Origin of the sequence: uncultured Brevundimonas sp., assembly GCF_937870815.1 — a bacterium.
Classification (GTDB): Bacteria; Pseudomonadota; Alphaproteobacteria; order Caulobacterales; family Caulobacteraceae; genus Brevundimonas.
Genome location: NZ_CALMZS010000198.1, coordinates 1 through 44,553 on the forward strand (window position 1 = coordinate 1; position 44,553 = coordinate 44,553).

Annotated in this window: 38 protein-coding genes and 1 riboswitch; of the genes, 29 read left to right on the forward strand and 9 right to left on the reverse strand. The window is 67.9% G+C overall.

The annotated features are described in order from the left end of the window. The 5 genes from Q0588_RS13345 to Q0588_RS13365 all read left to right on the forward strand — a co-directional run. Positions 1 to 2,642 (forward strand): CusA/CzcA family heavy metal efflux RND transporter (locus Q0588_RS13345; protein ID WP_298747020.1); only part of this gene is annotated, 2,642 nt, incomplete at its 5' end. 54 nt (positions 2,643 to 2,696) lie between these two features. Next, the gene (locus tag Q0588_RS13350; protein ID WP_298747023.1) at positions 2,697 to 3,050 is read left to right on the forward strand and encodes a DUF190 domain-containing protein; all 354 of its coding nucleotides are present in this window, start codon (positions 2,697 to 2,699) and stop codon (positions 3,048 to 3,050) included. Continuing rightward, the gene (locus Q0588_RS13355) at positions 3,047 to 5,134 is read left to right on the forward strand and encodes a heavy metal translocating P-type ATPase (protein ID WP_298747026.1); all 2,088 of its coding nucleotides are present in this window, start codon (positions 3,047 to 3,049) and stop codon (positions 5,132 to 5,134) included. Before Q0588_RS13350 ends, Q0588_RS13355 begins: the two co-directional genes overlap by 4 nt. Beyond that, on the forward strand, positions 5,131 to 5,574 hold the full coding sequence (locus Q0588_RS13360) for a DUF305 domain-containing protein (RefSeq protein WP_298747028.1): 444 nt from the start codon (positions 5,131 to 5,133) through the stop codon (positions 5,572 to 5,574). Before Q0588_RS13355 ends, Q0588_RS13360 begins: the two co-directional genes overlap by 4 nt. A gap of 115 nt (positions 5,575 to 5,689) precedes the next feature. Continuing rightward, entirely contained in the window at positions 5,690 to 6,001 is a 312-nt protein-coding gene (locus Q0588_RS13365; RefSeq protein ID WP_298747031.1) for a hypothetical protein, read from the forward strand. Positions 6,002 to 6,171: 170 nt separating this feature from the next. On the opposite strand, the gene dmeF is transcribed toward Q0588_RS13365, so the two are convergent. Then, a complete protein-coding gene (gene dmeF / locus Q0588_RS13370) occupies positions 6,172 to 7,137 on the reverse strand; it encodes a CDF family Co(II)/Ni(II) efflux transporter DmeF (RefSeq protein WP_298747034.1) in 966 nt (321 codons plus the stop codon). Between the two features lie 11 nt (positions 7,138 to 7,148). Beyond that, a complete protein-coding gene (locus tag Q0588_RS13375) occupies positions 7,149 to 7,424 on the reverse strand; it encodes a metal/formaldehyde-sensitive transcriptional repressor (RefSeq protein ID WP_298747037.1) in 276 nt (91 codons plus the stop codon). 52 nt (positions 7,425 to 7,476) lie between these two features. After that, positions 7,477 to 7,645, forward strand: a riboswitch (yybP-ykoY riboswitch). A gap of 1 nt (position 7,646) precedes the next feature. Between Q0588_RS13375 and Q0588_RS13380 the strand changes: the two genes are divergently transcribed. Next, positions 7,647 to 8,219, forward strand: coding sequence for a manganese efflux pump MntP family protein (locus Q0588_RS13380; protein WP_298747040.1), 573 nt, complete (start codon positions 7,647 to 7,649; stop codon positions 8,217 to 8,219). A 657-nt stretch (positions 8,220 to 8,876) separates the two neighbouring features. On the opposite strand, the gene Q0588_RS13385 is transcribed toward Q0588_RS13380, so the two are convergent. Both Q0588_RS13385 and Q0588_RS13390 read right to left on the reverse strand, forming a co-directional pair. After that, positions 8,877 to 9,377, reverse strand: a complete 501-nt coding sequence (locus Q0588_RS13385; RefSeq protein WP_298747043.1) for a DUF305 domain-containing protein — start codon at positions 9,375 to 9,377, stop codon at positions 8,877 to 8,879. Between the two features lie 207 nt (positions 9,378 to 9,584). Next, the gene (locus Q0588_RS13390; RefSeq protein WP_298747045.1) at positions 9,585 to 10,709 is read right to left on the reverse strand and encodes an acyltransferase; all 1,125 of its coding nucleotides are present in this window, start codon (positions 10,707 to 10,709) and stop codon (positions 9,585 to 9,587) included. Between the two features lie 270 nt (positions 10,710 to 10,979). On the opposite strand from Q0588_RS13390, the gene Q0588_RS13395 reads away from it, so the two are divergent. Next, positions 10,980 to 11,687: a helix-turn-helix domain-containing protein gene (locus Q0588_RS13395; protein WP_298747048.1), complete on the forward strand. Its 708-nt coding sequence runs from the start codon at positions 10,980 to 10,982 to the stop codon at positions 11,685 to 11,687. A gap of 46 nt (positions 11,688 to 11,733) precedes the next feature. After that, a complete protein-coding gene (locus Q0588_RS13400) occupies positions 11,734 to 12,585 on the forward strand; it encodes a sterol desaturase family protein (RefSeq protein ID WP_298747051.1) in 852 nt (283 codons plus the stop codon). A gap of 17 nt (positions 12,586 to 12,602) precedes the next feature. Here Q0588_RS13400 and Q0588_RS13405 read toward each other — a convergent pair whose 3' ends face one another. Next, complete coding sequence (locus tag Q0588_RS13405; protein WP_298747054.1) at positions 12,603 to 12,878, reverse strand: metal-sensitive transcriptional regulator; 276 nt, start codon at positions 12,876 to 12,878, stop codon at positions 12,603 to 12,605. A gap of 99 nt (positions 12,879 to 12,977) precedes the next feature. On the opposite strand from Q0588_RS13405, the gene Q0588_RS13410 reads away from it, so the two are divergent. The 4 genes from Q0588_RS13410 (at position 12,978) to Q0588_RS13425 (ending at position 19,346) form a co-directional block, all read left to right on the forward strand. Next, complete coding sequence (locus Q0588_RS13410; protein WP_298747058.1) at positions 12,978 to 15,338, forward strand: heavy metal translocating P-type ATPase; 2,361 nt, start codon at positions 12,978 to 12,980, stop codon at positions 15,336 to 15,338. A 206-nt stretch (positions 15,339 to 15,544) separates the two neighbouring features. Continuing rightward, a complete protein-coding gene (locus Q0588_RS13415) occupies positions 15,545 to 17,332 on the forward strand; it encodes a copper resistance system multicopper oxidase (RefSeq protein WP_298747061.1) in 1,788 nt (595 codons plus the stop codon). After that, positions 17,329 to 18,528 carry a copper resistance protein B gene (locus tag Q0588_RS13420; protein WP_298747064.1) on the forward strand — a complete coding sequence of 400 codons (1,200 nt, stop codon included), beginning with the start codon at positions 17,329 to 17,331 and terminating at the stop codon, positions 18,526 to 18,528. The genes Q0588_RS13415 and Q0588_RS13420 overlap by 4 nt, the downstream gene beginning before the upstream one ends. A gap of 44 nt (positions 18,529 to 18,572) precedes the next feature. After that, positions 18,573 to 19,346, forward strand: a complete 774-nt coding sequence (locus Q0588_RS13425) for an HAD family hydrolase (protein WP_298747067.1) — start codon at positions 18,573 to 18,575, stop codon at positions 19,344 to 19,346. A gap of 167 nt (positions 19,347 to 19,513) precedes the next feature. Here the strand turns inward: Q0588_RS13425 and Q0588_RS13430 are convergent, their stop codons facing one another. The 4 genes from Q0588_RS13430 to Q0588_RS13445 all read right to left on the reverse strand — a co-directional run bounded on the left by Q0588_RS13430 (position 19,514) and on the right by Q0588_RS13445 (position 21,782). Next, a complete protein-coding gene (locus Q0588_RS13430; protein WP_298747070.1) occupies positions 19,514 to 19,921 on the reverse strand; it encodes a copper resistance CopC family protein in 408 nt (135 codons plus the stop codon). Between the two features lie 555 nt (positions 19,922 to 20,476). Next, entirely contained in the window at positions 20,477 to 21,055 is a 579-nt protein-coding gene (locus Q0588_RS13435) for an RNA polymerase sigma factor (protein WP_298747075.1), read from the reverse strand. A gap of 8 nt (positions 21,056 to 21,063) precedes the next feature. Beyond that, positions 21,064 to 21,504 carry a Spy/CpxP family protein refolding chaperone gene (locus tag Q0588_RS13440; protein WP_298747078.1) on the reverse strand — a complete coding sequence of 147 codons (441 nt, stop codon included), beginning with the start codon at positions 21,502 to 21,504 and terminating at the stop codon, positions 21,064 to 21,066. Continuing rightward, the gene (locus Q0588_RS13445) at positions 21,501 to 21,782 is read right to left on the reverse strand and encodes a hypothetical protein (RefSeq protein WP_298747081.1); all 282 of its coding nucleotides are present in this window, start codon (positions 21,780 to 21,782) and stop codon (positions 21,501 to 21,503) included. The genes Q0588_RS13440 and Q0588_RS13445 overlap by 4 nt, the downstream gene beginning before the upstream one ends. A gap of 118 nt (positions 21,783 to 21,900) precedes the next feature. Between Q0588_RS13445 and Q0588_RS13450 the strand changes: the two genes are divergently transcribed. The 17 genes from Q0588_RS13450 (at position 21,901) to Q0588_RS13530 (ending at position 44,253) form a co-directional block, all read left to right on the forward strand. After that, positions 21,901 to 22,551, forward strand: a complete 651-nt coding sequence (locus Q0588_RS13450; protein ID WP_298747084.1) for a DUF2231 domain-containing protein — start codon at positions 21,901 to 21,903, stop codon at positions 22,549 to 22,551. Between the two features lie 125 nt (positions 22,552 to 22,676). Then, positions 22,677 to 23,147, forward strand: a complete 471-nt coding sequence (locus Q0588_RS13455; RefSeq protein WP_298747087.1) for a nuclear transport factor 2 family protein — start codon at positions 22,677 to 22,679, stop codon at positions 23,145 to 23,147. A 50-nt stretch (positions 23,148 to 23,197) separates the two neighbouring features. Continuing rightward, positions 23,198 to 23,662: a DUF411 domain-containing protein gene (locus tag Q0588_RS13460; RefSeq protein WP_298747089.1), complete on the forward strand. Its 465-nt coding sequence runs from the start codon at positions 23,198 to 23,200 to the stop codon at positions 23,660 to 23,662. A gap of 39 nt (positions 23,663 to 23,701) precedes the next feature. Beyond that, positions 23,702 to 24,403 carry a PepSY domain-containing protein gene (locus Q0588_RS13465; protein WP_298747120.1) on the forward strand — a complete coding sequence of 234 codons (702 nt, stop codon included), beginning with the start codon at positions 23,702 to 23,704 and terminating at the stop codon, positions 24,401 to 24,403. A 339-nt stretch (positions 24,404 to 24,742) separates the two neighbouring features. After that, complete coding sequence (locus tag Q0588_RS13470; RefSeq protein ID WP_298747092.1) at positions 24,743 to 25,105, forward strand: hypothetical protein; 363 nt, start codon at positions 24,743 to 24,745, stop codon at positions 25,103 to 25,105. 265 nt (positions 25,106 to 25,370) lie between these two features. Then, positions 25,371 to 26,585, forward strand: coding sequence for a TolC family protein (locus Q0588_RS13475; protein ID WP_298747095.1), 1,215 nt, complete (start codon positions 25,371 to 25,373; stop codon positions 26,583 to 26,585). Continuing rightward, a complete protein-coding gene (locus Q0588_RS13480) occupies positions 26,582 to 28,066 on the forward strand; it encodes an efflux RND transporter periplasmic adaptor subunit (protein ID WP_298747098.1) in 1,485 nt (494 codons plus the stop codon). The genes Q0588_RS13475 and Q0588_RS13480 overlap by 4 nt, the downstream gene beginning before the upstream one ends. Continuing rightward, entirely contained in the window at positions 28,063 to 31,212 is a 3,150-nt protein-coding gene (locus tag Q0588_RS13485) for an efflux RND transporter permease subunit (protein WP_298747100.1), read from the forward strand. Before Q0588_RS13480 ends, Q0588_RS13485 begins: the two co-directional genes overlap by 4 nt. Then, entirely contained in the window at positions 31,209 to 31,586 is a 378-nt protein-coding gene (locus tag Q0588_RS13490; RefSeq protein ID WP_298747103.1) for a copper-binding protein, read from the forward strand. The genes Q0588_RS13485 and Q0588_RS13490 overlap by 4 nt, the downstream gene beginning before the upstream one ends. A gap of 185 nt (positions 31,587 to 31,771) precedes the next feature. Then, positions 31,772 to 34,321: an NAD-dependent epimerase/dehydratase family protein gene (locus tag Q0588_RS13495; RefSeq protein ID WP_298747105.1), complete on the forward strand. Its 2,550-nt coding sequence runs from the start codon at positions 31,772 to 31,774 to the stop codon at positions 34,319 to 34,321. Positions 34,322 to 34,666: 345 nt separating this feature from the next. After that, positions 34,667 to 35,290, forward strand: coding sequence for a DNA repair protein RadC (gene radC / locus Q0588_RS13500; RefSeq protein ID WP_366873000.1), 624 nt, complete (start codon positions 34,667 to 34,669; stop codon positions 35,288 to 35,290). 7 nt (positions 35,291 to 35,297) lie between these two features. Further along, positions 35,298 to 36,182, forward strand: coding sequence for a toprim domain-containing protein (locus Q0588_RS13505; RefSeq protein ID WP_298747107.1), 885 nt, complete (start codon positions 35,298 to 35,300; stop codon positions 36,180 to 36,182). 60 nt (positions 36,183 to 36,242) lie between these two features. Further along, the gene (locus Q0588_RS13510; protein ID WP_298747109.1) at positions 36,243 to 38,294 is read left to right on the forward strand and encodes a chromosome partitioning protein ParB; all 2,052 of its coding nucleotides are present in this window, start codon (positions 36,243 to 36,245) and stop codon (positions 38,292 to 38,294) included. Positions 38,295 to 38,452: 158 nt separating this feature from the next. Beyond that, positions 38,453 to 42,706, forward strand: a complete 4,254-nt coding sequence (locus tag Q0588_RS13515; protein WP_298747111.1) for a strawberry notch family protein — start codon at positions 38,453 to 38,455, stop codon at positions 42,704 to 42,706. 121 nt (positions 42,707 to 42,827) lie between these two features. Then, positions 42,828 to 43,193, forward strand: a complete 366-nt coding sequence (locus tag Q0588_RS13520; RefSeq protein ID WP_298747114.1) for a hypothetical protein — start codon at positions 42,828 to 42,830, stop codon at positions 43,191 to 43,193. A gap of 49 nt (positions 43,194 to 43,242) precedes the next feature. Next, positions 43,243 to 43,662, forward strand: a complete 420-nt coding sequence (locus Q0588_RS13525) for a single-stranded DNA-binding protein (protein WP_298747116.1) — start codon at positions 43,243 to 43,245, stop codon at positions 43,660 to 43,662. Positions 43,663 to 43,791: 129 nt separating this feature from the next. Next, positions 43,792 to 44,253 (forward strand): GcrA family cell cycle regulator, encoded by a 462-nt coding sequence (locus tag Q0588_RS13530; protein WP_298747118.1) that lies wholly within the window; start codon positions 43,792 to 43,794, stop codon positions 44,251 to 44,253. Positions 44,254 to 44,553: the final 300 nt, after the last annotated feature.

Sequence of the window (44,553 nt, forward strand, 5' to 3'; positions counted from 1 at the left end):
TGAAGGGCGTCGCCGGCGTGGACACCATCGGCGGCTTCGAGCAACAGTATGTCGTCGAACCGGACCCGACCCGCCTGGCCCAGTACGGCGTCTCCTTCACCGAACTGGCCGAAGGCCTCGAGGCCGCCAACCTGTCGGTCGGCGCCAACTTCGTCGAACGCGGCGGCGAGGCCTATCTGGTGCGGGCCGACGCCCGCATCCGCAGCCTGTCGCAGATCGAGGAGGCCATCATCGCCACGCGTGGCGGCGTTCCCGTCGCGGTCCGGGATGTGGCCGCCGTCCGTCTCGGGGGCGATCTGCGGACCGGCGCCGCGACCATGAACGGGCACGAGGTCGTCATCGGCACCACCCTGATGCTGATCGGCGAGAACAGCCGCACCGTGGCGAGCGCCGTCGGCGAGCAACTTGAGGTCACCACACGGTCCTTGCCGCCTGGCATCAAGGTCACGCCGGTCCTCGACCGGTCCAAGCTGGTCAACGCCACGATCTCGACCGTCCAGCGCAACCTGATCGAGGGGGCCATCCTGGTCGCCATCGCCCTGTTCCTGCTGCTCGGCAACGTCCGCGCCGCTCTGATCGCCGTGGCGATCATCCCGATCTCCTTCTTCATGACCGCCATCGGCATGAATTTCATGGGGGTGTCGGGAAACCTGATGAGTCTCGGAGCGCTGGACTTCGGTCTGATCGTCGACGGCTCCGTCATCATCATCGAAAATTGCCTGCGGCGCTTGTCCGAGCGGCAGCACCATGAAGGCCGGCTGCTCACCTTGCGCGAGCGGCTGGAGGAAACCACCATCGCCACCCAGGAGATGATCAAGCCGACCGTCTACGGTCAGGCCATCATCCTTCTGGTCTTCGCGCCCCTGCTGACCTTCCAGGGCGTGGAGGGCAAGACCTTCTCGCCCATGGCCATCACCCTGATGCTGGCCCTGGTCGCCGCCTTCATCCTGTCGATCACCTTCATCCCGGCGATGGTGGCGCTCGTCATGCGCAACAAGGTCTCGGAGAAGGACGTCTTCATCATTCGCTGGATCAAGGCGAAGTATGAGCCCGTCCTTCACCAGGCCGTCGCCCGTCCCTGGCCCTTCGTCGGTGGCGGTGTGGCCCTTTTCCTTGTGGCCGGTCTGGTGTTCACGACGTTGGGTCAGGAGTTCATCCCGACCCTGGACGAACGCAACCTGGCCGTCGCGTCCCAGCGCGTGCCGTCGACCGCTGTTGAACAATCCACTCGGATGCAGCTAGGTGTCGAGAGGGCGATCACTGGACTGCCCGAAGTCGAGTTGATGTTCTCCAAGACCGGCACCGCCGAGGTGGCCACGGATCCCATGCCGCCCAACATTTCGGACGGCTTCATCATCCTCAAGCCGCAGGACGAGTGGCCCGACGGCGTCGACACCAAGGAAGACGTCATCGAACGGGTTGAGGCCGCTGCCAACGCCCAGGTCGGACAAGGCTATGAAGTCAGCCAGCCGATCGAGCTGCGCTTCAACGAACTGATCGCGGGCGTCCGCGGGGATGTGGCCATCAAGCTCTATGGCGACGACCTCGACAAGCTGACGGCGACGGCCAATCAGATCGCCGCACAGCTGACCTCCACGCCTGGCTCGGCCGACGTCAAGGTCGAGCAGACCAGCGGTGCCCCGGCGCTCGACGTCACCTTCGACCGGGCCGCCATCGCGCGGTTCGGCCTGACGGTGCAGGAGGTCGCCGATACGGTCGCGGCCGCCATGGGCGGTCGCGAGGCCGGCCAGCTGTTCGAGGGCGACCGTCGCTTCGACGTGGTGGTGCGGGTGCCCGGCGCGAGCCGCAACGACCTCGACGCCCTCGGGGCCATCCCGGTGATGCTGCCGGAAGCGGAGGGCCGCACCCGCGCCTCCGTGCCCTTGCGACAGGTCGCCTCGTTCCGCTTCACCGAGGGGCTGAACCAGATCAGCCGGGAGAACGGCAAGCGGCGCGTGGTGATCCAGGCCAACGTCCGCGGTCGCGACGTCGGCTCCTTCGTCACCGAAGCGACGCCCAAGGTCGAACGTATCCCGCTTCCGGCGGGGTCCTGGATCGAATGGGGCGGACAGTTCCAGAATTTGAAGGCGGCGTCCGATCGTCTGGCTCTGGTGGTCCCGATCTGCTTCCTGGCCATCTTCGCGGTCCTGTTCCTGGCCGTGGGGACGTTCGGACGGGCCGTTGCGGTCTTCCTGACCGTGCCCCTCGGGCTGGCGGGCGGGGTCTTCGCTCTGGCCCTGACCGGCATCTCCTTCTCGGTGTCGGCGGCGGTGGGCTTCATCTGCCTGGCCGGCGTGGCGGTGTTGAACGGCCTGGTGGTCATGTCGTCGATCCGGCAACGGCTCGATGACGGCATGGAGCTATCCCGCTCCATCATCGAGGGCTGCATGGAACGGGTGCGACCGGTCATCATGACCGGCCTGGTGCCCGCCATCGGCTTCGTGCCCATGGCCCTGGCTCACGGCACGGGCGCCGAGGTGCAGAAACCCCTGGCCATGGTGGTCATCGGCGGACTGGTCACCGCGACCCTGCTCACCTTGCTGGTCCTGCCGGCCATGAGCCGGCTGGTCCTCGGCCTCACCGAGGGGCGACGTCCCAAACCCACCGACATGCCGGCCATCGAGCCGGTCCCGGCGGAATAGTCCAGGTCCCCGCCGTCGTATCGGCGGCGGGGATCCCCATCCAAGGAGGCGATCATGCCCGACCCGATCAAACTGATGCGACTCTACACCGATGAGGCCGCCTATTTCGGCGATCGCAAGGTCTTCGAAATCGTGACCGAACGCGCCCAGGCGGCCGGCCTGGCGGGCGCGACGGTCCTGCGAGCCCTCGTGGGTTTCGGCCACACGCCCCACCTTCATCGCCGCCATCTGCTCGACGACGACCAGTCCCTGATCGTCGAACTGCTCGACCGCGAATCCAGGCTCAGGGCGTTTCTGGAAACCCTGTCCGATCTCGAACACCTCGGCCCCGTCACTCTTGAGGCCGTGGAGGTCCTGCGCTGGCCGGAACCCACGCCGGCAGACGCCCGTCAGGAGACCGTCGAATGACGTCCGAGGATATCGCGCGGCCGAAGAGCGAAGCCCATGCCGAAGGGGCGGGTGGCGGCCACGAACATGGCCACGGGGGCGTTCTGGGTCCCAACACCGAGGTGATTTTCGCCCTGGCTTCCGGCGGAGCCCTGAGCCTGGGCTTCGCCCTCGAAAAACTGGCGGCGGGCGTTCCGGACTGGGGCCCGCTCGCGCTCTACCTTATCGCCTACGGCTTCGGCGGTCTCTTCACCGTCCGTGAAGCGTTCGAGAACCTCCGGCAGAAGCGGTTCGAGATCGACACCCTCATGCTCGTCGCCGCGGCGGGCGCGGCGGCGCTCGGCGCCTGGGCGGAGGGAGCCCTTCTGTTGTTCCTGTTCAGCATCGGCCATGCCCTTGAAAACTACGCCATGGGGCGGGCCAGGCGTGCGATCGAGGCCCTGGCTGAACTGGCGCCCCGAACCGCCCATGTCCGGCGTGACGGACAGGTCGTCGAACTTCCGGTCGAGGATCTGCGGGTCGGCGACACCGTGGTGGTTCGTCCGAACGAACGGCTTCCGGCGGACGGCTTCATCGTGGAAGGAACGACGAGCATCAATCAGGCGCCGGTCACCGGCGAGAGCATGCCGGTCGACAAGCAGCCGGTCGCGGACGCGGCCGCCGCCCGCGCCCGGCCGGCCCAGGTTGGACCGGCGTCCCTGGTCTTCGCGGGCACCATCAACGGCGCCGGCGCCATCGAGATCGAGACGACCCGCAAATCGAGCGACACCACCCTGGCCAAGGTGGTGCGGATGGTGAGTGAGGCCGAGACGCAGAAGTCGCCGACGCAGCGCTTCACCGACCGGTTCGAGCGCATCTTCGTGCCCCTGGTGCTGGCGCTGGCCTTCGTGCTGCTGTTCGCCTGGGTGGTGGTCGACGAGCCGTTTCGCGACAGCTTCTACCGGTCCATGGCGGTGCTGGTCGCGGCCAGCCCCTGCGCGCTTGCCATCGCCACCCCCAGCGCCGTCCTGTCCGGTGTGGCGCGCGCGGCGCGCGCCGGCGTCCTGATCAAGGGCGGCGCGCCGCTGGAGAACCTCGGCTCGCTCAATGCGATCGCGTTCGACAAGACCGGCACCCTGACCGAGGGCCGGCCTCGCATCACCGAGGTCGTGCCGGTGCGCGGGACCCGGGAAGCCGACCTTCTGGCCACCGCCATCGCCGTTGAGCGGCTCAGCGACCATCCGCTGGCGGAGGCGATTGTGCGCGACGGCGCCGAACGACTGGGCGACACGGGTCTTGAGGCCGCGACCGACCTCAAGAGCCTCACGGGAAAGGGCGTGACCGCTGAACTGGGCGGTGAGACGATCTGGATCGGAAAGCCGGAGATGTTCGGGGCCGACGGCGTGGCCGCCCTCGGCGATGAGGCGACGGCCGTCGTCGTCCAGCTCCGCCTGCAGGGTCGGACCCTTATGGTGGTGCGGAGGGGCGCGCGAGACCTCGGGGTGATCGGCCTGCTCGATACGCCCCGCGCCGCGGCGCGGACGACGCTCACCGCGCTCCGGGCCCTGGGCGTTCAGCGCATGATCATGATCTCGGGCGATCACCAGAAGGCGGCCCAGGCCATCGCCGGTCAGGTCGGGCTGACCGAGGCTTGGGGCGATCTGATGCCCGAGGACAAGGTCGACGCCATCAAACGCCTGCGCGCGGACGGCAAGATCGCCATGGTCGGCGACGGGGTGAACGATGCGCCGGCGATGGCCACGGCCACGGTCGGTATCGCCATGGGCGCGGCCGGTTCGGATGTCGCGCTCGAGACCGCGGACGTCGCCCTGATGTCGGACGACCTGTCCCAACTGCCCTTCACCATCGGCCTGAGCCGACGGACCCGCGGCATTATTCGCCAGAACCTCTACGTCAGCCTCGGCGTCGTCGCCTTCCTCGTGCCGGCGACCATCCTCGGACTGGGCATCGGTCCGGCCGTGGCGCTTCATGAAGGCTCGACCCTGCTGGTGGTGATCAACGCCCTGAGGCTGCTCGGCTACCGTGACCCGGCAGGGGACCGGACCCCCAATGAAATACCGGTGGCTCGCCAGGGGGCACCGGCAGATTCGAGGATACCGTCATGAAACGGATCGGATGGGCTTCGGCCATCGCCCTCTTTCTCGCGCTCTCCGCCTTCGCCTTCGGCCTGCTCTCCCGGCAGCCTTCCGGTGTGATCGACGAGCGTCCTCCCATGGACGCACGCCCGATCGACACCGAGGCCAGCCATGGCGGGATCCCCGCTGACAGCCCGTCGACCCGCGCCTTTCGCGAGGCGAACGCGCAAATGCATCGCGACATGAGCGTCGACTACACGGGCGACGCCGATATCGATTTCCTGCGCGCCATGATCGCCAATCAGGAAGGGGCCCTCGCCATGGCGCGGATCGCCGTTGAGCATGGCGAAGCGCCGGAGGTCCGCAGTCTCGCCGAAGAGATTATTGCGGGCCGGGATGTCGAGATCGTGCGCATGAAGGTCATGCTCGCGCGCCACGAGGATGGTCCGGTCACGGCCGGAAAGCGCTGACGCCGTGGGAGGAAAGCGTTCCGCTATCCGAAGCCGCGAGCTCCGCTGGCGTGAAGGTCGCTATGGCAAGCGGCGGCGCGTTCGTCCTCAGAGGCGGCCCGCGGAGCCGCGGCCCGTGCGTGACGCCGTGGTGGCCGTCGCCGCCGGTCTGGTGGCCGCCGGCGTTGCCCTGTCTATCGCGTTCGGCCTGTTGGAGGCGTACCGGATGCCGCTCCATTACGGCTACGGTCTGGTCCTTGGAATCATCGTCGGCGGCGGTGCGTTGGCGGGGCCTCGCGATCGCACCGGCTGGATGATCACGGGGGCGATCGCTCTCGCCTGGCTGCTGGGGACCGGTTACCTCTATTCCGTGCGCGACCAGATCCACCTCCGCCCCGAAGGGCATCATGGAAGGGCCACCGTCGTCTTCGAACCGGGACCGGGCTGAGCGCCGGGCGAGGTCAACATCGGCGGGCATTCCGTGGCCTGGCCGGTTTCAGCGCAGGCGGCCGGCGCGAGCCGTCTGGCGCGGCCCGACGCAAGGGCGGATCGTTTCACACGAGCATCCGGGTGTGCTGACGGTCACTCGCGAGGGTTTCGCCGGGCGGCCGAACCGGGTCAGCGGCACTCCACGGTGAGATGTCCGAGTTCGTGGACCGGCCGCAGCCGGGTCCGTATGGTTTCGCTGTCGACCGCTCCGGTGACGCTGACGATGGCGGCGTGGGCCTCTGGTCCGACCCGCCAGACGTGCAGGTCGGTGATCCGGGCATCGCCCGGTCCCTCCACGCATTCGCGTACCTCGGCCTCGAGGGCGCTGTCCGTCGTGTCGAGCAGGACCGCGGCGGTGTCGCGCATCAGCGACCATGACCATCGTGCGATGACGATGGCGCCGACGACGCCCATCAATGGATCCAGCCAGACCCAGCCGAGATAGCGGCCCGCCACCAGGGCGACGATGGCCAGCACCGACGTCAGGGCGTCGGCCAGGACGTGGAAATAGGCTGAGCGCAGGTTGTTGTCGCGATGGGCGCCGTGCCCGGAGTGATGAGCATCATGGTGATCGTCATCATGGTCATGACCATGGGGGCCGTGATCGTGATGGCCGTGATGATGATGATGATGATGACCGCCCCCGGCCAGCAGCATAGCGCTGGCCAGATTGACCCCCAGACCGAGAACGGCGACGAGCGTGGCCTGACCGAAGGCGACCGAGCGCGGGTCGAACAGGCGCGCGATGGACTCACCGGCGATCCCGAGCGCGACGATGCCCAGCACCAAGGCCGAGGCGAAGCCGGCGAGGTCGCCCACCTTGCCGGTCCCGAAGCTGAAGCGCCGGTTGTCCGAATGGCGCTTGGCATAGGCATAGGCCCCGGCCGCCACGGCCAGGGCGCCGGCATGGGTGGCCATGTGGAAACCGTCGGCCAGCAGGGCCATCGAGCCATAGACCATGCCGGCGATGATCTCCCCGACCATCATGACGGCGGTCAGGCCGACGACCCACAACGTCCGCCGCGCACTCTCATCGTGCGACCGGCTGAGGAAATGATGATCGTGGGTCAGATAGTCGAACTCGGTCGGGTTCATGTCGCGGGTCTTCACCTGGAATAGCGGCGGATGAGGAGGCTCAGTTCGTCAGCGCCGCTTTGGCGATCCGCCTGGCTCAGCCCGGGATCGGCGACGTGGTGACGAAGATGATCTTCGATCAGCTCTTCCAGCAATCCGCTCATGGCGCCGCGGGCGGCGGCGGCCTGCTGCAGGATTTGCGAACAGCCGGCCTCCGCCTCGATCGCGCGCTCGATCGCCCCGAGCTGGCCGGCGATGCGGCGGACGCGGGCGACGAGCTTCTTCTTGTTGGTGGAGGTGTGGGCCATAGGTACTCCCCTATAGTATCTTGCCGGAACGCGCGAGGGTGGTTAGAAGGCGCTTCCTGTTGGGGAGTAGCTTCCGGCATCTGATCGCCGGGGTCGGGTCAACACACTCGCGTTTCGACGCGTGGTCCGACCAGCGGAACCACCGCCTGGCGAGACCAGCGCGTCCCACCGCCGCACCGGCCGGGGAGGGAAGCGCTGTTCGTCGCCCGGTGGATACCCTTCATGACTCCCCTTGCCATCGCTGTCCTCTCACTCAGCATGTCCACCGATGCTTTCGCAGCGGCTCTCGGTCGCGGCGCGTCGCACCGTCCGACCCTGCCTGGCGCGGTCAAGGCGGGTCTGGTGTTCGGTGTCATCGAAGCCATCACGCCCTTGATAGGCTGGGGGCTCGGCATGGTCGCCGCGGGTCTGGTCGAGAAGATCGATCACTGGATCGCCTTCGGCCTGCTGGCCGCCGTGGGCGGCAGGATGATCCGGGAAGCGACCCGTTTCCGACCGGGGGATGCGTGCGACGAGCCGCGCCGTTCCGGACCCTGGGGGCTGATCGCGACGGCGGTCGGGACCAGTATCGACGCCGCTGCCGTCGGGGTCGGCCTGGCCTTCATCGGGGCCAATATCTGGATCATCGCCGCCTCGATCGGGCTCACGACCTTCCTGCTCGCGACCATCGGCATGGTGATCGGTCGTATGGTCGGCCGGCGCTTTGGCAAGGCGGTTGAGCTGTTAGGGGGTCTCGCCCTCGTCGCGCTCGGCCTGGCCATCCTGCTCGAGCACCTGGGCGTCCTCGGCGCCTAGACGGCCTCCGGGCCCGGCTTCAGGCCCGGGCGGAGCCGGAGTTCGCGAAGGCATGGGTCTGGCGCGGATGTCGTGGGGCAACAGCGCGTCCATCACATAGAAGCCGTACCCCGCCAGTTCCCTGGCGACGCGGGCGATCTCGTCCTGTCGACGCCCTGAGAGGTCGGTCTCAATGTCCGTCGGCTTGATCACGAAAGCCCTCCTGCCCGAGCATCGGAGAGACGCCGTCGGGGAGCTTGCCGCAACTCAACAAGCTGTCATCGTCGCGCCGTGGTGGAGCGCCGCAGACCTGTCAGGCCGAAGCACGGGCGCTCGGTCGACAGCCACACCCTTCGGGTCCACCGGGCCTTTCAATGAGCAGATCCGGGAGGGACGGCTCAGTGGGGAAGACAGGCCGCCGGTCCGGCGGGCGAGCGCGCGGTCGGCACCGGCAGCCTGGGCCGCGCGTTTTGAGGCGGGGATGACCTGTGCGGCACGAAGGACCGGTCCCAGGCAAGACAAGGACGCGCGAGAGCGACAGGAAGTGGCGTTCCCCGAAGGCCGTGCCATCAGCCGCGCGATTGAGGAAAGAACCCAGGGCGGCCGGGCCTTTCGACGGGTCATTCGACGACGCGGGCGACGACGCGGGCGTGGGTAGCTCCCGATCGAAGATCCTGATCAGCGCCGGGTGTAGGCGGGTAGATCGGGTGCCGTGGAGGGTGTGGGATTGCGTTCGAGGTCGGCGATGAGCGCGTCCATCTCGGCGATCTCGCGCTTTTGCGCCTCGATGATGCCGTCGGCGAGTTCGCGCACCCGCGGGTCGCGGATATGGGCGCGCTCGCTGGTCAGGATGGCGATCGAGTGATGCGGGATCATCGCGCGCATATAGTCGACGTCATTGACCGTCTCCTGACTGCGGACGAGCCAGAGCGATCCGGCGAACACCAGGACGGCTCCGCCGATGATGGCCAGGTTCAGACGCTTGTCCGTGTACATCTTGAGCATGAACAGCAGCATGATGACGGCCATGACCGCGCCCATCACCAGCGCCATCCAGGCCCGGGTCTCGCTGAACCGGGCGTGGTCCAGCTGGTAGGTGTTCAGATACATCAATCCGAACATGACGAGTGTGGATGTCGCGATCATCGCGCCGAAGCGCAGATAGGTCTTGGCGTTCATGATAAACCTCCGTTCCTTCAAGTCCGGCCGAAACGTGTCGTAAACTTCAGGGTTGCCGGGGTGAAAAAAGATCGGCCGGACGGACGAATTCAACGACCCTCGGTGAGGGAATTCGACCTCGAAGACGTAATGCACTTGTCGTTCCGGGCCGCGCTGAATCGCCAGGCCTGTCACGAGGGTGCACGAGGCGCACCCGGCGAAAGGGCGTCAGACGGTCCCGCACGGGGGAGGTGTCCGGCCTTCGAAGCGTCGCCGGATCCAGCGGCGTCCAGGTTTTTCCACACCCAGATGCAGCGCGGCGGCGGCGGCGACGGTGACCACGAACAGGGCCGCCAGTTCCAGGGGCGACATGTAGAAGCCGCTGTCGATCCCGCGAAGTTCCGAGGCGATGCCCTTGTAGGCCACCAGCAGCGGCATATGGACCAGGTAGAGCGCGAAGGAGGCCTCGCCCGAGAAGACGGCCAGAGGTGAGGACAGGGGACCTTGTTCAGCAGCCTTGGCGAGCATGGACCAGGTCAGGATGACCGGCGCGGCCAGGGCAACGACCAGCCGGTCGTCGAGACTGAACTGCATGGCCAGCAGAAGGCCCAGGGAGGCGATCACGCAAGCGGCGATGGCGATGGGGCGGGGCCAGTGCCATTGATGGCCCAGCCCATAGAGCGCCATTCCGATCAGGAACTCCGGAAGGATGCGCAGGATGCCCATGTTGTCCTCGGCACGCGGCAGCACCTTGCCGAACATCTGGCCATAGACGGCGTCGATCACGACGAAGCCGAGCGCGCCCAGAAAGAGCAGGGCCCAGGGTCGGGTCTTCAACTTCATCGCGATCAGCGCATAGGCAGGGAAGAGCAGATAGGCGAACCACTCGGCAGACAGGGACCAGGACGGGCCGCTCCAGTTGTAGCCGAGCAGGTTCGGGAACCAGGCCTGGACGAGCAGCAAGGTTTTGACGAACCCCTCGAGTGTGTAGGTGGTCGGATCGTACTGAACCCCGGCGGCGCGGGCGACGATCACCATGACCAGGACTCCGCCCAGCACCGCCAGGTGCAGGGGGTAGAGCCGGGCGATGCGGGCGACGATGAAGCGCCGGTAGCTGAAGGTTCCGGCTGCGAAGGACGGGCCGTAGACGTGCGCCAGGATGAACCCCGACAGCATGAAAAAGGCATCCACCGCCAGCCGGGACCGCTCGATGATCGGGCTGAAACCCAGGGCGGGATCCCACTGAAGCTGGTAGTGGAACAGGACCACGCCCACCGCCAGAAAGGCCCGCAGGCTGGTCAGGGCTCTCAGATCAGCGGGATAGCCGTCGCGCGTGGGCGTTACGGACGTCATGCGCGAAGGCCCCCAGGATCAGACGGGACACGAACGTCCGCCTAATTGATCTACGCATCGGTCGCGGAAAGCCCTCATGCCGGCGAGACTTTGGGACTCGTGCACTCTTCCTTGCCGTTGCGGACGCCCGCCCCGGTTCCGGTCAGTCGATGTCAGGATCCTTGCGGGTTTCTCTCCTGGGGGCGATGAAGCCTGTCGTCAGTGCCGGTGATCGGCTGACGGGAACCCCGAGAGCGTATGGCCTGGCCTTCATCGAGCACGGATCTGGCCTTGGGTGATGGCTGGGCCGCCTACACAGGGCCGCACGCGGATCACCTCGCCCATGCTCATGTCGCAACCCAGCTGGCCGTGGCGCGCTCAGGCTCTGTTCGGGTGGTTCTGGGCGAAAGTCGCGCCCTGAGCGGGCCGGCGCTCATCGTCGGGCCCGGTGTGCAGCACCGGATGACGGACGAGGGCGGGGCGGTCCTGCTGCTGTATCTTGAGACCCACACACCGCTTGCCTCCAGACTTCTGGAACTGATCGCCCCGGCGGATGCGGCCGTCGCGCCTCCCTCCGTGTCAGCGTTGCTGAGCCTTGAAGCCCCGCCGGAAAGGGTGGTCGCGGCCCTCAGGGAGGGGCTCGGGGTAGAAGAAGCGAGGCTGGATCCACGCCTTGAAGCGGCCTTGTTGAAGGCGTCCGAGGACTCGACGCCGGGCGCGATCGCCCGGGCCGCCGGCGCCGTCGGCCTGTCGCCTGCCCGCCTCAGGGTTCTGGCCCGGGCGCAAATGCAGGTTCCGCTCTCGCAATGGCTGCTTTGGCGAAAGCTGCAGAGGGCCGGTCAGGAGATGGCACGCGGGGCCGGGCTGGCCCAGGCGGCTGTCGCCGGCGGTTTCGCCGATCAGGCGCACCTCAGCCGTGTGACACGGCGCATGTTCGGTGTGACGCCCTTGCAGGCGTCCGGCGCGGTACGTTCTGAGGGCAATCGGTTCGTTCAATAGATCCCCCTCAAGGCGGTGCAGGATTGAGGCTCAATGGAGCCTTCCGATGCCTCTGATCAGGATCCTCATCCGTGTCGCCTATGCGCCCGTGTTCTTCGTGGGCTTTCTGTGGTCCGCCGTGATCCTCGGCGACAGTGGCGCGCCGCTGTGGGGTCTGCCGATCCTGCTGGGCATGGCGCTGGCCGTCTCCTTCGTGGCCGAGAGGGTGGTTCCCTATGAGCGGGCCTGGAACCGTTCGCACGGCGACGACGGACGCGACCTGCTGCACGCGGTGATCAATGAAACATCGATCTTCCTGTCGGTGCTGGCCGTGCCGCTCGTTGCCGGTCTGATTCCGGATTCCGGTGCCTGGCCGGACGACTGGCCGCTGTTGTGGCAACTGGGAGCCGCGATCCTGGTGGCGGATCTGGGTATCACCCTGGCCCACTACGCCAGCCACCGCATCGCGGCCCTGTGGCGGCTGCACGCCGTGCATCACGCCGTCAAGCGCATGTATGGATTCAACGGCTTGCTGAAGCATCCCCTCCATCAAGCGATCGAGCTGACAGCGGGTGTTGCGCCTCTGGTGCTCATGGGGATGCCCCAGAACATCGCCTGGCTGCTGGCCTTCGCCGTGGCGATCCAACTCATCCTGCAGCATTCCAACGTCGACATGAAGATCGGACCGTTGGTCTACATCTGGGCCGTGGCACCCGCTCACCGCCACCACCATCTGGCGTCACAGACTGACGGTGACGTCAATTTCGGACTGTTCACCAGCCTGTGGGATCATCTGCTGGGCACATTCCGATCCGGCGCGGACACGCCCCGGGCCGGCGAAATTGGCGTGTTCGGTCGACCGGACTATCCGAAGGGATATCTCCTCCAGCTCATGGAGCCGTTCCGGCGACGTGCCTGACCCGACTTCTCTCGGCGCTAACGGCTGGCGCGGCCGAGCAGGTCGATCAACTCCGCGGCCTTGGCCTTGCGGTCGACCGGGTCCTCGCCGGTCATTGCCCCCATGACGCAGTGGTCGAGATGGTCCTTCAACACCTCGCTCTCGACGCGCGAAAGGGCCGCACGCACGGCCTGGAGCTGGGTCAGGACGTCGACGCAGTAGCGGTCGTCCTCGACCATCCGGCCGATGCCGCGCACCTGGCCTTCGATCCGGTTCAGGCGGTTGATGACCTTGGGTTTCGTCGCGGCTTGCATTCCGTTCCTCGCGCTGCGGACTTGATATACCCCAAGGCGGTATCTTGCGGTATACCCCCATAGGGTATAAATACGCTTCAGGAGACAAGGAGCGAGATCATGTCCACGACGCCGCAGTCCCAACCCCAGGCCGCCGGCCACGGCTGTTGTTCCAGCAAGGCCGATGGCGGCGGTGCCAAGGCGATCGATCCCGTATGCGGCATGACGGTGGATATGGCTTCCGCCTCCCATCAAGCGCGCCACCACGGCGAGGACTATTTCTTCTGTTCCGCCGGCTGCCAGACCAAATTCGTGGCCGAGCCGGATAAATACCTTGGCGACCGGCCTGACCCCGAACCCGTCGTTCCCGGGGCGATCTACACCTGTCCCATGCATCCGCAGATCCGTCAGGAGGGCCCCGGGTCGTGCCCGATCTGCGGCATGGCGCTGGAACCCGAGACGGTCACGGCCGAAGCCCCGGTCAACCACGAGCTGATCGACTTTACCCGACGTTTCTGGGTCGGCTTGGTGCTGACCCTGCCGGTCTTCGCTCTCGAGATGGGCGGGCATCTGACGGGTCTGATGATGCGGATCCCGGGGCAGACCTCGAACTGGATCCAGTTCGCCCTGGCCACGCCGGTGGTGCTGTGGGCCGGCTGGCCCTTTTTCGAGCGCGGCTGGGCGTCGCTGCGCAACCGCAGCCTCAACATGTTCACCCTGATTGCCATCGGCGTGGGCGCGGCCTGGATCTACAGCGTGGTCGCCGTCCTGGCACCGGGACTGTTTCCCGAGGCGGTGCGGCGCATGGACGGCAGCGCACCGGTCTATTTCGAGGCGGCCGCGGTCATTACCGTCCTGGTGCTGATCGGCCAGATCCTCGAACTGCGGGCGCGCGAACAGACGTCCGGTGCGATCCGGGCCTTGCTGGACCTGACCCCCAAGACCGCACGCCGCGTCCGCGACGACGGCACCGATGAGGACGTCACCCTGGACCTCGTCGCCGTCGGCGACCGCCTGCGGGTGCGGCCGGGCGAACAGGTGCCCGTCGACGGCGAGATTCTCGACGGCCGGGTCTCGATCGATGAATCCATGGTCACCGGGGAATCCATGCCCGTGACCAAGGAGCCGGGGGCCAGCGTCGTCGGCGGGTCGCTGAACAGGACCGGCTCATTCGTGATGCGGGCCGACAAGGTCGGGGCTGACACCCTGTTGTCGCGGATCGTCCAGATGGTGGCCCAGGCCCAGCGCAGTCGTGCGCCGATCCAGAGGCTGGCCGACACGGTCTCGGGCTGGTTCGTGCCGATGGTGATCGCCACAGCCGTCCTTGCGGGTATCGTCTGGGCTGTATTCGGGCCCGAACCGCGCCTGACCTATGCCCTGATCGCGGGCGTGTCGGTGCTGATCATCGCCTGTCCCTGTGCCCTCGGCCTGGCCACGCCGATCTCGATCATGGTCGGGGTGGGGCGCGGGGCCCACGCCGGGGTGCTGATCAAGAACGCCGAGGCGCTGGAGCGTTTCGAGAAGGTCGACACCCTGGTGCTCGACAAGACCGGCACCCTGACCGAAGGGCGGCCGTCGGTTACGGCGATCCGGCCCGCCGCCGGCTTTGACGAGGCCGAACTGTTGCGGCTGTCCGCCAGTCTGGAGCGGGGCAGCGAACACCCCCTGGCCGACGCTGTCGTCCGCGCGGCGACCGATCGCGACCTCGTCCTCTCGGAGGCGTCGGAGTTCGACAGCCCGGTCGGGCGTGGCGTCACCGGTGTGGTCGACGGCCGCCGTGTGGCGTTGGGCAACGGCCGCTATCTCAAAGAGATCGGCGTCGATGTTGGGCCCATGGAGGCGGAGGCCGAGAGTCTGCGCCAGGACGGTGCCACCGCCATCTTCGTCACCGTGGATGGCCGGGCGGCGGGCGTGCTGGGCATCGCCGATCCGGTCAAGGCCACGACCGCCGACGCCATCCGTGATCTGAAGGCGGCGGGGCTGCGGCTGGTGATGATGACCGGCGACAACCGGACCACGGCCGAGGCCGTGGCGGCGCGGCTAGGCATTGACGATGTCCAGGCCGAGGTCCTCCCCCAGGACAAGGCGGCCGTGGTTGAGCGACTACGCGCCGAGGGCCGGATCGTGGCCATGGCCGGCGACGGGGTCAACGATGCGCCGGCGCTGGCGGCGGCCGACGTCGGCGTGGCCATGGGCGCGGGCTCCGATGTGGCTATCGAGAGCGCCGGCGTCACCCTGTTGGGCGGCGACCTTCAGGGCATCGTGCGGGCCCGACGCCTGTCGAAGGCGGTGATGGCCAACATCCGCCAGAACCTGGTGTTCGCCTTTGGCTACAACGCGCTCGGTATCCCCGTCGCGGCGGGTCTTCTGTATCCGACCTTCGGCCTGCTTCTGACCCCTGCGCTGGCCGCCCTGGCCATGTCCCTGTCGTCGGTCAGCGTGATCGCTAATGCGCTGCGGCTGCGGACGGTTGGATTGTGAGACCGGGAACCGCGAGAGGGCGCAACCGAATGGCGGCTCCTGCGGAATACTTCCGAGGCCCTCTTTGACGCGGGTGCTCCCGTGAAAGGATTTCTTTTTTATTGCGTCAGCTTGCCGCGAGGGATCGGGGCGTGGGCTGCGTAGAACCTTAGAGGTCGCCGCCGCCGCTTGCGGCGAGGCGACTGGACGCATTTCAGGAGTAGCCAATGAAGCTCGATCGTCGAGGACTGCTGCGTGGCGCGGTCGCGGGAGGCGGACTTCTGGGTCTTCAGGGGCTTATGCCCGCCTGGGCCCAGACAGGTTCGGCCGGACTGCGCGCCGACTTGCCGACCCTGACCGGTCCCAACATCGATCTGACGATAGGCCAGTCTCCGTTCACGGTCGGCGGCCGGACCGCGACCGCGACGACCATCAACGGTGTGTTACCCGCGCCGTTGCTGCGTCTGCGCGAGGGCCAGAACGTCCGACTGGCGGTGCAAAATCAGTTGGACGAGGATACCTCGATCCATTGGCATGGGCTGCTGCTGCCGTTCCAGATGGATGGCGTGCCGGGCATCAGCTTTCCCGGCATCAAGCCGCGCGAGACCTTCGTCTATGAGTTCCCGGTCCGGCAGTCGGGCACCTTCTGGTACCACAGCCATTCGGGCCTGCAGGAGGCGCTGGGGCACTACGGTCCGATCGTCATCGACCCGGCGGGCGCCGATCCGGTCGGCTATGACCGCGAACATGTGCTGGTCCTGTCGGACTGGAGCTTCATGCATCCGCACGAAATCCTCGAGAAGCTGAAGAAGAGCCCGGGCTATTTCAACCGCCAGAGAACCACTCTTGCCGGGCTGCTGGACGGCAGCGACCGGATGAGTCTGGAGGAGCGCAGGGCGTGGGGCAGGATGCGGATGGACCCGCGTGACATCCTCGATGTGAGCGGCACCACCTACACCTATCTGATCAACGGCCACGGCCCGCAGGAGAACTGGACCGGCCTGTTCCGGCCCGGCGAGCGGGTGCGGCTGCGCGTCATCAACGCCTCTGCCATGTCGATCTTCAACGTCCGCATTCCCGGCCTGGCCATGACCGTGGTGCAGGCCGACGGCGAGAACGTCCGCCCGGTCGAGACCGACGAGTTCCAGATCTCGGTCGCCGAGACCTATGACGTCATCGTCCGCCCGACCGAGGATCGCGCCTACACCATCGTCTCCGAAGCCATCGACCGTTCCGGCATGGGTCGCGCCACCCTCGCGCCCCGGATGGGCATGACGGCCGAGGTGCCGCCGCTGCGTGAGGTGCCCAATCTGACCATGAAGGACATGGGCATGGGCGGAATGGGCGGCATGGATCATGGAGCCATGCCGGGAATGGCACCCACCGCCCCCATGGCAGGAATGGCCCCTGATGCTGCTGCGGGCGGCGCGGCGACGGGAGGCATGTCCGGCATGAATATGCGGGATCCCGAGAACGCCCCTCCTGACATGCGGGTCGGGGTCGGGGTCGATGCCATTGCAATGACGCCGGTCAACCGACTGGGCGAGCGCCCGATCGGCCTGACCGAGGTCGACCACCGAGTACTGGTCTATACCGACCTCGTGGCGCTGCAGCCGAACAAGGATCGGCGGCCGCCCAGTCGCAGCATGGAAATCCACCTGACCGGTAATATGGAACGGTTCATGTGGAGCTTCGATGGCGAGAAATTCAGCGAGGGGGTGGAGCCGTTCCGCTTCGAGTTGAATGAACGCGTGCGGGTCACCCTGGTCAATGACTCGATGATGGCCCACCCGATCCACCTGCACGGCCATTTCTTCGAACTGGTCACGGGCGGTCCGGCCGGGCACCAGCCGCTGAAGCACACGGTCAATGTCGCGCCGGGCGGCAAGGTCACCTTCGACCTGACCGCCGACAACCCCGGCGACTGGGCCTTCCACTGCCATCTGCTGATGCACATGCACGCGGGAATGTTCAACGTCGTCACTGTCCGACCCCTGGAAGGAGCCGCCGCATGATCCGGACCTCCGTCGCCCTTCTGCCCCTGATGCTCGTCGCCGCACCGGCTTTCGCCCAGTCCCATGCCGGACATACTCCCACAGCGCAGGTGCAGCCCGCTCCACTGCCGCCCGGCTGTGTTCGCCGCGCCGCGCCGAATGCCGACCCCTCTCGAATCGGATCTGCCGGAGCCCCGGTGTGTCCGGCGGGCGCGGTTCCTGCCCGACTGCCGACTTCCGCGTCAGATCCGCATGCGGGCCACGATATGTCGACCATGGGCCAGACTCCGGCGGCACCGGCAATGCCCATGGGTCACGATATGTCGACCATGGGCCAGGCTCCGGCGGCACCGGCGATGCGGATGGGGCACGACATGTCGACCATGGGTCAGATGCCTACCGGGCATGACATGCAGGGCATGGCCATGCCGCCGGATGTGCCGACAAGCGCCAACAATCCGGGACGGCCGCCTGAGACACCTCCCCCGGCTCGGGCGTCAAGCGGACCGGCCCACGCCGCTGACCTGTTGTTCGACCCGGCCGAGATGGAAGCGTCCCGCGAGGAACTGCGCATCGAAAACGGCGACATCCTGACAACTGCGGTTATCGTGGAGCGGCTGGAAGGAACCTTTGCCGACGACGGTGAAGGTTATGCCTGGGATGCCCAAGGGTGGAGCGGCGGCGATATCAATCGCTTCTGGTGGAAGTCCGAGGGTGAAGGCGCATTCGGCGGCAAGCTCGAGAAAGCCGAGGTTCAGGCGCTGTACAGCAGGGCCGTCCTGCCGTTCTGGAATCTGCAGGCTGGCCTCCGTCAGACCTACCGACCCGAAGCGGACAGAACCGACTTGGTCGTGGCGATGCAGGGCCTCGCGCCCTACTGGTTTGAGGTCGATGCCTCCGCCTTCCTTTCCAACAGGGGAGAACTCACGGCACGTGTTCAATCGCTCTACGATCAGCGCATCACCCAGCGATGGATTCTGCAACCGCGAGCAGAAGTTCTCCTGTCCGCAGAGGACATTCCCGAGCTCTCGATCGGCTCCGGCCTGAGTTCCCTGCAACTCAGCGCGCGTCTCCGCTATGAAGTGCGCAAGGAGTTCGCCCCCTACGTTGGTGTCGAATGGACGAGGAGCTTCGGCAATACGGCTGACTTTCTGGAAGCAGACGGTCGGAGCGCGGAAGACACCCGGTTCGTCGTCGGCGTTCGGGCCTGGTTCTAGCGACGGTCGGACGGATCGCGACGGGTCGCGGAGCAGGGTTCGGGATGGAGGTATTCAGAGACATTCGGGCTGTCGTGATGGATCTCGACGACACCCTGATCTCGGCCTACCGCCGTCCGGACCTGCTATGGGAAACCGTCTGTCGGTGCTTTCAAGCTCAACTGGGCGCGCTTGATCAGGAGGAGGCGGTGCGTGCGCTGACGCGGGCCGGACAGGCGTTCTGGGGCGATCCGAAACGGCATGCCCTTGGTCGGCTGAATCCCTCCGAGGCTCGGCGCATCATTGTCGCCGACGCGTTCGAGGCGTTACAGGGAAGCGGCTGGCAACCACCGTCTCGGGAGGTCGCCGAGCGGATGGCTGACGCCTTCAGCCTTCAACGCGACCGTGACATGCGGCTCGAGCCGGGTGCGGACGCCCTGTTGGCTCATCTGGGCAGGGCAGGATACCGGCTGGCGCTTCTTACCAACGGAACCGGTCCGCTGCAGCGCGCCAAGATCGAGCGGTTCGGCCTGACATCGCGTTTCCACCATATCCAGATCGAGGGGGAGGTCGGCGTCGGCAAGCCGGATCCCGCTGCGTTCAGACAGGCGTTCGAGGCCCTGGCCGTCGACCCGGCGACCGTCTGTGTGATCGGCGACAGTCTGGAATGGGATATTCGCCCGGCCAGGGCCTTGGGCTGTCGCACGGTCTTGTTCGATCCGGACAGGTCACCTGGAGACGCAAGTCATCGTTGTGAAACGGATATCCATGTGCGGACATTCGAAAGCCTCGCCGTCTGCCTCCCCGGTCCCCGGGGTTGGTCCCTGGAGGAGGTCTGAGCCGCGCAGCGGCGAGTCCGGCAAGGCCATCCATGTCGTCGACGTTTGGCGGGGCGCGGCCAGATCGGCGAGATGACTCCGGACGGAACGAAAAGCGCCGCGCAGTAGACTGCGCGACGCTCTTTCAAATCAGGTTCCGACCTTTCAGGAGGTGGGTGGCCGGCCCTTCAGTGAACCATGAAGCGGACGACGCCATTCATATGGTGGCCGTCGGCCCCCATCGCGGCCCAGGCGGCGGAATAGGATCCGGGCGCCAAGGCGGGCAGGGACGCATTGACCGTGGGCGCGGGCGACGCGTCCGCGGGGACCGCCACATCCGTGGCCTGCCCGGCGGGGCCTGTCAGCCTGAGCGATGTCAGGGTCATCGCGTGCGGAAACGTCACCGAAAACGCGGTCGGCGCGGCGGCCAGCATGGCATTGTCCGCAGGCGCGGTCGTGACGTCGCTGGCCGGGGCCTGCATGGCGGCGTGATCCTGCATCGACATGCCCGCGTGGGAATGGGTCTGGGCCTGGGCTAGCGAGACGGGGGCGAGCGCCGCGAGACTGGCCAGGCCGGCGAGAACTGAATGTTTCATGGAAGAACTCCTGCCTATGCGGCTTATTGGCTGGGCGGCATGGTCATGCCGTCCATCTTGGACATGTCATGGCCGGCCATCGGATCAACGGGCGGTGACGTGGGCGCGGGCGCGGGCGCCGGGGCCGGGCGAGCCGGCCGGGTCGCTGAGGTCTTCGGCACCGCCGTCGGCCCGGACACCGCGGTCGGGGGTGCCGGGATCGGCTCCGGCATGGCCGACGGGGCGGCGTCCACGGGGGCTACCGTTGAAGCGGCCGGTGCCGCTTCGGCGTCAATCGGCTGAGGCTCGGCCGCTGGCTGGCAGGCGGCCAGGACGGCCGCAGCCGCGGCGAAAACGACCAGGATTCTCATCTAATGTTCTCCCGAACAGAGGAGGAAGGCCAGGGTCGGTTTTTGCGATCCTGACGATCGACCGGTTATGTCGTCAGGCGTCATCTGAATGGGTGAAATGACGCCTTCATCTAGGTCTACGCGCACCAGGACCGCAGCCCTCGCCAGGATTTGCAAATTGTCGGGGATCGGCGAGAGGGGACCATGCAAGCGATCGTCGAGCAGATTATTCCGGTTGGGCTGGAGAGTCGGCCGGATCGCGCAGGACATCCGAGAGCCTTCGGCGCGCGCGCGCCACGCGCGTCTCCACAGCCTTGACCGAAATCCCGAGAATCCCGGCCGCTTCCGACTGACTCCGGCCCTCGAGCGCTGTCAGCAGAAGCGGAGCCTTGAGGTGGGGCGGGAGGCGGCTCATTTCTTCGTTCAGTCGGGACAGTCGGCGGGCGGTCTCCATCCGGTCATCCGCTGATTCGGCTCCGTCCGGCACCGCCAGGGCTTCGGGCGACGACAGGTCGAGACCACCGCGGATCAATCGCCGGACAAGTCGGCGGCGGCTCCAGTCGCGGCATTTGTTCAGCGCGATCGTTCGAAGCCAGGCCTCGAAAGGGCGCGCGGGATCGTAGCGGCGAATGCTGATCCAGGCCGCGGCGTAGGTCTCCTGCAGGAGATCCCACGCCTCCTGTTCGTCGCCGACATAGCGACGGATGACCCGAAACAAGGCAGCCTTGGTCTGCCGCATCAGTTCGCTAAACGCCGTGCGCTCACCGTTGGCGGCGCGCGCTGAAAGATCGTCCGGATACTCCACCCGAACGGCTAGCGCTCGTCGGGCGCGAGGGCCGAGACGATTCGGTCGTCGAAGACCTTTGCCTGGTCGGGCGTGAGCACGGAACGCATCTCGAAGACATGGGTGATGGTCTCCTTCTGCAAGGTGCCCATGGCATCATGGATGTGGTCGACGGCGGCCTGTACCTGGGGGCCGTCCCCGTCGCTCTGTTCGATGGCGCGGGCGAGTTCCAGGTTGGCGGCCCGAACGTCCGCTTCGAGCCCCGGACGTCGCGCCGCGAATTTGGCCTCGATCATCTCGATCCTGCCGAGTTGGCCAGGCGAGAGCGTCAGATCGTCGTGGACGATATCGTGGAGAGACGGCGGCGCGCGGCGGCTCAGGACCCAGCTGGCGCTGATCCACGTACCGGCGCCGCCGGCCAGAGCGGCCAGCAGGGCCGTTATGACGATGGCTCGCCAGCCACGCATCATTGGCCGACGTCCAGTCTGGCCAGGGGCGCCAGACCCGCATCGATCGTGAAGATCGTCAGTTCTCCCGTCGGCCGCGGTGCCGCTATCGCGCCCACGCCGCCGGCCGTCAGTCCGGTCGCCAGTGCCATGGCGACTGCCCCGAGACGCAATTGGGAGACAAGCCGTTCACTTCGCAGGATCTCGACCCGGCGCCAGACCAGAGGCTCGAGTCCCTCGAGCGAACGATCGGCCGGCGCGGCGGCCGCTCCGTTCAGAAGGTCATCCAGATATTGCGTCATCGAATACTCTCCTTCGTGGCCCCTGATAACTGATACGCGGGACCGCGCCGAATCCCTCGGACGAGGGGGGCGTCTCCAGGCTGCGTAGTTAGCAGAAGAGACGTGAACGGAGACGGCTATGGGATTGCGGAAATTGATGTCGGCGTTGGCCGTGCTTGTGGTGCTGGCAGTCACCGTACCGGCGTTCGCCCACGAGGACCACAAGGGCCCGGCCACGGCATCCGTCGCGGCCGCGCCGATGGCAGACGGGCATGGATCGGCCATGGCGGCGATGCCGGGGATGACGGCGGAGATGGACCACGGCGGCATGGTGGCCGACGCTGCGCCCCGGACCATACCCCAAAGGCTGGTCCGCTGGCTGGGTGCCATGCATCCCGCGGCCGTGCACTTTCCGATCGCGCTGTTTCTCGTGGCGGCGGTGCTCGAGATCGCCGCGCTGACCTTGCGGCGACCCGTCCTTACCCAGGGCACGCGGGTAATCATCGCCCTGGCCGCGATTTCAGCGATCGGAGCGGTGGTGCTCGGCTGGTTCGCCATGGGCCTGCCCGGCAATGACGATGTCACCCACACGTACCACCGCTGGCTCGGCACATCGATCGCGGGTCTGGGCCTGGCGACCTGGTGGGCCAAGGAACATTGGACCCGCAGGCCGGGCCGGGGCCGCGAACTCATTTATATCGGTTTGCTGAGCGTCACGGCGGCGGCCATCCTCGTCAACGCCCTGCTGGGCGGGATGCTGACCCATGGCGTGCGTCATCTGATGTTCTGATCGAGGAGGGGCGGGCTTGAACCGCCCTTCCGCCCTCAATCCACCGGCCGGCACCGCTGCGCGGACCGGCTTCCACCCGCCGGACCTGGTCGCCATTGCGGCCGCGCCCAACAGGAGAACCGACCATGATCCTTCGTTCCGCCCTCGCCGGGGTCGCCCTGGCCGCCGTCCTGGCGACGTCTGTCCATGCCCAGTCCGCTGAGGAGCAGCAGGTCCGCGCGGTCGTGACGGCCTACCGGGACGCCATCACCGGCATGGACGTTTCCCGGACGCCGTCGCTGTTCTGGCCCGACTCCGAGATCTTCGAGAACGGCGGGGTGGAGGGCAGTTTCGCCTATTATCTCGAGCACCACCTGGGGCCGGAGTTCGACGATCTGGCGGGGTTTGAATTCCGAAATCACCAGATGACGGTGGAGGTCGACGGCGACACGGCCTTCGTCAGCGAGACCTATACCTATCACATCACCTTCAAGGACGCCGGGCGGGCCCCGATCGAGCGCCGCGGCGTCGCCACCAGCGTGTTGCGGAAACGCGATGACCAATGGCGTTTCGATGTCTATCACTCCTCGGCCCGACCCATTCGTCCGGCGGCCTGAGCGCAGGCTACCGGGCTCATCTTGCTCTTGATCATTAAAGGAATGAGACGATGACGGAGCCGCTTTCCCGCCGGGCCCTTTTGATCGTTGGGGTCAGCGCCGCGGCCACCGCGGCCTGTGCGCAGACCACGCGGCCCTCGTCGGATCTTGCCGTCTACAAATCGCCCACCTGCGGCTGTTGTTCCGCATGGGTCGAGCACATGACGGCGGCAGGGTTCCAGGTGCAGACGACCGAGGTGGCCGATCCCGGCGTTGTGCGCCGCGCCAGGGGCGTCCCCGACCCGCTGGCGGCCTGTCATACCGCTGTGATCGGCCGATATGTCCTGGAAGGGCATGTGCCTGCCGAAGATGTACGCAGACTGCTCGCGGAACGCCCCGACGCCCTCGGGCTCGCGGTGCCGGCGATGCCGTTGGGCTCGCCGGGGATGGAGATGCCGGACGGTCGCCGGGAGGCCTATGAAACCCTGCTGCTACTCAATGGCGGCGGCACCCGCGTGTTCGCGCGTCATGCCTGACCGGAGACCGTCCTGAAAATCCTCAAGCTCTCTACCCAACTGCACAAATGGATCGCGCTGGTCGTCGGTCTCCAGGTCCTGTTCTGGGTCGGCGGCGGCCTGGTGATGGTGGCCCTTCCCATAGAGACGGTCCGCAGCGAGCACCGAGTCGCCGAACAGGCCGCCGTCCCGCTGGCGCTGGCCGGCCTGCCGTCGCTCGACGAGATTGCTCGGCAAGCCGGCGTAGCGCCCACTCAGGCGGACCTGCACACCACGCCGCGTGGTCCGGCCTGGACATTGAAACCGGTGAGCGGCGAGCCGGTGATCGTTTCGGCGGTGACGGGGCGGCCGTTCGCGCCCATGTCGCGGGATGAGGTCTCGGCCTTCGCGAAAGGGGCCTATCGCGGCGAGGCCGAGGTGACCGACGTGGCCTATCTGGCGACCGCGCCCGAGGAGACGGGCAAGACCGGGCCGCTGTGGCGGGTGGATTTCGCGGATGGCGAAAAGACCTCCTTCTATGTGTCGCCGTCCACCGGTGAGGTGGTGTCGCGCCGCTCGGGGGTCTGGCGTCTGTTCGACTTCTTCTGGCGTCTGCACGTCATGGACTGGGACGACGGCGAGGACTTCAACCACCCGCTGATCATCATCACCACGGCCCTGACGCTCAGCATTGTCGTCTCGGGATTCATTCTGTTGTGGATCCGGATCGCCCGGGATCTGAAAGGATTGCGCGCCTCGAAACGGTCGACCAGGGACGATTGAGCCCTTCGCCTGGTTTACGCTGAAGGTCGTTCCACCGCTTCGGGCGGGGCAAAGGGCACCGGGGTTGTCCAGCGGCCCATCCTCGTGGACTCTCATGGACCCCGGTTGAGTTCGCCCGTCTTGCTGGTCGGCGTCGAGCGGGCGTTTCGCAGCCAGGGCGCTGCGGGTGTCGTCTACTCAGCCGTCCGGGGGTCCCCGGGGAGCGATGCGATCATGGCGGAGTGGTCCACCGATGTGCGCCGCGGGTCCCGGCGCGATACGTCCATGCCGCGTCATGTCCAGGCCCAGAATCCGGCCTTCGCTTGACTCGGTGCCGTCACGGGCGTGCAATAAGGAGGCATGTGGAACCTGGTTCGCACCCTTCTGTTCGCCCTCGCGATGGCCGGCTTTGTCGGCCAGTCGTCGGCGCATGCCACGCCGTTTGAGGCTTTCGAGGCAACCGGCGTCATGGCGGAGATGGACTGCGCCGAGATGATGGTGATGACGGACGATACGGCGGGGAAGGGGATGGCTCCCTGCAGCGAGATGACGCCCGACTGTATCGCCAAGATGGGATGCGCCGCTGTCGCGGCCCCCGTTCCGCCGGCACCGGCCCTGTCTCGTCCGATGGCGCCGAACGCGATGAAGTTCGCCACCGCGAACGTCGTCCGGAAGGGGGCTGGGCCGCTCCCTCTCAAGGATCCGCCGAAACCGCTGGCGTAGACCGCTTTCGCTGATTGGAAGACCGTGCGCGCCGCTTCGCGGCCGCAGTGTTCCCTGATCCATTGAGCTCTACGCCTGTGTCTCGACCCGCGAGTCGACCGGGCGGATTCCGAGGAATTCCATGACCTTTCGTTTGAGGCCGGCGCTACGCATCCCTGCGTACCCGACGCCGCCCGACGCCCTGCCGTCCATCGCCCTCAAGCGAGCCACGGCTCCGGACATACAAACAGACGTCGCAGCGGTTTCCCGCTGGGCATTTCTGGCCGTGTCCGTCCTGATCCTGGCCGCCGGCACCGGGCCGGCCCGGGCCGAGCCACAGACGTTCGAAGAGGCCTTGGCGCGCGCCGCCGCTGATGCGCCCGGCCTGAGAGCCGGGGCGCTTGGCGTGGAGGCGGCGCAAGCCTCAGCTGAAGCCGCCGGGCGACTGCCGGATCCACGTCTGAAATTCGGTCTCAACGGCTTCCCCGTCACGGGCCCCTCAGCGGGGCGCTTCGACGAGGTCATGATGACCAATGTCCAGGTCGGACTACAGCAGGACGTGCCCAGTCGTGCGCGGCGTCGCGCCGAACGCGGCATCGCCCGGGCGGACATCAACGTGGCCCGGGCCCGTGAGGACATCGCCCTGTGGCAGGTCCGGGTCGCGACCGGCCAGGCCTGGATCGATCTCCACTATGCCGAACGACGCCTGGAGGTGCTGGACGACCTGCTCGCCTCGCTTGAACCCCTGTGGGAGACCGCGCCCTCGGGCGTCGCCTCGGGGGCCAGTCGACCGGCTCAAATTCTGGGGCCCGTCGAACTGCGCGCCGCCCTCGACGATCGGCGCGATGGGTTGCGCGCGGATCTGGCGCGGGCGCGAGCGGAACTGTCCCGCTGGACCGGCGATCCGGTTCCGAGCGCCAGTGGTCCGCCTCCCGCCATCGATCTTGAGCCTGGAGCCTTCGATGTCGATCTCAACGGACTGCCGGCGCTACGCGCTTACGCCGCCTTTAGTGACCGGGCCGAGGCGGATCTCGATCTGGCCCGCGCCGGCCGCCGCCCCGACTGGTCGTTCGAAGCCAGCTACGCCCGTCGGGATCCGATGTTCGGCGATCTGGTCTCTGTCGGGGCGAGCGTGCGGCTTCCGCTGTTCCAGTCCAGCCGGCAGGAGCCGGTGATCGCGGCGCGCGCCGCCGACGCCCGGCGTGTCGACGCCGAACAGGAGGCTGCTGAGCGGCAATGGACGGCGATGCTGCGAGGTGACCTCGCCGACTATGAGGTCGCGCGAACCCGGTGGATCCGGGCACGGGACGTGGTTCTGCCCAATCTGCGCACCCGCGCCGATCTCGAAACCGCCAGCTACGGCGCGGGCCGGGCCGGGATCATGGATGTGCTCGACGCCTTCACCGCCCTGGCCAACGCCCGGCTGGACGCCCTCGACAAGGAGGCTGACGTGGCGCGCCGCGCCGTCGGCTTCACCCTGACCTACAGGAGCGACCAATGATCCGGTTTGAGCGCAAAAACCTTCGCCTTGCCGCCGCCGCGGCCGGACTGGTGCTCCTCGGCGGTGTCGCCGCTCTGGGGCTGACGCGGCTGGGAGGAGGGGGCGACGCGTCCGTTCCCGCCGCGGGCGAGCGTGAGGTGCTCTACTGGTACGACCCGATGGTCCCTGCCCAGAAGTTCGACAAGCCCGGCAAGTCGCCGTTCATGGATATGCAGCTGGTGCCGCGCTATGCCGATGACGCGGCAGGCGCGGCGGCGGGGGTTCGCATTGACGCGGCCCTGACCCAGAACCTCGGCGTCCGCTTCGCCACGGTCCGATCGGGAACCCTCGATGGCGATCTGACCGCCAGCGCGGTGGTAGATTACAACGAGCGCGACGTCGCCGTGGTGCAATCGCGCGCCAGCGGCTTTGTTCAAAGGGTCTACGGACGCGCGCCCGGCGACGTCATCTCCAGCGGTGCCCCCCTAGCCGACCTTCTGGTCCCCGACTGGGGAGGAGCCCAGCTCGAATACCTCGCGGTCCGGCGCACCGATGACGCCGCCCTGATCCAGGCGGCGCGGCAACGGTTGCTGCTGCTCGGCATGCCGGAGTCCCTGATCGCGGCGGTCGAGCGCTCGGGCCGTCCGCGCACCACGGTGACCGTCACCAGTCCGATCGGCGGGGTCATTCGCACCCTCGGCGTGCGTGCGGGCATGACGGTGCCGGCGGGTCTGACCCTGGCCGAAGTCAACGGCCTGTCGACCGTCTGGCTCAACGCCGCTGTACCCGAGACCCTCGGCGGCCAGCTACGGGTCGGGCGTGCGGTCGAAGTGACCCTCGCGGCCTTCCCCGGGGAGCGCATGACCGGTCGTCTGATCGCCCTGCTGCCCGAGGTGGCGAGCGACAGCCGGACCCTGACCGCGCGGATCGAATTGCGAAACCCGGGCGGTCGTCTTCGTCCCGGCATGTACGGACAGATCACCTTCGGCGGCTCCACAACACCGGCCCTGTTGGTGCCGTCGGAAGCGGTGATCCGAACGGGTCAGCGCAATCTTGTGATGCTGGCGGCGGAGGGCGGACGCTATCAGCCGGCCGAGGTCCGGGTTGGGCGCGAGGGCGGGGGGCAGACCGAGATTCTCGCCGGTCTGCGCGAGGGCGAGCGGGTCGTCGCCTCGGGCCAGTTCCTGTTCGATTCCGAGGCCAGCCTGTCGGGCGTCACGGCACGGCCCATTGCCCCGGCCGGTGAGACGGCAGCGACCGTCTCGGCACCCGCGACCTACCGCACCAGCGGCCGGGTGCAGTCGATCGCGGGGCGTTCGATCACCCTGGCTCATGGGGCGGTGCCGGCGCTTCAGTGGCCGGCGATGACCATGACCTTCGCCCTCGCCGAGCCGGTCAGGCTTGAAGGGGTCGCGGTCGGCAGTCAGGTCGAGTTCGCCTTCGACATGGTCGGGGGCAAACCCACCATCCGAAGCCTGACCCGCCGTGAGGCGGGCCAGTGATCGCCGCCATCATTCGCGCCTCGGTCAAGGCGCGCTTCCTCGTCCTGCTGGCCGCCTTTGCCCTGGTCGCCGCCGGCCTCTGGGCCGTGCGCAACACGCCGGTGGACGCCCTGCCGGACCTGTCCGACGTGCAGGTGATTATCCGTACCTCCTACCCCGGCCAGGCCCCGCAGATCGTCGAAAACCAGGTCACCTATCCGCTGGCGACCACCATGCTGTCGGTGCCCGGCGCCCGAACGGTGCGGGGCTATTCCTTCTTCGGCGACAGCTATGTCTATGTGCTGTTCGAGGACGGCACCGACCTGTACTGGGCCCGCTCGCGGGTGCTGGAATACCTCAGCCAGGTCCAGGCTCGCCTGCCCGACACCGCCCGCCCCGCGTTGGGGCCGGACGCCACCGGCGTCGGCTGGGTCTATGAATACGCGCTGGTCGACCGCACGGGTCAGCATGATCTGTCGCAACTGCGCAGTCTGCAGGACTGGTTCCTGCGCTACGAACTCAAGACGGTCCCGGGCGTGGCCGAGGTCGCCAGTATCGGCGGCATGGTGCGGCAGTATCAGGTGGTGCTCGATCCGGCCAAACTGGCCGGGTATGGCGTCACGCATCAGCAGGTCGTGGCGGCGATCCGGCAGGGCAACGGCGAGGCCGGCGGGTCTGTCATGGAGCTGGCCGAGACCGAATATATCGTTCGCGCCAACGGCTATCTGACCACATTGGATGACTTCCGCGCGGTGCCGATCCGCACGGCTGCCGGCGGGGTGCCGGTTCAGCTGGGCGATGTGGCCACGGTCCAGATCGGACCGGAGATGCGACGCGGCATCGCCGAGCTGAACGGCGAGGGCGAGGTGGCCGGCGGCGTGGTGATCCTGCGCTCGGGCGGAAATGCGCGGGAAACGATCACCGCGGTGCGCGAGCGGCTGGAAACCCTCAAGGCCGGCCTTCCAGCCGGGGTCGAGGTGGTGACGGTCTACGACCGTTCGCAGCTGATCGATCGCGCGATCGAAAACCTCAGCACCAAGCTGCTCGAGGAGTTCTTCGTCGTCGCCCTGGTTTGCGGCCTGTTCCTTTGGCACGCGCGCTCGGCCCTGGTCGCCATTATCACCCTGCCGCTGGGGGTGCTGGCGGCCTTCATCCTGATGCATCTGCAAGGCGTCAACGCCAACATCATGTCGCTGGGCGGCATCGCCATTGCCGTCGGGGCCATGGTCGATGCGGCCGTGGTCATGATCGAGAACGCCCACAAACATATCGAGCGATGGGAACACGATCATCCCGATGAACGGCTGGCCGGCGAGGCCCGCTGGCGGGTCATCACCGAGGCGGCGGCCGAGGTCGGGCCGGCCTTGTTCCTCAGTCTGGTGATCATCACCCTGTCGTTCATTCCAGTCTTCACCCTGCAGGCCCAGGAGGGCCGACTGTTCGCGCCGCTGGCCTTCACCAAGAGCTATGCCATGGCGGCGGCGGCGATCCTGTCGATCACCCTCGTGCCGGTGCTGATGGGCTATCTGATCCGTGGGCGGATTCCGGCCGAGCAGAGCAATCCGATCAACCGCTGGCTGACCTACATCTACCGGCGGCCGCTCGACTGGGTGCTGCACCGTCCCCGCGCCACCCTGCTGATCGCGCTGGCGGTGTTCGCCACCTCGGCCTGGCCGATCAGCCAGCTGGGCGGCGAGTTCATGCCGCCGATGGACGAGGGCGATCTGCTCTACATGCCGACCGCCCTTCCGGGACTGTCAGCGGCGAAGGCCTCCGAACTGCTGCAACAGACCGACCGGATGATCCGCACCGTGCCGGAGGTGGAGACCGTGTTCGGCAAGGCCGGGCGGGCCGATACGGCGACCGATCCGGCCCCGCTGGTGATGTTCGAGACCACGATCCGCTTCAAGCCACGTGACCAGTGGCGACCCGGAATGACGCCGGAGAAGCTGGTCGAGGCACTGGATCAGGCGGTGCGCGTGCCCGGCCTGGCCAACATCTGGGTGCCGCCGATCCGCAACCGCATCGATATGCTGGCCACCGGCATCAAGAGCCCGGTCGGGGTCAAGGTCTCGGGGGCTGATCTTCAGGCCATCGACCGCATCGCGGCCGAGGTCGAGGCGGTGGCCAAGACCGTGCCGGGCGTCAGTTCGGCCCTGGCCGAACGGCTGACCGGCGGGCGCTATATCGATATCGACATCGATCGACAGGCGGCCGGCCGTTACGGTCTCAATATCGCGGACGTGCAGAGCATCGTCGCCGGGGCCGTCGGAGGCGAGACCATCGGCCAGACGGTCGAGGGGCTGGCCCGCTATCCGATCAGCGTCCGCTATCCGCGCGAGATCCGCGACAGCCTGTCCGAACTTCGCGCCCTGCCGGTGCTGACGCCCTCGGGCCAGCAGATAACCCTCGGCACGGTCGCGGACCTGCAGGTCACGGACGGTCCGCCGATGCTGAAGTCGGAGAACGGCCGCCCTACCACCTGGGTCTATATCGATGTCCGCGGCCGCGACCTGGCCTCGGTGGTCGGCGATCTGCAGACGGCGGTGGCGGACAAGGTGACGCTGACCCCGGGCGTGAGCATCGCCTACTCCGGGCAGTTCGAATATCTGACCCGCGCGGCCGAGCGGCTGAAGATCGTGGTGCCGGCCACCCTGCTGATCATCTTCGTCCTGCTGTATCTGACCTTCGGCCGTTTCGACGAGGCGGCCCTGATCATGGCCACCCTGCCGTTCGCCCTGACCGGCGGTGTGTGGCTTCTCTATCTGCTCGGCTATCACCAGTCCGTCGCCACCGGGGTCGGCTTCATCGCCCTGGCCGGGCTGTCGGCCGAGTTCGGGGTGGTGATGCTGATCTATCTGAAGACCGCGCTCAACGACCGGGGCCCCAATCCGGGGCCCGTTGAGGTCGAGAACGCCGTCCGTGACGGTGCGCTGCTGCGGGTCCGACCCAAGGCCATGACCGTGGCGGTGATCCTGGCCGGTCTCTTCCCGATCCTGATCGGCCACGGCGCCGGTTCGGAGGTGATGAGCCGCATCGCCGCCCCGGTCATCGGCGGCATGCTGACGGCACCATTGCTGTCCATGCTCGTTATTCCCGCAGGCTATCTGCTGCTGAGACGTCGCAGGTCTCGTTCGAACACATCAGCCCAAGGAGAATCACCATGAATCGCGCCCTGATCCTGTCGGCCGCCGCCGCCCTCGGCTTGAGCGCCTGCGGTCAATCCGAGACCGCGCCGCCTGCCGAGCCGGCACCCGCTGCTGAAATGCCGATGGCGACGGACATGTCCGGCATGCCGATGGCGGGAGGGCAGGCCGCCATGACCGGTGCCGGCACAGGCACGATCACGGCTGTCGATGCCTCGGCCGGCACGGTCACCATCGATCATGGCGCGATCCCGGGTGTGGGCTGGCCGGCCATGGCCATGACCTTCACGGCGCCGGCCGCTGTGCTGGCGGACGCCAGGGTTGGAGACCGGGTCGCCTTCGACGTCTCGGTGCATGACGGGGTCAATGAGGTCACCGCCCTGCGCGCGCAGTAGTCGGACGCCTGGCCCCGGGCGGAATGTCCGTCGCAGGACGGGCCTGAACGAGGAAGAAGAGCGATGATGGATGGAAATGGAATGGGCTGGATGATGGGCGGCATGGGGCTGGTCAGCCTCCTGGTGATTGTTGGTCTGGTGCTGGCGATCGCGGCCCTGATCAAATATCTGCGAGGGCGCGGCTGATGGCGACGCCGGCCAGCGATCGGCCGGTCGTCATCGTCACCGGCTCCAGCGGGTTCATCGGCTCGGCCCTGGTCAAACGTCTGGCCAAACGGTTCCGGGTGATCGGTTTCGACCGCGACCTGCCGCCCCATCCGCCCGCTGACGCCGAATGCGTCTGCATCGACCTGGCGGATGACGCGAGCGTCGAGGCGGCGTTCGACCGGGTGCGGACGGGATACGGTCGCAAGATCGCTTCGGTCATCCATCTGGCGGCCTTCTTCGATCTCAGTGGCAAACCCGATCCGCGCTACGAGGCGGTGACAGTGCGCGGAACCGGCCGCCTCCTGGACGCTCTCCAGGCCTTCGACGTCGAGCAGTTCGTCTTCTCCAGCACCATGCTGGTGCACCAGCCGACGGAGCCGGGCCGGCCGATCGACGAAACCGCGCCTCTCGACGCGAGTCTGCCCTATCGCGAATCCAAGGTTCTCACCGAGGCCTTGATCCGCGAAAAACGCGGCAAAATTTCCGCCGTCTTCCTGCGGCCGGCCGGGATCTATGACGACGGCGGTCACTCTGCCTTCCTGGCCCAGCAAATCGCCCGCATCTACGAGAAACGGGCCAGCGCGCGGGTCTATCCGGGCAATCTGGCTACCGGCCAGCCCTCCCTGCACCTCGATGATCTGATGACCGCCATCGCTCGGGTGATCGATCGACGCGAGGATCTTCCAGAGGTCTTCCCGGTCCTGCTCGGCGAGACCGATGTCATGACCTATGACGAAATCCAGCGCGATCTGGGTCGGCTGATCCATGACGAGGCATGGGAGACCCTCTCCATTCCCAAGGCCGCCGCCAAGGCGGGGGCCTGGGCTGAAACCGCAGTCTTCGACGAGGACGGTTTCATCCGGCCCTGGATGGTCGACATCTCCGGAGACCACTATGAGCTCGACCTGACCGCAGCGCGAACCCATCTGGGCTGGTCTCCAAAACATTCACTTCGCAAGAGCCTGCCGGCCATCGTCGCCGGGCTGAAGGCCGACCCATTCGCCTGGTACCAGGCCAACCGGCTCAACGCGGCGCGGGTCGCCGATGACAAGGTCGAGGCGGCGGCGTCGCGGGCCCACGCCATGAAGCCGGCGGAACACAGCCGGATGCTCGCCGACCACGCCCGTTCGATGCGCGGTATGCATTTCGACATGCTGTGGGTGCATTGGCTGACCATGGGGCTGGGCCTGTGGCTGGCGACGGTTCCCTTGATCTTCGGCGTCTTCACCCAGACCGAATTCTCGACCGCCATCCTGGCGGTCACCGAGGACCGGAACCTGTGGGCGCCCGCCCTTCGCAATGCCCTGAGCGGCTGGAACGACGTGATCTGCGGCGTGCTGATCATGGTCTTCGCCGGATTGTCCATGTCGCCCAGGGGCGGTTGGGCTCAATGGGCCAATGCCGTGATCGGTATCTGGCTGCTCGGCGCCTCCATCCTGTTCTGGACGCCGAGCGCGGCCATATACAGCAACGATATGCTGGTCGGCGCCCTGGTGGTGGCCCTGACCATCCTGATCCCGATGATGCCCGGGATGAGCATGGAAGGGATGATGGACGAGACCGACACTCCGCCGGGCTGGAGCTACTGTCCCTCGACCTACCTCCAGCGCGTGCCGATCATCGCTCTTGGCCTGATCGGTCTCGTGCTGTCACGGATCCTTACCGCCTATCAGCTGGGCCACATCGACGCGGTCTGGGAGCCGTTCTTCAATGTTCCCGGACCGCTCAACGGAACCGAGCACATCATCACCTCCGACATGTCCAAGGCCTGGCCGGTGGCCGACGGCGGAGTCGGGACCATCACCTATATGATCGAGATCCTGATGGGGGCCATGGGCGGCCGGGCGCGCTGGCGCACCATGCCCTGGATGGTGCTGTTGTTCGGCATCGTCGTGGTGCCGCTCGGCGTGGTCAGCATCTATTTCATCATCGCCCAGCCGATTGTCATCGGGACATATTGCACCCTGTGCATCGCGGCGGGCGTCGCCATGCTGGTCATGATTCCCTATTCGCTCGACGAACTGGTGGCCATGGGACAGTTCATGGTGCTGAACACCCGCCGGGGACGGCCCTTCTGGCGCGCCTTCTTCCGCGGCGATGACCTGCCCGGAGGGACGATCGATCGCCGCCCCGGCTTCGCGCACAGCCTCCCGGCCGCCGCCGCCTCGGCGCTGCGCGGCGTCAACGCGCCATGGACCCTGGTGGTTTGTGCCGGACTTGGGGTCTGGTTGATGTTCTCACGACTGGTCTTCGGCGGGGCCCCACCCCTGGCTGACACGGACCATCTGATCGGAGCCCTGATCATTACCGTGTCGGTGATCGCCATGGCCGAGGTGGCGCGCCCCCTCCGTTTCCTCAATCTCGTGCTCGCGGCCGGGCTGGTCGTCACGCCCTGGGTCCTGGGGGGCGGAACGGTCGCCGGTGGTCTGTCCGATACGCTCGTGGGCCTGGTCGTCGCGGGGCTCAGCCTGCCGCGTGGACGTCGTAGCCAGGAGCATTACGGGTCCTGGGATCGCTTCATCATCTAGAGACGTCTCCTCAGACCCACCCTGGACTTGCCGCGATACCCGAGGCCTTGCGTCGCCACGTTCGGGTTGGATTCGCACAGCCTGCGTGGCGCTCTCGGCGGCTCACTCACCGGTATCGGCGTCGCGTCGGGCGGCCGCCCGGAACGTGGCCCGGAGCTCAGGGTCCGGAGGGACGGCCCTTCGCCTGATCCAGGTCCGGCCAGGGAGAGAAAGGAAGGCCGGACGGCGGGTGCTCCGTGGTGGAGCGGAGAAGGAGAGACCGCCATGAGACCGAACCCGACCCGGGCCTGGGGCCCGGACGCCCAAAACCGTCCGCCCGCGCCACCGGCCCTGGTTCACGCGGCGCTGGATGATCAGGCCCTGTTGGGCTTGATGTTGCGGCGGGCGGTTCAGGGTCCGCACGGGGATCCCGGCAAGAACACGCATCGGCTTGCCGGAGCCCTGCTGGAGCGGTTTTCGGGACTGGGCGCCGTCGTCGCCGCCGAGCCCGGTGAACTGGCGCGCGCGCCCGGACTTGATCCCGTCGCCCTGTCCGATCTCAAGTTGCTGCGGGAATTGGCGATCCGCCTGGCGCGCGATGAAACCTGCCGACGCCCCGTGATCACCTCCTGGACGGCGCTCGTGGCCTATGTCCGGGCGGCGCTCGCGCATGAGCCCCGCGAACAGTTCCGGACCCTGTTTCTGGACCGGCGCAACAACCTGCTCCGTGATGAGCTGGTCGCGCACGGCACAGTGGATCACGCGCCTGTTTACCCACGCGAAGTCGTTCGCCGGGCCCTCGAGCTTTCGGCCTCCGCCCTGATCCTGGTCCACAACCATCCCTCCGGTGATCCGACGCCGTCGCAGGCCGATATCCAGATGACGCGCCAGATCGTCGAGGCGGCGCGGGTCTTCAATCTTCAGGTCCACGACCATCTCGTCGTCGGCCGGGAAGGGACGGCGAGTTTCAAGGCCCTCGGCCTGATCTGAGGCCGTCATGACCCTGCACCGCATCGTGGCCGCCCTGGGCGGCGAACTCTATTGCGAGGGGCGGCGGGCCAATATCCCCGCGCCCGGCCACAGCGCCCGGGATCGTTCGGTCTCGCTTCTGCTGACCGATGACCGGGTCGTCATCCACGGATTCGGCGGCGCCGACTGGCGGATCGTCCGCGATCATCTGCGCGACGTGGGCCTGATCGACCACACCGGCCGACTGATCGGCGGGGCACGACCGGGTCTGCGGGCCCCCAGGGCCGATCCGCACATTCGCCTTCGGGTCGCCGCCGAACTCTGGACGGGTTGTCGCTCCATCCGCTCCGGCGACGTGGCGGATCGCTATCTGCGTCATCGGGGTGTCGACGTCGCCTTGAACCTTGGATTCCATCCCCGGGCGCCGATCGCGGTCTACCAACCGTGCGGGCGAGGCCGTCCGGCCCTTGTCGCGCGGATCAGCGACACGGAGGACCGGTTGACCGGGGTCGAACTGACCTATCTGGACCCGAACGGGCGTCGCGCTGCGGGCCTTCGCCTGACACGCAAGACGGTCGGCCGGGTCCCACCCGGCGCCGCTGTTCGTCTGGCTCCGGGCGCCCCGGAGATGCTCGTCGGGGAGGGGGTGGTGACGACCCTGTCCGCCATGGATCGCTTCCAGCTACCGGGTTGGGCCCTGATGGCGGCCAACAATCTCGCCGCCTGGACGCCACCGCCGCCGGTGCGCCGGCTGCTGATCGCCGCCGACCGGGGAGTCGCGGGCGAGCGCGCCGCGGAACGCCTCCGGCGACGCCTGACGACCGTCGGTCTGGAGGTTCGCATCCGGCTGCCGGACCCCTCGTTCGGGGACTGGAACGATGTGGCGGTGGACGCGCCCAAAGCGGAGGAGTGAGGGCGCTGACGGGCGCCGGAGCGGCGGGGATGGGCCCCGTGGCCCGGCCGGAGAACCCTCATGACCGACCTTGTCTCCCACCCCGTCCCGGCCGCAGCCGTCGAGCGCGACGAGCGCGACGAGCGCACCGTCCGTCTCGGCGACATCGGCATCGCTCGCGAGAATCTGCGGTTCAACGAGCCGCCGGATGACGACATTCCGACCCTGGCCGCCACGTTGAAGGCCGCCGGCCAGCTGCAGCGCCTCACCGTCCGGCCCGGGCGGGGCAGGAAGGAGCAGCCCTGGATGGCGCTGGACGGACGTCGCCGCCGCCTCGCCCTGGGTCTGTTGCTGGACGCCGGCGAGATCGACGCGGACTATCCCGTCACCGTCTGTGTCGAGACCGATCCGGCCCGTCAGGCGGCCGCCGTCCTGCTCACCAACACCGCCGTGCCCGTCCATGTCGCCGACATCATCGCCGCCATCGGCCGGATGCTGAAATCGAAGCTGACCGTGCCTGTGATCGCCCGGGCCCTCGGCTACGCCGAGATCGACATCAAGCGGCTGGCCGCCCTGGCCGGACTGCCTGCGGCGGCCCTTGTGGCCCTGAAGGCCGGGCGGATGACCCTCAAACAGGCCAGGCTGTTGGCTCGGCTGCCCGACAAGGCCGAACAGGCCGAACTCGCCGAGGCGGCGCTTGACGGGCATGGGTTTCAGGACTGGCGCATCACTGAGCGGCTCGACGAGGGGCGTGTCACCAGCCGGGATCGACGCTGTGCGCTCGTCGACGCGGACAGTTATGGCGAGGCGGGCGGGCGCACCGAGGCGGATTTGTTCGGGGAACTCGCGCCCGTATTGCTCGATCCGGAGATCCTGACGGACCTGTGGATGCGTCGGGCGCGCGCCATCGCCGCCGTGTTCGAGGCCGAGGGAATCGCCGTGCATGTCACCGCCGGACCTGAGCCGGACCTCCCGGACGACCTTGAGGCGCTGGGCTATGTCTACGGCGGTCAGCTCCCGACCGACGACATGGCGCGCTACCGCGCCGAACGGGAGGCGTTCAACGCACGGGCGGACGCGGTCCGGCAGGCCCTCGCCGAGGCCTGTGATTCCGAGGCTGTTGACGCCGCGGTCGTCGCCATGATCCGCGCCCGGGTGCAGGCCGACCAGACGGGGTGCGGCGGGCGGGTGGTGACGACCATGGTCATGTGGCCCGCCGCCGGCACGGGCGTCGATGTGCGCTGCTACACGCCCGAGGAGCCTGAAATCGAGGACGCCGGATCGATCGACAGTGATCCGTCGGACCGGACGTCGGTTCCGCCGGTCTATGTCGCTCCGGAGGCGCCGGCGCCCGAGCCCGACACCGACGGCGTCAACCACGCCCTGCATGGCGTACGCACCGAGGTGGCCACGCGCGGACTGATCCGGGCCCTGGCCGACGATCCGGGCGCGGCGCTGACGGCGCTGATCGCGCGCCTGTTCACCGTCCTGGTTCTGCGCACCCATGTGGCGCGGTCGGAGTCAGCCCTGGCCATTCTCGCCACCGGGTTCCATCCGGTGGACGGACGGGTGATCGAGACCCTGGACGGCGAGGTGCGCCAGCGGCTCGACGACCGTCGGGCGGCCTGGCAGGCGTCGGGTGAGACGGTCATCGCCTGGGTCCATGCCCTGCCGCACGGGGAGAAGATGGGGCTGCTGGCTGAACTGACCGCGATCAGTCTCGATGTCCGCGAAACCCGCACCACCCTGATCCGGCGCAGCGCCCGAACGGAGGCGGCCGAGCTGGCCGCCCTGTGCGGGGCGGACATCACGCTCCACTGGACGCCGGACGCGCCCTTCCTGCAGGCCCATTCCAAGGGACTGCTGCTGGGAATGCTGGAGAGCATGGGCGCGGAAGACGAGCGGGCGCGATCCTTGAAGAAGACTGAACTGGTCGACTGGGTCGCCGAACAGGCGGCGTCCCGGAGCTGGGCACCGGCCGGCCTCTCCTGGGCGGGTCCGCTGCCGGACGAGGAACCGGTGACGACCGAAGAGGACGTTGGTGCTGACGTGTCCACCCACGACGACGACGGGATCGGGGCATTCACCGTCACCCCGGCGGGCGAGGCCGCCCTGGGGCCCGCCGCCGCCTGACGACGATCCGCCTCGAGCACGCCGCCCCGGTTCGCGCCGGGGCGGCGTTGTCGTGTCCGGATGCTGGTCCGGGGAAAGGCGAGGGAAGGGCGGGCGAGGACGAGCCTGCAGGACCGAGAGGGAGGCGCCCTCCGCTTCAGGCCACTGGAGCTGATCCCATGTCCTCGACCCTGTCGCTGTTCGCCGACCCCGGCGGAGATACGTCCGCCAACATCCTTGCCGCCGCCCGGGCGCTGGCGGCCCATCTGGCGCGATCCCGACCGCTCGACCGTCGGCTTGTGGCCGCCGTCATGACCACCGCATTCGGCGCGTCCGACGCCGAGGGAGCCTGGGCCTGGCGCGACGCCTATGACGCGATCGAGGCGGCGACGGTCCTGCAGATCCGGCGTCTGGCGCCACAGGTCAGTCGTCTGGAAGATGCGCCGACGGAGATCGCCGCCCTGCTGGCGGCTGTCTCGGCCCTGGGCCTGACCCAGACCCGGCGCAGTGAGGTGCAGGTCGCGCTGGACCAGTTCTCCACCCCGCCCCACCTGGCCGCGCTTGCGGTCCTGGCCGCCCGGGTGCGCCCCGGAGACCGCGTCCTGGAGCCATCGGCCGGCACGGGTCTGCTGGCCGCGGTCGGCGGGGCCTGCGGCGGAACGCTGAGCCTGAATGAAGTCGCGCCGGGGCGCGCCGCTCTGCTCGACGGTCTGTTCCCCGACGCCGATCGGACCCGTCATGACGGACGCCATATCCATGACCTGTGCGCGGACGCGGGCGGGTTCGACGTGGTGCTGTGCAATCCGCCGTTCTCGGATCTCGGCGACCATCTGTCAGCGGCCTTCATGGCCCTGGCCGACCGTGGCCGGTTGGCCGCGATCGTCCCGCTGACCGCCTTGACGGACGCAAGCCTGCTTCGACGCTTCGGTGAGGCGCGACGTGTCGTGGGGCGGATCGCCTTTCCACCCCATGCCTTCGCCAAACACGGGACCGCCGTGGAGACGGGTCTGCTGGTGATCGATCGGGCCGAAGGCGCCGCGGAGGCCGCGCCTGTCCAGACCTCCGACGATCTGCAGGACGCGGCGCGGAAGGTTGGGGCGCTTGCGCCACGGGTCGGCGCCAGGCCGCGGACGCGCCTGCCCGTGACGACCGACGCCCTGTTGGGACCGCGCGCGCGAGGACTGGCCCTGCCTTCGGGCCGCCTGGCCTTCCTCGCGGGTGCGGCGCCCCTGGCCTATGAAGTGCAGGCCTGGACCGGGGAGGGGCGCGATGGCGGGCTCTACCAGGCCCATGCCCTGGGGCGCGTCGTCCTGCCCGCGCCGCGTCCGCATCCGTCGCCCCTGGTGGAGTCCGGCCCCATGGCGTCGGTGGCCCCGCCCGCGCCGACCTATCGCCCAGTCCTGCCGCCGGCCATTCGCGATGAGGGGCGAATCTCGGACGCCCAGACCGAGATGGTGATCCATGCCGGGGAGGCGCACGCCGCGCACCTGCCCGGATGGTGGCGGACGGATCAGGCGCCGCACCAGATGGTGCTGGTCTCCGAGGAGCAGGAGGAGGCCGTCCAGTTGCGACGCGGCTTCTTCCTCGGCGACGGCACGGGGTGCGGCAAGGGCCGCCAGATCGCCGCCGTCATCGCCGACAACATGAGCCAGGGACGGGTCCGGGCGCTGTGGCTGTCCCGAAACGACGCCTTGCTCGAGGACGCGCGGCGCGACTGGGCCGCGATCGGCGGGGGCGCCTACGACATCGTGCCGCTGTCGAGCTGGAAACAGGGGGACGCCATCCGGCTCGACCGGGGTGTCCTGTTCACGACCTATGCGACGCTGCGCCAGCCGGCGCGGGGTGACCGTCAATCCCGCCTCGACCAGATCATCGCCTGGCTCGGCGCGGATTTCGACGGCGTCATCGCCTTCGACGAGGCCCATGCGATGGCCAATGCGGCCGGCGGCGGCAAGGGCGCGCGGGGTGCGAAGAAGGCGTCGCTTCAGGGCATGGCCGGCCTGGCGCTGCAGAACCGGTTGCCCGACGCGCGGGTCCTCTATGTCTCGGCGACCGGTGCCACCACGGCCGAGAACCTGGCCTATGCCGCGCGTCTCGGCCTGTGGGGCGGACCGGAGGCGCCCTTCATGACGCGGGCGGATTTTCTGGAGGCCATGGATCGGGGCGGCGTGGCGGCGATGGAGCTGGTGGCGCGCGAGCTCAAGGCGCTTGGGCTCTATGTGGCGCGCAGTCTGTCGTTCGAGGGGGTCGAATATGAGCCGCTCGTCCATCCCCTGACCTCGGACGACATCGCCATCTGGGACGCCTGGGCCGACGCCTTCCAGCTGATCCACGCCAATCTCGCCGAGGCCCTGAAGGCCACGGGCCTGAACGACGAGGACGGCAAGCCGAAGAGTGGCCAGGCGGCGTCCGCCGTATATTCGGCCTTTGAGAGCGCAAAACTGCGCTTCTTCGGTCATCTGCTCGCCGGCCTGAAGACGCCGAGCCTGATCGGATCGATCCGGGAGGATCTGGTCCAGGATCGCTCGGCCGTGGTCCAGATCGTCTCGACCAATGAGGCGGTCATGGAGAGAAGACTCTCCTCCATCCCGCCGGAGGAGTGGAACAACCTCTCCATCGACCTGACCCCGCGCGAATACGTCCTCGACTATCTTCGTGAGGCCTTCCCCGTCCATCTGATGGAGTCGATCGAGGACGGGGACGGCAATGTGACCATGGTCCCGGTCATCGACGACGGTCGACCGGCCGTCAGTCAGGAGGCCCTGGTGCGTCGCCAGGCCCTGATCGAACGGATGGCTTGCCTGCCCGCCGTACCGGGTGTGCTCGACGCCCTGCTGGAAGCCTTCGGCACGGACGACGTCGCCGAGATTACGGGCCGGTCCCGGCGGGTGGTGGTGCGTGACGGACGACGCATCGTCGAACGGCGCGGCGCCGCGGCGGCGCGCGCCGAGACCGACGCCTTCATGAGCGGTCGCAAACGGGTGCTGATCTTCTCCGACGCCGGAGGCACCGGACGCAGCTATCACGCGGACCTGTCGGCGGCGAACCGGCAGCGCCGGGTCCATTATCTGGTCGAGCCGGGCTGGCGCGCGGACGCCGCCATCCAGGGCCTGGGCCGCAGCCACCGGACCCACCAGGCCTCGGCCCCGCTGTTCCGGCCGGTCACGACCGACATCCAGGGCGAGAAGCGCTTCACCTCGACCATAGCGCGCCGGCTGGACACGCTCGGCGCCCTGACGCGCGGTGAGCGCCGGACGGCCGGCGCGGGTCTGTTCCGGGCCGAGGACAATCTGGAGAGCCCCTGGGCGCGCAGGGCCCTTCTGGTCTTCTACGGTGCACTGGCCTTCGGTGAACTCGCCTCGATGACGCTCGAGACCTTCATGAACAAGACAGGTCTCAAACTGCTCGACGCCGATGGCGGTCTCAAACCCTCCGACGATCTGCCGCCGATCCACACCTTCCTGAACCGGCTGCTGGCGTTGCGGATCGCCGACCAGAACGCCCTGTTCGAGGACTTCGATCGCATTCTCTCGGGCATCCTCGAGCGCGCGGCCGCGTCGGGTGAACTGGACCGGGGTCTTGAGGATATCGAGGCCGGGGAACTGGAGGTTCTGGGCCAGGAAACCATCCGGACCGATGTCTCAACGGGCGCCGAAACCGCCCTGGTGACCTTCTCGCTGAGGGTCCGTCGGGACATCCTCAATCCGGACGACGCGCTGGCCCGGGTCGCCGACGTCGCACACCAATTGGTCGTGAACGCAAAGTCCGGCCGGGCGGCGATCGCCGAGCTGGGCCTGACCACCGCCACGGACGAGGACCGGCTCGTCGCGGCCGTCCGTCTGATCCGGCCGGATGGACGCCAGACCCTGTCGGAGAAGACGTTCGGGGAATCCGCCTGGAAGCCGGCGGCGATCGGCGACTGGCGCCGGGTCTGGGATGAGGAGGTCGCGGGAACCGATCCCTGGCTGAGGCGAGAGCTCACGCTGGCGACCGGCCTGCTGCTGCCGATCTGGGGCCGGTTGCCGGCGCGCGGATGTTCGGTGCGCCGGGTCCGGGCGCCCGACGGCCGACGCTGGCTGGGGCGGGCCCTGGACGAGACCCAGGCCCGGGCGCTCAAGGCGAGCCTGGGCCTGGGCGACATCGGCGACGCCTGGGCCGACGGCGCCAGGACCGCCGCCAGCCTCCTCGACCGCAGCGTCCAGCTCTGTCTGGAGGGCGGCCTGTGGCTGAAACGGGCGCGGGTGATGGATCGCTGGCGGATCGAGGTGGTCGGCGGCCGGACCGATCGCGACGCCCTGGTCGCGCTCGGGTGCTTCGTGGAGATCATCGCCTTCACGCCCAGGGTCTTCATCCCCGTCGACCGGCCCCGCGTCCTGGAAGCTGTGTTGCGTCGTCACCCGGTGCAGTCGGTCCTCGACGGCGCGGCGGCCTGAGATCGGCCGGACGAGGCGAAGGCCTCGTCCGGTCAGGAGGGGACGGGAGGAAGGGAGGATGAGGGTGAAGCGGGATCGGGGAGATCGGCTCGCCGGCGCTTCGGATCAACAGGAGACTGACATGCAGACCATGGTGTTCACCGGCCGGTTGGCGGCCGACCCCCAGATCAGCCCGGACTTCGCCAAGGCGGTGTTCCGGCTGCTCGAAAAGCGCGGCGTCGACGCCGCCGGCAAGGACCGGCTCGTCGGGGTCAATTGCGTCAGCTGGTCGAAGGGCCTGAACGAGAAGGTCATCGCCCGCGGTCTGGCCCAGGGCTGCGAAGCCGTCGTCGTCGGCGCCTTCATCGACACGGCCTATGCGGCCAAGGACGGGACCGAACGCACCGCCAAGGAACTGGTGGTGAACCGGCTGACCGTCCTGGACTGGGCCGAGGACCGCGACGCCGCGGGGCTCGGGGCGTCCGAAGACGGCCGCGTCGCCGCCTGACCTCGCGACCCTTCATTTTCCCCAACCTTTATTTTCAAGGAGACTGATCATGCAAACCCTCACTCTCGAAGGCTATCTGGCCGCCGACCCGTCCATCCTGTCGGCCCAGGGCTCGGGCAAGAAGCGCGCGAGCTTTCGCGTGCTGGAAACCACCCGCTTCCGCAAGGCCGACGGCACGCCCGGCGAGCGCACCACCGGCTTCAACTGCATCTGCTTCAACGAGGCGACGACCGAGAAATACATCGAGGCCTTCGCCCGCAAGGGCAGCCGCGTCGTCATCCAGGGCCATGTCGAGAACGACACCTGGACCGGCAAGGACGGGGTCGAACACTACGACCTGCGCCTGATCGTCGGCGATATCCGGCTGAAGAACCGGCGTGCCCGGCCTTCTACGGATGACAGTCCTGCCGACAGACAGGTGCAGGAGCCGGCGAGCGGCTATGATCTGAACGACGACATTCCGTTCTGATCCGACGGCGAGAGAGACGGAACGGCCCGGCGCGCGAGCGCCGGGCCGTTTTCCTGTGTGGGGGCGGGAGGGGAAGGCGAGGGCGGGCGCGGGCGAGCCGTTGGGGCTCGCTGGCACCGGAGTTCCGCCATGACCGCCTCCGCCTGGACCGAAGACCGTATTGAGCGCCTGAGGACCCTCTGGCTTGAAGGCCGCAGCGCCGCGCAGATCGCGCGTGATCTTGGTGAGGGTCTCACCCGCAGCGCGGTCCTCGGCAAGGTTCACAGGATGGGCCTGTCCGCGGGTCGCCCGCGACCCCGGGGTCCGTCTGTCGTCGTCCTGTCGCCGCCCAGGGACCGCCGCCCGCCGCCCACGACCGTGGGTGAGGCCATTGCGGGGCCGGAACCCGTCCCCGACCAGGGGCGGACGACCCTGCTGTCCGTGCGGCGCTGCGAATGCCGCTGGCCTTATGGCGACCCCGGGGCTGAGGGCTTCAGCCTGTGTGGGCGCCCGGTCGCGCGCGGCGCCTTCTGCGGGCCGCACGCGGCTGTCGCCTATCGCCCTGTGCGGCAGACGCCTGAGAGCCTGGAGGCGCTCGCGGGGCTGCATTGAGGCGCGGGTCTCCGGCCGGTTTCGCGGTGAAGAAATCAGTGACTGTTTCGACGGCGGCCTCGATGAGGTCGCCTTTTTGTCTTCGGCTTGGGTCGAAGGTTCCAGGACCGGCGGTCGAGGGGCTTGAGGTCCTGCCGGTGTCGGCATCGATGGACGCCCCGGGTGCGGCGCCGGCGGCTCGCCGCCGACGAGGCCGGCGAAGATCGATGTCCTGTCGTCCGTATCGGCGCGACGGCGCCGAGTTGTGTCCTCGCCCGAAGGCGGGCGAGTACTTGCCCCCGCACATCGCCCTCCGATTTT

What these genes read in the sequence shown, in the direction of transcription:
- Q0588_RS13380 (WP_298747040.1), top strand. Translation starts at nt 7,647, where the DNA reads ATGACTCCCCTTGCCATCGCTGTCCTCTCACTCAGCATGTCCACCGAT.
- Q0588_RS13490 (WP_298747103.1), top strand. Translation starts at nt 31,209, where the DNA reads ATGAATCGCGCCCTGATCCTGTCGGCCGCCGCCGCCCTCGGCTTGAGC.
- Q0588_RS13400 (WP_298747051.1), top strand. Translation starts at nt 11,734, where the DNA reads ATGCCTCTGATCAGGATCCTCATCCGTGTCGCCTATGCGCCCGTGTTC.
- Q0588_RS13430 (WP_298747070.1), bottom strand. Translation starts at nt 19,921, where the DNA reads ATGAAACATTCAGTTCTCGCCGGCCTGGCCAGTCTCGCGGCGCTCGCC.
- Q0588_RS13375 (WP_298747037.1), bottom strand. Translation starts at nt 7,424, where the DNA reads ATGGCCCACACCTCCACCAACAAGAAGAAGCTCGTCGCCCGCGTCCGC.
- Q0588_RS13510 (WP_298747109.1), top strand. Translation starts at nt 36,243, where the DNA reads ATGACCGACCTTGTCTCCCACCCCGTCCCGGCCGCAGCCGTCGAGCGC.
- Q0588_RS13440 (WP_298747078.1), bottom strand. Translation starts at nt 21,504, where the DNA reads ATGATGCGTGGCTGGCGAGCCATCGTCATAACGGCCCTGCTGGCCGCT.
- Q0588_RS13390 (WP_298747045.1), bottom strand. Translation starts at nt 10,709, where the DNA reads ATGACGTCCGTAACGCCCACGCGCGACGGCTATCCCGCTGATCTGAGA.
- Q0588_RS13405 (WP_298747054.1), bottom strand. Translation starts at nt 12,878, where the DNA reads ATGCAAGCCGCGACGAAACCCAAGGTCATCAACCGCCTGAACCGGATC.
- dmeF (WP_298747034.1), bottom strand. Translation starts at nt 7,137, where the DNA reads ATGAACCCGACCGAGTTCGACTATCTGACCCACGATCATCATTTCCTC.
- Q0588_RS13480 (WP_298747098.1), top strand. Translation starts at nt 26,582, where the DNA reads ATGATCCGGTTTGAGCGCAAAAACCTTCGCCTTGCCGCCGCCGCGGCC.
- Q0588_RS13360 (WP_298747028.1), top strand. Translation starts at nt 5,131, where the DNA reads ATGAAACGGATCGGATGGGCTTCGGCCATCGCCCTCTTTCTCGCGCTC.
- Q0588_RS13530 (WP_298747118.1), top strand. Translation starts at nt 43,792, where the DNA reads ATGACCGCCTCCGCCTGGACCGAAGACCGTATTGAGCGCCTGAGGACC.
- Q0588_RS13515 (WP_298747111.1), top strand. Translation starts at nt 38,453, where the DNA reads ATGTCCTCGACCCTGTCGCTGTTCGCCGACCCCGGCGGAGATACGTCC.
- Q0588_RS13415 (WP_298747061.1), top strand. Translation starts at nt 15,545, where the DNA reads ATGAAGCTCGATCGTCGAGGACTGCTGCGTGGCGCGGTCGCGGGAGGC.
- Q0588_RS13420 (WP_298747064.1), top strand. Translation starts at nt 17,329, where the DNA reads ATGATCCGGACCTCCGTCGCCCTTCTGCCCCTGATGCTCGTCGCCGCA.
- Q0588_RS13450 (WP_298747084.1), top strand. Translation starts at nt 21,901, where the DNA reads ATGGGATTGCGGAAATTGATGTCGGCGTTGGCCGTGCTTGTGGTGCTG.
- Q0588_RS13410 (WP_298747058.1), top strand. Translation starts at nt 12,978, where the DNA reads ATGTCCACGACGCCGCAGTCCCAACCCCAGGCCGCCGGCCACGGCTGT.
- Q0588_RS13505 (WP_298747107.1), top strand. Translation starts at nt 35,298, where the DNA reads ATGACCCTGCACCGCATCGTGGCCGCCCTGGGCGGCGAACTCTATTGC.
- Q0588_RS13355 (WP_298747026.1), top strand. Translation starts at nt 3,047, where the DNA reads ATGACGTCCGAGGATATCGCGCGGCCGAAGAGCGAAGCCCATGCCGAA.
- Q0588_RS13495 (WP_298747105.1), top strand. Translation starts at nt 31,772, where the DNA reads ATGGCGACGCCGGCCAGCGATCGGCCGGTCGTCATCGTCACCGGCTCC.
- Q0588_RS13525 (WP_298747116.1), top strand. Translation starts at nt 43,243, where the DNA reads ATGCAAACCCTCACTCTCGAAGGCTATCTGGCCGCCGACCCGTCCATC.
- Q0588_RS13445 (WP_298747081.1), bottom strand. Translation starts at nt 21,782, where the DNA reads ATGACGCAATATCTGGATGACCTTCTGAACGGAGCGGCCGCCGCGCCG.
- Q0588_RS13385 (WP_298747043.1), bottom strand. Translation starts at nt 9,377, where the DNA reads ATGAACGCCAAGACCTATCTGCGCTTCGGCGCGATGATCGCGACATCC.
- Q0588_RS13460 (WP_298747089.1), top strand. Translation starts at nt 23,198, where the DNA reads ATGACGGAGCCGCTTTCCCGCCGGGCCCTTTTGATCGTTGGGGTCAGC.
- Q0588_RS13520 (WP_298747114.1), top strand. Translation starts at nt 42,828, where the DNA reads ATGCAGACCATGGTGTTCACCGGCCGGTTGGCGGCCGACCCCCAGATC.
- Q0588_RS13425 (WP_298747067.1), top strand. Translation starts at nt 18,573, where the DNA reads ATGGAGGTATTCAGAGACATTCGGGCTGTCGTGATGGATCTCGACGAC.
- Q0588_RS13470 (WP_298747092.1), top strand. Translation starts at nt 24,743, where the DNA reads ATGTGGAACCTGGTTCGCACCCTTCTGTTCGCCCTCGCGATGGCCGGC.
- Q0588_RS13350 (WP_298747023.1), top strand. Translation starts at nt 2,697, where the DNA reads ATGCCCGACCCGATCAAACTGATGCGACTCTACACCGATGAGGCCGCC.
- Q0588_RS13455 (WP_298747087.1), top strand. Translation starts at nt 22,677, where the DNA reads ATGATCCTTCGTTCCGCCCTCGCCGGGGTCGCCCTGGCCGCCGTCCTG.